Raw genomic sequence first — 57,671 nt, forward strand, 5'->3', positions numbered from 1 at the left:
CTCTCACTTGCTGAGGTGGATGCACTCTCACTTGCTGATGTTGATGCACTCTCAACTACTGATGTCGATGTGCTCTCACTATCTACTACTGATAAAGAATTGCTTTCACTCTTACTCTCACTAGCAGATTCGCTAATGCTTGTGGACTCTTCAAGTGACTCGGATCTTTCGTCACTCTGGCTCTGGCTTTCTGAACTAGACTCACTAGTTGAAGTACTGATACTCTCACTTAAATCTGAGATACTTGTACTAGTTGAATGAAACTCACTATTTGATTCGCTTACAGAGTCAGACACAGATAATGAATTTGAGTCGTTCGAAATACTTTCAGACTCACTTGCTATACTATTAGAAGCAGATGCCCAATATCCTATTGTAGGATGTGTGTTTGAATACAGCAAATTGTGCTGGGATTCAATTGTACTGAGTGAAGTTAACAGACTCTGTCTTTCTTCCTCGGTAACCCACTCATTATGATATACATTATTTCCCTTCAAAGGAGTAACACCATCAGTGCCATAAGCATTGCTATTTAATACACGAACCCTATACTGTTCAACCGGAACTTCGCTATGTATATCTTCAACGTGACTACCCGCCACATGAGAACCTACCGGGTCAAATACATGACCCCAGTCCCACCAAGCATAATCGTATTCAATGTCTTCTACAATCTCAGAACCCACAATTGAGTCTGACATACTCGTTCTGGTCGAATTGGGTTGAGTAATTCCACTGTATACTACAGCCCAATCATCATCATGGCCCTGCCAAACGTTACCAGGTGCTGCAGAATTATGCACTTCTTCACTGTGAGTACTTAATTCACTTACCAGTTCGCTCATTGATTCCTGCTGTGATGCAGCTTGAGCCTGTGCAGCACTTGCAGAAGCGGAAATGCTATTCCAGTTCTGTGAAACATATGCTCTCTCACTTGCATAAGCAGAAGCAGCAACAGAAGCTGACTCGGATCTCTCCTCTGATGTAAGATTTGAAAGACTGTCATTCTGAGACTCAATCATGCTATAGAATGATGATGCCTGTGCGTCATACTGACTTAATATGTTGCTTAAGCTCGCTGAAGCCAACTCGCTCTGTGCAGTTAAACTAGCCTCCTCGCTTGCACGCTCTTCAGATGTGGATTCTGACGCACTTTCAAGTTCATACGCCTCTACGCTTGCACTTTCGGATGCTTCTTCACTAGTCATTTCATTTTCTGCTTCACCCTCAGTAACTTCTTCCATGTCACTCTCAGCTGCCATAGGAGCAGCAGCGGGCATTGCTCTATTAACGCCAAGTACTTGAGCAGCGTCAATATCGTTCTGAATTGCTTCTTCCTGTGTTGAAGGTGTTTCGACATTATTATTAGGAGTCTCCTCTGTCTTAGGAGTCTCTTCACCGTTTTTTGTCTCCTCTGTCTTAGGAGTCTCTTCGCCGTTTTTTGTCTCCTCTGTCTTAGGAGTCTCTTCGCCGTTTTTTGTCTCCTCTGTCTTAGGAGTCTCGTCAGCTGGAATTTCCTCAGTAGGAGTTTCCTGTCTTACGGCAACTTCCTCTGAACTGCTCGAATACTCCTGATTTTGCACAGCAGGAATCTCAACCTCAGAACCTCTAGATTCCATAACGGATTCTAATGTAGGCTCATTATCATTAGCATATACGGTTGTTGATACTGTTGCGCCACCACCGATCATTACACCGGCTGCTAATCCAAGTTTTGTGATCTTTTCTGCTCTTTTCTTCATAAATCCTTCATTCTCCATTTAAAAAATTATTAACTCGTTACAATTCGCTATTTCCAAATATATCATCAAATCCAAAAAAGACAAGAGAATTTTCGCTTTTTTGAATATTATTTTCCTTAATTTTGAGCATTAATTTCATTTTGAATCTGTTCTCTGAAATTAATTTTTTACCGTATCTTATCCATATTTTCTTTCCTTATCATCCTCCTCCATTGCGGCGGAATTGATAGCCTCATTCATCAGTGACAAAAGCTCAAGCGCACTTCTGAACTTTTCTCTCTTTCTCTCATCAGCCCAAAGTACTTCTCCTTGCCATGTCTGCCTGTCACAATGCTCAATCCTGACAACAAAGGTACCTCTGCCACTTTGTGACTTTTCTGTGTTGGAATTCATAATTTTCCCTTACCTTCCTTCTGACCACCTCATCATATAATACCTATCATCATACCGTCCATCATAATTAAAGTGATTTTTGTAATTTTATAACTTTTTTATACTTTTTATTGTTGTTTTGATATAATCATAAACAAAGCTTGTATATATTAGAAACATCACATATCGCAAAAATACTATAGGAGGACCAGCATGAAAGTACTCATAACCAACTTATTCAACCAGGCAGGAACTCAGGGTATCGCACAGCAAAATGTAGCAAAAATCGGCCGTGAACTCGGCTTTCAAGAAATTGATATATTCAAATATGACATTAATGTAGATGATGACCATGCTATGGGATGTCGATTAGATGGAGTCATCGCTGCTGTTCAATCCAATGATATTGTTATTATTCAAACCCCTACCTGGAATGGGCTTCGTTATCCAAGACGACTTGTCAACAAAATCAAAGCTTATTCCAACACCAAAATCATCATCATGATCCATGACGTTGTATCCCTGGCATTCAACTCACCGGAAGAACGTCTGCGTGAAACCATAAACATCTACAACAAAGCTGATCTTCTTATCGTTCCTTCGCAAAAGATGTATGATATTCTCTGCGAACATGGACTACAGGTAAAAAAATATATGATTCAGAAACTGTTCGATTATCCTGTTTCCAACGAACTTCCCACGCCCTCTTTCCATAAGAAAATGATATTCACAGGAGCCCCACCCCGCTTCCCTTTCCTGTTGGATTGGCACTACGAGACACCTCTGGATTTATACACGGGTGAGCCTTATGATCCCACCGGAAAGAACGTTACTGTCTTTCCTTATATGAAAGATATGCAATTACTCAGCAATCTCGCTCAGGGTGGTTTTGGTTTAGTATGGCCATCCTCTGAGGCAAATAATTACTATGATCTTCTGCTTCCATATAAAATAGGTACCTTTTTAGCTGCAGGAATCCCTTTGATCATAAAAAAGGGGTTGGCTGCAGAAAAACTGCTTATAGACAATCAAGTAGCCTTTGCTGTTGATTCACTTGATGAAGCAGACTCACTGATCCAAAATATCTCCGCAGATGAATACAACACTTTGTCGAAGCGAATTCAGGAATTCAATTTCCTGATCAAGAATGGATACTTTACCAAAAAATTGCTCCTGGATGCTGTGTTTTCTGTTTTATTCCAAGATAACTAACACTAATATATAAATATAGAAAAAGGCGCTTATCACAATACATTATGACAAGCGCCTTCTATTTTAGAAATCAGTCAGGTCGGTATCCATATTTTTGTAAAACTTCCAAGAAAAAGATATTTTATTGACCTTAAAACACTTCATCCATACTATTCACCTGGCAATATTAGTTTGCGAAGTGTTTTCACAAGCTTTAATAATGGCATCTATTAAGGTTTTTCTGGTATAGAATCCCTTTACGGAAAGGTCCTGTACCTTACAGACAGCCGCAAGATAACCCCGATACTCTTCTTCACTCATATTCTGAATTATCTGATCTGCTTCATCCAGGGTTTCCGCAATGATTCCAAGATTGTTATCTCTGATAAATGCTTCCTGATGACTTCCCTTTCGCATGATCACAGGCAGCCCTTCAGCCAAAAACACCCCCAGTTTATATGGCTGGTTCATGCAATAATACTGCTCAAAATACGTATCATCACACCACACCAATCCAAATCCACCCTTGGCATTTTCCCAAAAAAGTTCATCCGCATCCTTGTATCCATGCCAATTAACATTCTGTCCGTTCTGTCTGGAGATATCACTTAAAGAAAACAGATCAATCGGAGTTGTTCCTTTATATTCCTGTAAGAAGGGAAACCTTGCCGGGTCTCCGGTAAAGATCATGCGTTTAATGAACTGATGGGATGTCACCTGAATATCCGTAGGATAATCCCAAATAGGCTGGTAGGTCATCTGGCCTTCCGTAAGCTGCAATCCTGCTTCCTTAAGGACTTTAAACATTCTTCTGGAAGGCAGTATCAGACCATCTGCTTTATTAAATAACCTAACACAGTATGGTAATGTCATTCTATCCGGATCCATCTGAAGCGCTTCAACGTCCTCCACAAAAATGATCAGTTTAGCATTCTGATAGGCTTTAATATGATTGCACAGGAATTCTTCATAGCGCAGGCCACTCCAGGATGGAAACTGAAATATCACCACATCTCTTTGTCTCAATGAAGAAATAATCCCATCCATTCTGTGGTTTAGTTCGTTGTCGTCATCAATAAACTCCGGAATCTTATAAGATCCCATAATGTCAAATCCCAACTCTCTGGCCACTCTGGCCACTTTTCTCTGTGCAATACTTGCTGTTCCTGATACCCCGTTAATACAAGTCACAAAAACATTCATAGTCAGTTTTCCTCTTTATCAACATGTGCTTTCGATTCTATTCATCTGTTACTACTCCATGCTTTTTTAGTATATCCAGCATCAGACAGATATGCTTGTAATCGTCGACTTTGCCATCCAAAAGGCAGGCTTTTTTCAGCATTTTTAGGCGAACAATGAAAATACGACTGATTGCTGTCGTATCCAGACCAAGCAGCGTCATCATTGTGAATTCTTCCTCAATGCTGCGCAGTGGAATACGGTCCAATAGCTTATTGCTGGTGGTGATACTGTTTGGATGTATTCTGTAAATATACAATCCTTCATTCACATATGTGATCTTATCTGCTTGAAGATATGTGAAATAAGTGGAATAGTCATCTTCAGCAATTTTTCCAGCAGGATATAGAAGTTTCTCAAACAGGCATTTATTATAGATTTTCCCCCATGCAACAACGAAACAGGTACTATGATTCTCAATTCCGTATATATGCTGAAACCACTCATTTGGAGTAAATATTTTCACATATGAGTCTTCCGGACTTACATAGAAAGAAAATATCGTGTTTTCCTGATTAAATGCAGTATAATTGCAAATCGTAACGTCACTTCCGGTTTCCTCATGAACCGTCACCATACGCTCCAGGAAGTTTCCCTCTATCCAGTCATCACCATCGACAAATACAATATAATCACCGGTAGCCGCTTCAATTCCGCGATTTCTGGCTACACTTATTCCCCCGTTTGGTTGAGATATTACTTTTACACGTGAATCTCTTTGCGCATAGTCCTCGCATATGGAAAAACTTCGATCTGTCGATCCATCGTTAATCAGGATAAGTTCTAAGTTTTCGTAACGTTGTGACAGAATGCTATCGATACATTTAGGAAGATAATCCTGCACATTATAGACAGTTACAATGATAGATACTTTCTTCATAAACAAATTACTCCTTTATCGTGTATTCCGTCTCTTTTAGTATGATGGAATACTGAAAAAAAGGCAAGATTGAACGATTATTTGTGGTTTACAAGCTGTTTGTGCAGGGTTTATCGGCAATCTAATTACTATATATAGTGAAGAAAAAGAATTTATTAATATTCTGTTCTCATTTCTTTTCGTTTATTTTATTGTTTCTTAATCGTTTTCGTTCGTTTTATCACTTATACTATATCTTGTAAATCAAATAATTGTGTTGGGAAAAAGAATTTTGTTTCTCGAGTGGGATCGAGAAGAAAGTATGGAGAAAAAAGGGTATGAGAAATTTAAAGAATAATAAGATACGTTTGATTGATTGTGTTTCAGACCTGGCTCTGGCAACTATCATACTGGGAATCGCCATGATAATATTCGGTGGCACAATGATCGTTGGAAGCGCCATGAGCATGATGAAGGGCTACAGCCTCCTGGGCGGCTCATCACACCTGCTGTTCTTTGCAGTAACCCACGGAATCGTGTTCATAGCAGACGGTATACTGCTTTCAATATTCTGTTTCCTGGTTGCCACCACAAGCCCCCTGGCAAACTCGTTTAACATTTTAAGCGGATTCGCATTCTTTTGCATAATACTGGATACTACCGCCCTGATCATGGGTGCAGCACTCGGAGCAAATGCCTTCGGTGTCGTAGTTTCAATCGCAGGCCTTACAATTTCAGGAATCATCGCATATCTGATCAGAAAGATGCGCGTTACTGCTGAGAGGATGAGGCAGGCACAGGCCTTCAATGTGGTTAGCGGGCTGAAGAAGGTTGGATGAGGGGAAAACTTATTAGAGAAGGATATTAAAGAATATTAATATAAGAAGGAGTAGCCTTTTGGGGGCTGCTCCTTTTGCGTTTGGATATGATATTTGGTTACTTGAACAACGCCCTTATGGGGTCAATCCCGGCGGCGGTTTTGTTTAGTTCATCTATATTGTCTTTGAGGTAGCGCTCAAGATTTGCCACCTCTTCCGGCGTAAAACCTCGGTTTGTGGTTATCTTGCAGCTGGGGATTTCACCCTCCGCAAAGCGCGTAGCATCGGAAAAAGTCACATATACGACTTTCTGACCGTCTTTCTTGCAAGCCAAAGAGACCTGCATGTTCAGGGTATCGCTGTTTTTGTTATTGTTATTGCCCCAATCAACATCAAAGTTTTCCATTACATATTCCTCATCTATCTTACAGTCGTAGCCGCTTGCGAATACTTTGCTTAAACTTATTTTAACTTTTTTAACCTTATTATCAAAGTGTGAGGTAAAAAAAGAACTCCCCATAAGGAGAGTTCAATAAGACAAAGTGATTGTTGCAGTCTTTACCTCTTTCCGAGGCCTTTTTTAAACTCAATAATATAGTCAATGTTCTTGCCTGTTGCAACGCAAATCTGCTCATCAGTAAAGCTTCCCGAAGTCAACATATTCTCAATAGTAGAGTCTATGCCTTTCTCTATGCCCTTTTCTATACCTTTCTCTAAAACAACTTCACTCAAATTACACATAATGTTCACCTTTTTCTCAGTATCTCTTGTCATTTCCAGACCATACTTCTCGGAAAGATGTTTCTTCTTAACATCGGCAACTTCTTTTTTTAGAAGTTCTTCCAACATAGCAATTAATGTATTCTTGGATTCTTCTGAGTTTTCATTACTCCTCAGCCTAATTATAACACCTTGGACTTTGTCTATGTTAGGAAGATTCATACCGCTTCCAAATATACTCTCCTGCGTCAAGTTCATCCGAATTATAGAGTCCTCGTTATCGCCTGCATCCATACAGATCCATATACTTCGGACCGCCTTCAGGTTATCATAATCAGACTTGGTAAATTCAACTTCCTTCTGGGACGAAATCATGCGTCCAAGATAGTAGATGATTCTATTATCCAAGTGATATCCAAGCTTCGATACATCAGAACTCTTCTGAGCCTCTATGTTTATCAGAACTTTGATAAGATCATCACCACAATATACCGAGAATCTAATATCAAAAAATATCTTACCTTCGCCCAGAACACTGTCTTCTTCTGAGCTTTTCTTTATCTTATCAGTGTTAGTATGCCCGGGTTCAAGTCGGACCCTAGACACTTCCGGTTCATCAATATTAGCTATTATGGTTTTAATGTCGGTGTCTTTAAACTCATCAAGCGTGTATTTGAGAATCCTGGCAAGGATCTGTTTATCCGCCAATAACTCTTTTACACTCTCGTCATACCTTGCTCTGTCATAAGTAATATCAACCGCCTGTGCTATATTCGTCTCCATTCAAATATCGCTCCGTTTTCATATCTGGTAGAAGAATAATAACACATGAGAACAAATCGAACAAGTGTTTGTTTTTCGATTAAAACTGCCCTTAAAACTGCCTGTTTTACCCCAAAACATTTTGTCTTACAGGTACTTGTCCGGCTCATTCAGGAACACATCGGTAACGCCTGCTGCCTCGTATTTGTCAAAAGACATCTTGCCTCCGGTAGGCAATTCCGGATATAAATGTCCTCCAAACCAGGCACGTACAGTGCGGCCCTGGAGCTTCTCCACAGGAAGGTCCAGATGCATTCCGCCGGGATGAAGGGCAATGCTGCCTTTCTCTATGTCATCCCAAAGGGACTCAAGTCCGATGGCCTTGTACAGGCAGTTGGACAAAAGGTCATCAAGAACGCCCAGCTTGGCAGTCGGCTCAAGCTCGTGAACCTTCACCAGTGATTCCGGATAGAAACTGGAGTAAACGATGGAATCTGCAAGCCCCATATCTCCAACCAGCTTAACGATCTTCTCCTCAATGCCGGGATAGTTGTAAACACTGGTCTTCAGCTCTATATTGAGGCGCAGATCCTTTTTCAGCTCCGGTGCAAGGAGCTCCAAAACCTCTTTCATGGTAGGGATGGTTTCAGATTTCATTTTGCCGGCGTAGATGTGGAGCGCCTTAAGCTCTTTTAACGAAAAATCACGTACGTAGCCAAATCCATCAGTGGTGCGGTCTACGCGCTCATCGTGGATCACCACCAGCTCCCCGTCGCTTGTCAGCTGAATGTCCAGCTCGATTCCGGCAAGGTGCGGTATATTCATCGCCTTCTCAAAGGCTGTAAGTGTGTTTTCGGGATAAATTTGCGAGCATCCTCTGTGTGCCCAGATTTTCATGGTGTGGCCTCCTTATTTCTTAATGTATTTTGAAAAAACCTCAGCTCTTGTAATAGCCTCGTTTCTCTCTTTTTGGTAAAAGAGCTCCTGCTCCGGCGAAAGTCCTGTCGCGTCCGCAAGTTCATCGATTCTCCTTACGAATTCACTGAACTCATAGCGCAGTCCGTCGCTCTCAAAATCATAATTGTACCTGTCAATCTTGTTTGGATCCTCGTAGCGGACTTCAAAGTATTTCGTGCGCCACCAGGGTGACGGAGCCAGGATGTAGCCTTTGGTTCCGGCTATAACAAGCTGACCTTCGCTCTTAGCTGTAAGACCGCACTTGGCTGTGGCTGTGGCGCGGATGGATGACTCACCGGCTTCTGCATAAGAAAAGATCGCTTTAGTATATCCGTCAACTCCCGCCTCAGTTATAATGCTCTGGAATCTCACATCGCTGTAATCAGTACCGAGAAACCTGAATATTGGCAGCATATTGTAAGTTCCAAATTCGGTAAAAGATCCGCCATATGCCGAAGGGTCAAACTCTCTGCCTCCTGGAAGTGTAAGCCTGGTAAATGCTGCTTCAACATCTACTATATCACCGATAACGCCACTGGAAACAACCTCCTCAAGCCCTAGAAATCCCGGACAATACGCGGTCTTTATTGCTTCCATTATGACGGCATTCTTTTTCTGCGCCAGATCATAAAGCTCTTTTGCCATATCAGCACCCATGACCATGGGTTTCTCGCAAAGTACATGCTTCCCAATCTCAAGCATTCTCTTGGCATAATAATGATGCGTGCCGTGAGGAGTCGCTATGTATACAGCATCTACCGTCTCTCCGAAGACCTCGAGGTTCGGCGCCGCCTTGGCACCAATTACTCTCTTCGCAAACTCCTTCGCATGATCGTAATTGGGATTGTATACAGAAACCACTTCAATTTCCGGAACATATTCCAGTTCCTTCAGCGCACGCTTTGCAATTCGTCCGGTGCCGATAATTCCAAGCTTCATAGGCGTCCTCCGTGATTTACTCTTCGATTCTTGTTTTGAAATACTCTCCGATTCGGGCAATCATGTGAAGCACATCTTCCTTAAGCTCCACAGGGAAACAATCAAGTACAGGTGCTGTCTCAAAGCTAAGGACATCCTCAAATCCAATCTCCTTAAGTGCTCTGAGCACGCCTTCCCAGTCAAGAACACTGGTGTTTTCTCTGGTCCTGGTAAACGTAAACGGCAGCTGATGAAGATCTGCGATACCGTCATTCTCGTGAATATGAAGGACCTTCAGGCGTTTGCCAAGCGTGGTGATGAACTTGTAGGGATCGATACCAACAAGATTCCCATGTCCGGTGTCGTAACAAAATCCCAGAACTTCCGCGCCATACTTAATTAACCATAATCTTTACATATTCCTCAGACTTGCGGCGCATGATGTCCAGCCCGTCCTGAAGATGCTCAAGTCCGATGCGATGCGTAATGAGTTCAGACGGTCTGAAGTCCATCTTCCAGTTAGTAAGGCGTTCTAATACGTAACGCCAGTCATCGTCACTTCCGTCTATTCCGCTGAATCCGGAATTCCAGGTTCCTTTCAGGGTCAGCTGATTTCTAAGTATCTGCCAGTATGTCTGACGGGTAAGTTCCATATCCGACGCCGGATTACCAACCAGCATCACTCTGCCCAACGGACCGACACATTTTACAGCCTGCTCATAGCTCTCAGAGCGGCCGATGCACTCGAAATAGACATCAGCTCTTTTGCCATCAGTCTTCTCAAGTACATAGTCCTCCGGCTCACGGCGTCTTACATCACAGAAATGATCAGGCTCGTATCCCATAGCCAAGAGCTTCTCCAGCTGTACGTCCTTATTTCCAATGCAAAAGACATTTCGATATCCCGCATCTTTTAAGAACATGGCCACGAACAGCCCAATGGTGCCAAGTCCGCAGACAACTATATTGGAATCTGCAGCCTTCGCCGTAGAATTATCAAGCAGCCCAACCTGCCTTATAGCATGCACAGCCACAGCCATGGGTTCCAACATAGCAGCTTCATCATCAGATATCTCATCGGGTAACGGCAACAGGTTCCATACCGGAGCCACCAAGTATTCCGCAAAACCGCCATCACAGCGCGATCCCAGATAATTGTAGTTCTCGCACATTTCGTAGTGCCCCGATAGGCACTGCGGACATTTCTTGCAAGGAATAAGAGGGAAGATGCCCACTCTTTTCCCAACGAGTTCAGGTCTTGCCTTGCATTCTTCCACAGTTCCGGTCATCTCGTGCCCCGGAATAAGTGGCATGTTATGCGCACCGGTCTTGAACACTCTTGGGACATCGGAGCCACAAATGCCACATCTGGTCACCTGAATCAGTGCCTGCTCCTCATTCGGAACTGGCTTCTCAGCCTCTGTGTATTTTATATTTCCTATACCATATAAGATTTGTGCTTTCACTCCAATATCTCCCTAGCTCTTGCCAGATCTTCATCAGTCGTAACCTTAAAGTTCCTCTGATCCCCGGGAATCATGGCCACATCAAGTCCCGCCATAATTGCCGGTTCTGTAGAGCCCTTGATCACGAGTATCTTATCGGGTAAAAGAGCTTCATTCGCCTCCATATACTTATCAAAGCGGAAGGCTTCCGGCGCCTGCCCGGCGTATATGCAGCTGCGATTCAAAAGCTCGTCAACACGCTTGCCTGTGCGGCTAAAATACACCGTGTCTTTCATAGGAAGAACAGGCATTGCACCTTCGTGATCATCCAGCGCACTAATGCACTCGTCAATGTTCTCCACTGTAACGAATGGGCGTGCAGCGTCGTGAATGATGATATTGTCGATGACTTTGAATTTGCTGTGAACCATGAACTTGGAGCAGTCAGCATTCTCTTTTGCATCCGCGCTGACATTTGCGCTGTCATCGTTAGTACGAGCCACATCAAAGATCTGTCTTAAGTCTTTCATGGCATTATATATAGACATCTGCCTGTTCTCGCCCGGATCCGAAAATCCCAGAAACTTCTCAGCAACTGCGCTCTCCGGGTCTTCAAAGATTGCACCTTCAATCTTCTCCCGCCAGCTCTCATCAGCGACAATCTGAATATTGTCTATCATATCGCTCTCGCCAAAGGGCGCCAGAGCATGCATTATCATCATCTGGCCTGAAAGCTCGATGAACTGCTTGGGGATATCTGATTTAATTCTGCTGCCGGTACCTCCGGCCAGGATGATTGCAATATTCATAGGCGTGCCTCCTGTAACTTCGCTCTTAATATCTGAAAAGACCTGCCATTTTCGGCAGGTCTCTCACCGTTATTTCATTACTTCGACTTTTCTTTACGATCTCCTGCTTCTCAGAAAATCTGATAGACCATGTGCATTCATTCGCCTGCAGCTTCAAAGAACTCAACTGCTTCGCCGCTTTCGCGGGTATCACTTCCCTCACTCGTATCGCTTTCTTTAAACTCTGTTTCAGATTCCGCCTGAGGATCTTTTGTCTCCTCAACCTTAATGTCCTCTTCCTCAGATCCCGGATCACCTGTTTTGTCAGCAGGCGGATCGCTCTCGGTTATATCAGGCGCCTCTTCGCCGCCGCTTTCTATTATGTTCACAGATTCTTCGGTGTCAGAACTTTCGATTATTTTAACCGTATCATCGCTTTCACCGCTCTCAGAGGTCTTTTCTTCCACATCGCGCTCATCCGCTTCGCCCAGAACTTCTGCATATTTCCGATAGGCAAGCTTTGTGATCTCTTCCTCTATCAGCTTCTCAAGAGCCTCATCTTTTAACTCATTAACCTTCTCAAGGATCAGCTCAATGAGCCTTTCTTCTGCGAGTTCTGCAGCTTTGACCAGCTTAAACGCGTCAAACTCCTCAGTCTCTGTAAGCTTCATTGCCGCCTCATAGGAATCCTCTCCGATCACCTCATCCCAGTCGGTCAGCATTGGAGTGACCTTCCAGTTGACGTTGATCACCGGCCAGGACTCTACCTGAGTCCAGTCCGCTTCTGTATTGCAGGAAGCGATGATACCGAAAGAGACAGCGTCAAACTCTGCATTCTCCGCACCTTCTGCAAAAGCATAATCGTAGCTTCCGGTCGCCTCGTTGTAGGCATATACATAGGTTCCATCCGGAGCAGCATTAAGGGTAACTTCAAATGAAGCTTCATCATAGCTTGTAATTACGGAAGCAATGCCGTAGTCATCAGCAAGTGCCATGAACAGAGACGGCTTATCGCCTGAGAGCTCCGAGAGACTTGTCACAAGAGGAACCGAATCCGGATTCTGAATACTTGCTGAAATAGTGATCCTCACAGGAACGTTGCTTTTGTTGATCACCTCATGCATATCGCTTTTGTGCGAGAAATCGTACTCACCTTTGCTGTTCCTGAAAAGGACACTTGCACCTTCCTCAACCCTTCCGCCGCCGTACTTGGCTGCATCGGTCTCGTAGATAAGGCTCATAGGATCAATGATAAAATCAAACGGACTGGTGGCTCCTATGACAGGAAGCTGTACATTGGTGACATCTATGGGGTGACTGTCCGCCACTCCTTCAGGAAGTTTGACCTTAAAAGTGGTCACTTCCCTTCCGTCTTCAAGCACAACAGTCTCTTCATCTATTTTTTCGGCAAAAGAGCTGTCTGCATCATCTGCGGCATCTTCTGTAACATCACCCTTAAGCTCAATATACTCTTCTTTGGTGACGCTCCTTCCCTCGCTGGTCTCCTCATCTATTACAAAATACTCCTCATCAAGCTTGCGCTCAGCAAACTCTTCTTTGAGCTCTTCTTCGCTTATCTTCGAAAGAAGTTCCATGCCATCAATCCCGGCACGAAGCTCATCTTTGTCAATGCTGTCGATTAGTGAGTGTACATCTATGGAAGACCTGAGCTCATCCACGTCAACAAGAGACCTAAGCTCCTCTTTATCAACAAGAGCCCAGATCTCATCATCATCAATTATTGCAGCTGTCTTACCCTGTATCGACCCTCCGAAGTAAGTGTCATCACTTTCATCACTGTCACTGCTGTTTCCGCCAACTACTGTCTCGTTTCCATCAGAAGAAAAGATCACAATCTCCTCACCGGATCCGGATTCTTCGGCCAGCGCAAGAACAGGATCAAGGACCATGATAAGCGTCATGAGTAGCGCCGCTATGCCCATCCATGGGATTTTTGCCAGAATATTTCTCATCGGAAACATCCCCGCGCCTTTCCTGTACGATAAAAAAACATACTACTGGTACATATAGTATATCGACATACCGGGGCAAAATCTTAGATTTTAGGAAAATTTAATAGAAATATCACTGTTGGTAATTATATTCATCCGTTCTTACTGCACACACAATAAGTCTCTCTTCATCATTTTCAGTGCAGGTGGCAAGTGTTATCACATGGTCAGATTCATTAGCCTCAATTCCCGTGTTTATGAATGAATCGCGCTCAACTTCCTTAAGCATCTTCCAGTAGTTCGCGGGTTCTTTTCCAAAAGCCCAGAATACATCGTGATTGTCAGGCACTACATCACAGGCAAAGATCCTGTATCTGTACACACTGTCCCTGGTAAAAACCTGGAAGTACTGATGATCTTCATAGTAATCCGGTTCATTCCTGTAATTGCGCAGTTTACCGAACATGGAGCGGTCACGCATGTTATGTCCGTAGATCAGGCTGTGCGGATCAGAAAAATCCGGTGTCGACTCACCGTCAACAAAGATGGAGCCGGCCCTGGCCTTCTCACCTGTGTAAGCAGTTCTCAGATACTTTTCGTTGTCCCCTGAGTACATTATAGGATAGCTGATATCCTCATTTTCAAAGTATATCCAGCCCACCACATCAGGATAGTCTTCAGACAGCTGTCTGACATTTACATCAACGCAGTCCCACCAGCCGTGCTCAGCTTCTTTGGGCGTATTGTCCGCTGTCTTTTCCTCGAGGTTATCAGGTATTTCTTCCGCAGATTCCTCCACATAGATCTCCTCTGCTCCGTCGTACAAATCCTCAGAAACCTTATACTGGAGCATTGTGGATACCAGGGCTAATACCGATACTATCACAGCGGCTCCGCCGGCAGCCAAAAGAACTTTTACCCTGTTCTCTCTGATCTTGCGGGCAAAAAACTTAGCGGTCGTAATGACAATTATTCCAAGGATCAATAATGCTCTTTTAAGTTTGGAGGGAGACTTCTCTTTATCGGAATGAGGCTTTTTGACATCCCTGAGTTCTCTTAAGGCAAGCGCGAAAGTAACTGCTCCTGCTGCCAGAATGAGTACCCATAGCCAAACTGCATGGATGTTGTCACCCATCTTGGGAGCTCTTGAATCATTCTCACTGTCTTCGCCGTTTCCCTTCTTGTTGTCCTTTGTAGCTGTCCATCCTGCCACCAGCGTGATGTCCTTGGTTATGGCTGTGTCAAAGTTGAAAACTGAAGCGGAAGTCGCACTGCTTGTTGTAGTTGAAGAACTTAATGTTGAGTTTTTGGTGTACCAGCCCTTAAATATATACCCTTCCCTTGTAGGGTCTGCAGGCTTAGTAACCTTCTCACCGGCCTTTACTTTTACCGTGTTCTTACTTGTGCCGTCGTCAAAGGTAACGGTGTAAAAGACTTCCTGCTTATACGCCACTGCAAACTGCGAGAACTTATATGAATAGACGTAAATTTTCCCATCGTCCTCGTTGAGCGTATATGTCCCGTCTGCACCACCGCTTTTTTCTGTTAGCTCCTCAACAGTTCCGTTGTGCTCCCTGAAAATCTTGATGGCATCTTTACCCGAGAAGTCATAAGAAAGCTCGATCTTCAAAGGCATTGCTGCACTGGACCTGTCCTTGCTGTCCTTTCTGACCTCTGTCACGGTCTTGTTGTTGTACGCTTCATTATCAGAGGTCTGAAGGATTGAGATATCAAGGAAATCTGCCTTATAGCTGTTTGTCGTGCTTGTGGTCGCACTTGAACCTGATGAAGTTGCCCTTGCTTTACTTGAGAGCGATGAATTGACGGATGAAGGTGTCTTGATCTTCAGCGTCTCAAGAACAGAGTCCATGGGATCAGCAACTGTGATCGCATACTTTTTGAGTTCTTCTCCTACCAGCCTTCCATTCTTAATGTTGGAACTCTTTGCCGTGTACTCGTACTTTGCTGCTTTTACATTTTTAAACGAGGTGGCTGTTGCCAGTGAGCCAACTTCGAAGTTGAACTTCACCGTGGATCCGGCCTGTGCGTCAAGCCATGAAAGAGCTTCGCCAGCGGACTTGTTTTCACTAAGAAGCTTCACATTGGCAAAAGCCTGCCCGTCAACTTTTACCGTTGCAGTTCCATCTGCAAATTTGTATGGCTCAGGCGTCGTATCGCTGTCGATCCATACCCTCAGTCCATGCGTAGATACAGGGACAACAGAGATTGCAGGATACTCTTTTCCCTTATCATTGTTCATGGCCGTCTGTGCAGCATCCCTGCTGCCGATTCCGATGTAGGAAACCTTTGTAATGCTCTTTTGCGCATCAACATTGCCGATAAGCGTTCCCGTCAGAGGAACGATATCCTTGATCTCCCCGCTTCCAATGGCACAGTCCGTACCAATGGCAAGCGAATGTTCTTCATCCCCAAGATCCGCTTCCACACAGATCTTCAGCGCGTCCTCATCCGAAAAGCCCAGATACAGGTCATCCAGGTCAGCTGTGTCAGTGGCAAAAGCCCCCTGCGTGGGCGCTGCATCCGTACCTGTAATGATCGTCCAGCCCCTGCCACCGTTTGTGGTCTGAATCATATATGCCTTGCCGCCTTTGGCAAACTCTCCCACCACGTCGACAACAGTACTTCCCGAAGAAGTATCAATTGTATAAGCCACAGTCCCGTTACTTATATAGCATCTGTCACTGTCATCATTGTAGGGGTCTGTCCATACTCTTTTGCTGTCAGAAGATGCGTTTATTATCTGAACTTCCCTGGTGGCAGTACCATTTACAAGGCACCTGAACCAGTCCCCGGCTGCGTAAGGCGCATCTTCAAAAATGCCGCCAAACACATTCGAGTGTGCAAGGTCTATATCCTTCCATTCTTTGCTGCCGCTCTTTCTGTACTGCCACTGATAGAGAACTCCTGCACCGCCTTCATTGGCACAGACAGTCTTGACCTGAAGCGCAAAATCAGGCGTATCGTCGCCGGCAATCGCCTCCGGGTCCAGTCCATAAGGGTACTCGTGCACAAGCTCTGCATCGACAATGCCACCACACTTGATATTTATGTTCACCGTGCTCTGCGTCTCATCACGGGAACACGTAAGTTTCACTTTCTTAGTCTGTCCTTCAAACGGCTTTTTAAGAATCATGTACCACGCTGCAGTATCCTCATCCGATGCAGCAAAGCAGCCGTTTGAAACTACCGGATCGTGCACCGCATTGCCATCATCGTCTGAAGAAAGAACACTTTCCAGCCGCTCAAAGTAGAAATACTTTGAATCTGAAGAACTGCTGTATACTATGTCTTTTTCGGGGTCTTCTATTACCAAATTCCCAAGGAGATATCCGTTGTTAAAAAAGACATCGTCAAGACACACGTATGCTTTATCGCTCGGCCATTCGATATCAAATTCATCGCAGGTAAATACCAGCATGTACTTGGAAAAGCCGTCAGTAACGGCCTCGACAGCTTTGGTTTCCTCTCCGTCGACTATGACGGACATTAGCTTTTCAACTTCGATCTCACCGGAGGTGTTGGAAGTTAACTTGGCAGCACCATCGGCAGAGTTTTCAGTATCATATTTGGCTGCGTCTTCGGTATCATCGCCGGCAGCATCTTCAGTTGTTCCATCTGTAGTTTTATCGTCTGCTACAGACTCTGCTGAGTCATCTTCCATGACATGATAGATGTCAGCAACAAGCTCTTCATTCTCAGCTTCTTCTGTTTCAAAAGAGATTATGACCTTACCCTTTTCGGTGTTCGGCTGGATCTCTTTTTCATCCTCATCAAGGACTTTAATGTCAAAGGAATATGACCTGACAACAAAGCCCTGTTCCTCAGTACTATCCATAACTGCTTCCTGAACTGTCTGCTCATCCTCTTCTTCAAGCTTTTTGGCAGATAGAGCTGAACCTTCAGGGAACACGCCTTCTTCAGCTCTTACTCTGATCCTGACTCCATCAACTTCTACCGTCTCATCAAAAGCATAGTTGTCCTCAAGGATCCTTACGGTCACTGTGGGGAGCTCAGCCTCGATATAGTAGAAATCAGGGATCAGAAGCACAGGAATAAACACATACTCATGCCCGACAAGATCAGGGTCGTATGTGTCAGTGGTATTGCTTAGTGGATCCAGGATCCACTTGATACCGGATACCATCTCATGGCTTACTTCGATGTCATCTCTGGCATCGTCTAAATCGGCATTTGAGTCGCCATTCGAGTCGTCATCTAAAGAATTCGTGTAATCTGATGATGCATTATTTCCTGAGTCGGACTGTTTGTCTTCAGTGTGAGAAATTTCTGTATCTGCGGCCTCTGCATCTTTATCTGTTATCTCTGTATGTGCTTTTGAGCCTGCATTATCTGAATCTGCAGAATCTTCCGCAGCATAAACTTTGAGCTCACCAAATGCCGACTTTATCCTGCCAATAAGCCCGTCACTGCCTGCATCGTCTGAAGACTCATCCTTTTCAGCTTCATCTGTCATGCCGGGAGTTACATCATCCCTATTATCATCTGTTTTTTCAGGTGACATTGCATTTTCAGGTACCTTCGTTTCTTTATCTGACGAGCTGTGTGTATCCTCGCTTTTATCTTCCTGGCTGCCTGCTTCTTCGCTTTCGTAGCTGCTGTCTTCTCCCTCATCCCCGTCTCCGATCACACCTACAGAAGCCTCGCCTGTATCTGAGTCAAAAAAGATTATCTCATCCTCATCAGATTCAGAGTCTCCTTCTGAAGCAGCATCTTTTTCCTCGCCTGCAGCGCCTTTCTCCGCGCCTTTTTCTGAAGGCACCAGTAAATCGGCCCCCTCGTCTTCCTCAGGCGCCTCTCTGTCCTGTCTCTCTTTGCCCAGCTCCCTGATGAGGCGCTCCTGCCTGTCAGGGTCCGGGACAACATCTATTCGCAATGTGTCAGGGAAAATGATCTCATCGAGTGCCGTGCCTGCCTTCACCTCCTGATAGGCGACATCTTCGGGAAGGTCATCAAAGCTGATGATCTTCACATCTGCAGGCTCACTCTCAGAATAGGACTCTGCCGCATCTTCTGATTCAGCACTCTCCTCCTCGACAGGCTCATCGTCATCCTCTGCCTCTTCCTGCACCTCAGTACTCTCATCATCAAGCGCATACGCAGGCAGAATATCAAACGATGCATACCCTATACTTGAAACAGTCAGAATACTTGCAATAAAAAAAGAAACTACCCTGTTTTTCATAACCCTCTCCAACTAAAAAGTGTATAAACTCCCACTTATATTTTATCGGAATTTTGTTTCAAAAAAAATAGTTTCAGAAAATTTATTATTTTTTCAGAAATCTGTATTACGGAATTAGTTTCTGCATGGTATCGATAAATTTAATTGTATCCTCTTCAAAGGATTTCTTTTCAGAAGCTATGATCTGCCTGTAATTCTGAAATTTATTCTGATGCTTTTCAAAATCACCGCATATATCTTTCAGCAAAGCATCTATTTGGTCTAACTGCTCAGCAGGGCAGTCAAATTTATACTCGTCAGGTATTGGCACGTCTTTCACAAACGCAGCTGATCCCTTTTTGTTTGTGATAACACAGCATCCATTGGCCGCAGCTTCTCTGGGGATTCTGTCTTTTCCTGGATGGTTTCCAAAATCAACATAAATCTTTCCCGCTTCCATCATCAGTATCATATGCTCAAGATCAAGATTTACCAGCGGTATCCATTTCAGCCATGATGCCTTTTCAATAAGCGGCTTTATATCATCAAATCCTTTAGCAGGGTTATAAAGAGCAATATTTTCTCTTAGCTGCGCAGGGTAAATGAATTATCCGTGGGCATCATTTATGTAATCTGACAGGTACATCCCGCGTGGAGCATCCAGCTTTTTATTTACATAATCAATAGAATAATATGACTGATACAGATGAAAGAATACATTGTCATTTATGTATGAAAGATTTGTCTCTTCAGTTGACTTTATATAATTATCTACACTCATCCTCCATAATACCTTTTGGGCATTGCCAACATAAGACATACTGAGCGTAAGACCTTCCGGAAAAACCACCACGGAGTCTTCTGAACACATAACGTCAACATCTGAAACATGCGTAGTCTCATAGATTTTATAAGGCGCAGGAACTACTGCATCCACGGCAAGCGCCTTGTCAAAAGGCGCCCTTACATCCACATAGCACATTTCCGCCCTGATGTCAGTCAGCCTTTTTATCGCAAAGCATAATTGGTGTGCGAGCTCCGGCCCTCCACTGGCCCGATTCGCAGGAGCTAATATGTATACTTTCATATTATCCTTCCTTAACAAGCATATTCGCGAAACATCTTATGGCTTTACTTGTCAGCCCCTTCGCAATCTAAAGCTCTTGTATACATTTTCTTATAAATCTTCATGGCTTCTTCATTCGCTTTCTTCATTTGCTCATCCATCCAGCCACCATTAAACCAGTGGACTGAGTAGGTATTTCTCGTCTCATTTATGATCCCGGACATATAATCATATGGCTGGAAATAATCATATGCATAGATATTTATATCTCCTACTGCCTGAGATTCTCCATTTATCTTATATCCATGACTCAAAGCCACCCTTGTGTCATAAAAACCGCATGTATTCCTATTTTGTGTGCCATCATCATTAAGGAAAAAGATCTCTTCCCTTGCATCAAGGAATTCCTTTATCATTGGATTCCCCTTAACGGAGCCGCTTAATCCTCCAAAATTTATAATCTGCCACTTTTCCACACCGCAAAACGCTCTTTGAAATCGAAGGTTATCAATATTCTTTTTCAGCTCAACATCTGTATCGAGATAAAAACCGCCATGATTATATAAAATATCAATACGGGCATAGTCAGGCACGTATCCGAAAGCACGCGCGTTATACGCTTGATCCATATATGGATGTTTCTTTATATCATAATTATCCTCATTCCATTCAATAATTTCATAATCAGGGCAATACCTTTTCCAACTCTCAATACACTTTTTCAGGCTATCAGGCAAAGCGTTTCTCCCCAGCCACATATAATGGATTTTCTTTGGTATCAACGGTTCGTCAGACAATTGCACATTCCCCTGAGATTCCCGTGAGCAGAAATTATGAATCAACATCATAGGCATAACAAAGCAAGTCATATCCTTAGTGCATGACATTCCGTCAAGCTGTCTTAAAACATCTGGAAACCTACTAATGTTAAGCAAAATAACGTTATTTGTCCTACATGATTCTAAGTATGTAGGCGGTTTCACCTCAAATGATTCTCCACAAGCCTCAATAAAAGTGCCCCACATTGCAGCATTATTATCAAGATAGCAATCAACAAAGGAGAGCAAATCAAGGTCTCTAAGTATTTCCGGCGTCGTAACCTGTCCAATCGCACCAGCACCAAACATTATGATCCGGCAATCGGTAGACAAAACCCTTCTCTTTAATTCCTCAAAACTATTGCAGCACAATCTCATTGCTAATCATTCCCTTCTGAAAGGGTGTCAACTTAGGTATCTCTTGTTTGCTATAAAAATATTGAATCTATCTTTGTGCTTATACAAAAAAACATTCAATAATCGTTCAGACAAAAATCCGGGGTATCTGTTTTGATAAGTATCCGATTTCTCTCCTATCCTATTTTCACTTGCAAATAAGATAGGAAACATCCACGAACAAAACTCTTTTAAAATGTCACGTCTCATTATGAACATATTGTATGCATGGAAATATATCTGCTTTTCCACAAAAGCAAAACTCTCATCATACTCCGGTGATAATTTGTGGACTTCATCTCGGAGAATCTCCCAATCAGTTTTAGAATGGGTCACACAATATTGACTCCCCACTCCTGATGTATTCATCACCGGAACCGTTACGACAATATCGACGTTTGATTTTTCTAATCCATCCATTACTTCATCAGAAATATCAAACCTCCTTCTGTAATGGCTGATCCCGACAAAATCATCATCCGAGTGCTTCCAAAGCCAGTATAGTGCCGTTAGTTCGCAATATTGCCTGTTCTTGTCAGATATGTTTTCCCCCGCATCATCCCTTAGTGCACATATCTTTGTTTCCGTAAGAGCTGCTCCAACTTGAATATCCTTTTCATAAGAACGCAGGGGAAGATCATCTGTTATCTTTTTATCATATATGCTCTTCGCAACATACACAGTTGTACCATTCTTCCCCATAATGTCTATATCCCTTCCGGCAGCATTTTAAACGGTATATAACACTTGTCCTGATTGTTCAGAAAATAGCATTTCTTGATGTGAGACCACTCGTCACTGGCAGCATTCATAATTAACAGTTTTTTAAACCCTTGTTTATGAAGTCCTTCTATTGCACCCGGCATATTGTTTTCATTTAATGCAACAATGATTGTATCATCTTTATACTCTTCAGCCTCTTCCATTCCAATAACCGGTGTGCCTTTAATCATTTTAGGATTACTAAGTCTGTTAGAAACAATAAAACACTGAATCCTCTTATTAAACGGCTTTGATTCAAGGCACAGTTTCAATGCTTTACCCATAACTCCGGCACCATAGATAACAATCTTATCCATGCACATTATTTTTTCAATTGCAGTATCACTAATCACCACTTTTCTCGCCTTCAATAGTTATCTTTGAATTTCTCCGCATAGGGAAGAACTTTTCTTAACCAGTACGCTCTGTCATTACATATGACAATTGAGTCCTTTTCAATACCACTTTTCATAAGTTGCTTTTGCATATCCATATAATGAACTGTATTGGCAACCATATATACTGCATACTTATGGCTTTCGCATATATACTCTGGCGAAAAAACAATGTGCCCATAAATCTCGCAGTTCTGCTTTTCCCGGTCATTATCAACAAGTATTACCTTCTTGTTACATATAGTGAGAAAATCTACAACAGCTTTCCCGTTATTTCCAGTTCCAAATACAACAAATTCATTATCTGAATGGAATCTTTCATGAATATAATTATTCAGTTGTTTATTTGCCTCACATACGTTTTCTATATGTACAAAATAAGAATCTCTGCCTTCTAAAACAGGTTTTAAAGCCTTCTTTAAATCATCAGAAAAATCTATATAATTATCGTACTCACCTTTTATTTGAGAGCTCAGGAAGTCATATGCTTTGCCAATCCATTCGTTCACATCCTCATCAGGGAATTGTGATATATACCACTCAAAGCTAGAAGCCATCCATTTGAAAAACTGTGTTTTATATCCATCCCACAAACCATTTTCTGTTAATACATTCCTCAGGCTTTCATACTCATTAATATGTTTTTTTAAACCGGCCATTGAATTTACAGATGCGTTCGGATTATCAATCCTATATCTATAGAAACAATCGCTCATATACCACACTCGCCTTGCATATAACTGAGTCATAAAAGAAAAACCAATATCTTGATATGATGCTCCCGGTGTTTCATTCATACGAATACCATTCTTTTCAAGGAATGATTTTTTATACAGTCCGCTCCAAAAACCATTTAACCCAACATCAAGAAGCATCCTTCCTTCATCGTATTCTACAAGTCTATCAAATGGTGCAGCATCACAAGCTTGAAAAGGATATAAACGTCCTTCGCCAGTAATCTCAAGATAGTAATAATATCCTGCCTTAATAATGTCTAAATCATTTTCTTTAGCAATGGTATATTGATGTCCAATCATATCTGGTGGGATAAAATCATCAGCTTCTACGATTGCCACATACTCTCCTGTCGCTTTATCTAATCCATAATTAAACTGAGCGCCAACTCCACCACCTTTAGTAAAAACACGGACTCTTTCATCTTTACTACTTAATTCACTGATAATATCAATCGTTCCATCCGTACTTTCACCATCGACAATAATTATTTCAATATCTCTTTCCAATTGATCAACAATACTCTGGACACACTGTCTTATATAGTTTTCTGTATCTTTGACATAAACAATAACTGAAACCTTTGGCATCTAATACCTATCCCCTTCACATTGAAAACCTTTCGAGAGCCAGAAACATATTTTCGTCACAAAATTCTATGTTTTTAACACCTTTTTTTTCTAAGTTATTCATTATTTCTTTTCTTGCAGCATAATCCATAACGCAAATAATTACGAGCTCACCCCTATACTCATAATCATCTAGCGAAACAAGAGGCACCCCTTGGATTTTCTGATCCAGATCATATTTTTTCGACACCAAGAAACAGCCCACTTTTTCCTTAAGATTGCAGGAAGAAAGGAAATACAGCATTAAGTTTCCTGCTTTCCCCGCCCCATATAATGCCACTCTTTGGTTATTTTTTACGATTGTTTCAACTCCGCTCAATAAAATGTGTGTGTTTATCATGTTTTTGTAGCTGGAGACATTGAGAATTCTGGCTATGAAATCATCAGTAGCATCTAGCTGCAATTCGTCACTGTTCTCACACATTTTATCCATTCGCCTAATATGGTCAGCCACAAGATAAACGTATCTGAAAAACTGCTTTTTTACTTCCTCACTGTAGTCCCTTTGATTAATAAGTTTTAGCAGTTCTTTAAAAACAATTATCCGGCTTCTAACATTCTCTTTGGAAAACCCACTAGTCATTATTGACGCCTCTCGAACTCTATATGTGTATAGCTTTGATGAAATATGTCTCATTCTTGAAGCGTTTAAGAAGACCTTCATGCTAAATATCGAATCCTCGTAAAGAATCCCCTTATAAAAAAACAAATCACTGTCTAGGATCCATTTTTTTTTGACAGCAAGCAAACAAGCCGAATCGCAATATTCATTATTCCTCATCATTTTCTCAAATAGTTTTTCACCGCTTGTGGTATTGGGATAGTCGTGATACTTGTAATACCATGAATCCTTATTATCTCTTTCTCTACTATCACCTTCATATAGAATCTCTGTTTCGAAGCTTATAGCATCTAAATTATCTTCCACCAATGTCTTATTAAGAATCTCCAAGGTATCATTTCTAATGAAATCATCGCTATCAACAAATAGTAGCCAGTCTCCTTGAGCCGCTCTGATTCCAACATTTCTTGTCTCTGCCAGTCCCTGATTAGTTTGTGAAATTACACGAAACCTTAGATCCTGCTCAGCAAATCTTTTAAGTATTATCGACGATGAATCTGTAGACCCATCATCTATACATATAGCCTCCCAATCTGAACAAGTTTGAGCCAATATACTTTCCAGGCATTTGCTTAAATACTTTTCCACATTATATGTGGGTACTATTATGGAAAACTTCATGCATACTACCTCTCATTTTTTACAGCAATTTGGGTTCAGCCCATAATATGTTTTCCTCAGGAATACCCAATGCTATCATTTGCTGTTTCGCTTTATTTGCAATATCCTTATTCCATATAGCAATTACAACGACATCATATTGTGCATCTATTATCCTCCATGGTTCAAAGACATCACATGGAAATGGTATTTTTCTTGATTCCGCTTTCAAATCCACAGCAAAAACCACTTCAATATCAGATTCTTTTAGCTGATGAAAATAATCATATCCAACATTTCCAGCTCCATAGATAATTACTTTTTTTCCGTACAATGCATTAATATTTTCATAATAATAATGATATTTGATCGGTACTTGTTCAACTCTGGCTCTTGCCTCATAGGAACTATGTAATTTTTTTCCTGTAAATTTCCAAAACTCTTTTTCATCTATGACATCTTTATTACTCTCAGCGATAGATTGTCTGCACTTAGACAGCTTGAATTCTTTTTCAAACGTCTCACTTGTGTTAAAGTGGGACAAGGAATTATCAAGTATCCGATAATAGTAAAATGCATCGCTTGTTGTTACAAATTTTCTGGTTTTTATCAACATCCACATAAGCACCAGGGAATCTTCACCATACTGCTGCTCTTCTGAAACATACGAAAAACAATCCATTATGAATTCTCTTCTAAACAGCTTCAAAACCAGGCCATATGGAATCATATGCGGGCCATCAAAATATCGGTTAGAAAACTCTTGTTTTCGAGCAATATTATCTCTTATTACTATTTGCTCATACTTCAAAGCCGCTATTTTCTTTAGTGAACCATCTCTCACTTCAAAATAATTAGATGCCACAAATTCTGCATCGCTACTCTCAAGAATCAGCGATAGCTTTTCATACATATCTGAAGAAATATAATCATCAGCATCTACAAAACCTATATATTCACCATTTGCTCTATTAAGTCCGTATTTTCGTGCTCTGACTGAGCCCCCATTCTCTGTATGAAAAGCCTTTATTCTTTTATCGTTATATGAGTACTGATCACATATATCTCCTGATCCGTCCGTCGAACCATCATCTACAAGAATCACTTCGATATTCTGATATGTCTGTTGTAGAACTGATTCTATACATCGATCCAAATACGTAGACGCGTTGTATACTGGTATAATAATTGTCAGTAGCCGTTCACTCATCTAATACACCACATTTAGGTATCCTGAAATCGTCCTGCACCTATCAAAAAGCGAAATCCTCAAATGCTTCCCTTCTGGAATTCCTATACTCTTCGTTTCTCTGTATATATCCCAGCAAATGATTTGCTGTCGGAAAATCATTGTCACAACGGAACGAATACTTAATAATTGGTCTACATCCGCCATTACATTGCCGGTTTAGGTCATCTCTTATCAATGTTCCTTTTAGGAAATTACCTCTATTTGAATTATCAATAGCCATACATGTCGTTATTTCGCCATCATTGCCAACCAAAAAGGATTTTCTACCCGCTTCACACATTGTCTTTTTATTTACCCCTCTTAGCCATTTCCATTCATCTGGCGAAATGAATTGTTGGATAAATCTCTGATACTCATCGTGCTTTTCATATGTGGGATCATTTGCAAAAGTGAAGTCACCCGCTATATTGACGAATACACCTATCTCTCCAAATTTATTTATTAAATCTGAAACCGTCATGCCGTAATCTTCCTTAAGATGTCTCAGATTATACGGACTTGCAACAAAATTCACCATTGCAATCATGTCATATTCTTTAAGTAGCTTTACTTTTCTAAACTCTTCCTCCAGCGAATGATACTGCATATGATACGAGCAATTTAGCTTTATCTTTTCACTGGGACACTCACGAACTATCTTTTCAGCGAAATATACATTAGTATCTATCCTAAAGCCGGTGATAACATGGTCCATTTTCACCCACTCTCTCAGAATTTCATAAGTCCCATCCACGCAAAATGGTTCGCCTCCCCACATATATGGCTCAACATTGTATTCGGAAAATTTCATCATCGCTTCAATCCATTCATCAGGTGAATGGTCATCAAACATTGTGCTCCCACCACTCTTCTCTTCATTGGAAAGAAAACAATATTCACATCGATAATTACATCTCATTGTCGGAATAAATGTGAATAATAAATTCTCTTTTTCTCTTATCATTTTGCTTCCCTCTCAATCTAAACGAAATATTTTTCTATATCTTGATACATTGCATCAGCCTTCATTCGGAGGCACTCAACACTCTTAACACACTTTTCCAAATAGATATCCTTTTCTTTTATTAGCATAGCTAGTTTATCTGGAATTTTATCAATTTCATTTATCTCTACCGAAAGATCTGCCAACTCTAGCGAATCTACCAATGACCTGACCTTTTCGTGATAAATAATAGGTATTGTCATTATTCCTAGCACGGCCGCCACTAAAATAACATGATATCTCATTGCAATAACGAATTCACACCCCCGCATTTCATTGACTATAGCTTCAACTTTTTCGCTTCTATCCATAAATCTATATCTGTTTAATAATTCTAAGTTTTCTATTTCTACTAATTTGCTCCATTGTTCTTCACTGGCATCTGGAATAACAATTGTAGCTTTGCATTCTCTACAAATAGTCCTAAGAACTTCACTGTCAATGTCCCCTGTTTTATTCTTGAAGGGTAGATTCCGAACATTTATACCAATTCGATTACCGATTGAGTATCCATACTTCAATATTTCGCGATTATGAAACACACAATCAGCACTGCATAAAACATGATTTGAACTGGTAAGTTCCACAAGCCTATGCTGAGAGTATTCGTCTCTTACATAGAAAAACTGTGCATTCTCTATCCAAAAACCAATTTGCTCCTTATACTGCGAGTAATCGGCATCCGAAACTCCTAAACCAATTATGCCATATGGTACATGCAACAAATGATAATCTTCTTTAAAATGTCGTATCACATTAGGCACACCACTCTCAATGATTCCTCCACCTGCAAATAAAAGAAAATCCGTTTTGTTCGCTTCAGCAAAAATCTCCATACATGGCTGTCCCACTTCATAGGGAATAGTCTCTATATTATGATCAGCCAAGAAGTTTCGTGTTGTACGATAGAGCAAGATATCACCAAAATTATCTTCCTCAAAATACCAAAGTAGTAGAACTTTTTTCATTTTAGAAACACCTCGTGTGATAATATGTATTCATGTGTTTTGGGTGTCACAAATTCAGAAATTGATCCCATGTCACCATTTTTAATATTCTTTCTCACTTCTGTCGCGCTTACAATTTTTTTATCAATCTGAAGCCGTGGAATTTCAACAAGCTCAATTCCATATCCCTTGAATATTCGTTTCATAGTTTCATTATATTGTCGTGTTATACCGTCAGTTGGTTCTTCACCCACAAATCTCTTTTTAATTCCAAGCCTTGGGGCAATTCGTTCAGCAAAAATCCTCACATCAGTTTCTGCATTTATTTTCTTCCCTTGAATCTTTTCTTTCTCAAAATAGTCCGGGAAAGTGCTTTTTGAGATACTATACGTTCCGCTAGGAGCAACAAAAACATCGTTCATACTGGCAGTATTATCTATAACAATCTGGTACCTGTCCTTGAACGGAATTTCTGACAGATCCTCTTCGACAACTAAAATCAGTAACTTACCACACAATTTCAATGCCTCTTTAACAAGATACAAATGTCCTTTTGTAAATGGGTTTGCATTCATCACTATGCAGCCAAGGTCCCCATAATCACCCCATTTTCTCTCCATCCTCATTTTTAGTTCATCTACGAATTCAAATATTTGATCATCCTCTTTTTTCATTTGAACAAGTTTATCTTCAAACCCACTACTCCTTGTTCTTTTTGCAGCGATAGCAGTCTCATGTAGCAAATTAGCACCACTACAATTTGTCAATGCTATGATATAATCAGTCAGTTCATCTGCTATCAGCTCTGTTCCATGCGGTCCATAATGATGTAGATTAATAAACACTTGCCCATATTTACTCCTATACGCAAAAGCCGCTGCCATATCAATAAAGCATATTCCATTAGAAGCACACTCTATCTGTAATATATTCTTGTAATACTTTAATTTTTCAGGAGTATAATCCAGGAACTCAGTTGAGTGAAACATCAAAACTGCGTCTGCCTCTTCGGGCGAAGGATCTGCCAACTCTAGCATTGTTGGCAAGTTCATATATATAAAACTCGCCTTTTTCTTTAAAACAGCATCATTAGCTTCTCTTAAATATTCGCCCCATACCAAGACATTCTCATCTGCATTTTCAAATTCATAAAATCCACTTCCCAGTACGACAACATCTCCGGCATCAATTTTCTCATTCTTAATTTGCCACACCATCCGTTCTATATCTCTGCCCGGAATAGCGTAATTTTCAACCTTATACTTTATCCCGTTTTTGTCAATCTTTCTCTGAAGATTAGCTGCTATGGTATGTCTATTCTCTAGCAACATTCCCGACACTCTTGAATCCCCAAATAACAAGATTCTGTTTGTAAACTCTAATTCTTTTGAATCATTCCAGTCTTTTCGTCCTTGAGCATGAACTATGAGCCCATTATCAAAATCTTCAAACCCAATCCCATTCCCCCTCAAGACAAATGCACAGGGTTCTTCATTCAATCTTTCTAAGTATTTGGCATCAGCAATAACCTCTGGTGAATATGCTTTCTTAACAAAATCAGACTTACCGCTTATCAAATATTTCCTGTTATCAAATAAGACTTTTCTGTCCCCCCATATAAGCACTCCTTCATCTTCCAAACTAGTCACGTCTAACAAAAACAGATTAATCTTCACATCGTATTTCTCTAATTCTTCAGCTAATACTTGCGTTCTCTTGTCATACTGCAACTCAGGGTTTAAACCACATATAACATCATATTCCCCACATATAAAAGCATCTTCCGGTGATAAAATTGCCACATCGTTTAAAGGGATGATCTCCGAGCGGTTTTTGTCAATAACTGCTATTATGTCATTACTAACTGCAGCTATAATTTTCCTATATACTATTCCGGCGCCATATAAATAGAATTTGGAGCCCTCAATTAACCGCTCCTTTAATTCTGCTTCGCTCCTCACTGAAACCACTTGACTCCCTCCAGGTTATTATTTTCCCTCATACAATAGTACACTTTTTCCGTTCATTCCTTCATAGGTAATGCTTTGGTCATATTGTCCTTCATGTATGCATTGTAAAAATGTAGATAATTCTATACCCTTTCTTGTAACATTACCGAGACTTATTTCCTTCTTTTCCTTTCTACACTTTCTATAGTCGATGTCCTCGTAAGTCATACATGGAAACTTTTCATCTAATACCTTGTCATTTAGGCAATCATATCTATAAATCATGCCATTAAAAGAATCCAAAGCTCTTATTTCTCCATTAGTTTTATAAAGTGCAAGCAAGTCAAAAGGACAAAAATCACTTTTACCCATGTGATTCTCACCAAAAACTATCTTGAGGATAGTCTTTTCTTCTGAATCAATTTTAAATATTGTTCTTCCACTAGTTTTAGTTACATAAATGTCTTTTTTGTCAATAAGCGTATCAAGGTATGTTCCGTGATGTCCTGCTTCACATATCTCTGTTCCAACAAGAGGAACAAACTCCCCTTTATTAATATCTCCATATAAAATGCTTCCGTTCTTCCCCAAAATCCACATTTCGCCATTCAAGTACAATAAGTTTGATATACCACACACATCATGTTCAAGTACATATTCTTTCAGCCCTTTAGTATTTATATCAAACTCAATTATTCTGTTTCTTGTATTCTCACCTAAATATATTTTTCCATCTCCAAGGCATCCACCCCTAAGAACAAATGGGTCCATCTCATCTTGCTTTTTCCCTGCCAAGTCAAATATCTTATATTCATTTATTTCAGACGTTTTCATGTTGAATTCGACAATATATTCATACCTACATGGGATCAGATACAAAAAATCCCCTTCTACAACACATGTGTAAAACAAACTACTCATTCCATCAGAATAATGATCCAATTTATAGCATTTCATCGATCCATCGTCTAAACAATATGAAGATATATATCGTCCCGCAAAAGGCACGAAGAACAGCTCATTCCCATATCTTACTGATGAAGAATGCAAATATCCTCTACTAAAACTCTCATTTGGAAACATTCTTATAAATTCACATTGACAGTTATCATTACTGATTCTGTATAAACCGTTATCATTCAAAGATGACACCCACAAAGCATCATTGACTATGACTGGTTTATTATATAAAAGTATCTTTTTATCCATTATTTAATCGATCCTCCAAGACCAATATCACAAATCGCACGCAAAAAGCTGCACATCAATGATATCTTTCATTGAACTATTTCACGTTCATATAATTATTATATACCATTTAGCTTGGAAATAATTATGCCATCTATTGTTTTATCGACAGTTTTTTTTATTTCTTAAGCGCGACTCAAAAAGGGCCTGACCCTCTAAGGTCAGACCCTCAATAGCTCTAATAAATACTCAAAAACTTGATTATCTCGGCGAAACAATCCTATACATTTTGAAATTATTCAATGGTCATCGTCTCGCTCGTTTCATCGCTGAACGTAAATGTCACGCTTCCAGTACTATGATTTTCCAACATTGATGCATCAAAAGTATATGTTGAGCCAGATACTGTGTAATGAGATCCTGCTACAAGTGTAACAGTACCACCTGTTGCTTTACCTAAAACTACGCTGCTTACTGTCACTCCGCTAGGCAATGATACTGTAACCGTGTTGCTTGAAGAAGATATGGTGGTTGACGACAAATATGAATCTGTATGCTCTTTATAGGACCAAGTAACTTTGATTGTAGGGAAATCAACCTCATCTCCCCAAGTTGCTGCTTTATTAAGAGCACCTACAAGAGTGTATGAGCATGATTCCCATACATATTCACCGTCAACCTTCTTGGTATCATCTAATATATAGCCATACTTATTAGTGCTATCCCAGTTAGCCTTATAATTGCCAGTTTTACCTGCAACTGTAGTTGTAAGAGTTGCTGCTGTTTCACCAAGTGCTGAAACCTGAGCATTACTTGCTGCGTCATCAGTAACTGCAAGGTACAGCTTTTGCGCTTTGTCTCCATCTTCGAAAGTGGCGCTGTCAGAATATTCAATAGTATCGCTTCCTGCCGTTTTCTGCTCCAGCTTTATTGTAACATCAATATCCTGAGCATTCTCGTTTTTCAGAGTCAGCGCTTTACTCTTATTAGTGTAAGTAGCTTTTGTTTCTCCCTCAGCATCTGTAGTTTTGAAGAAGACGCCTTGGCTTCCAGTAAAGGTTGCTCCATCATAAGCAGCAGCTGCTGTAGCAGCAATAAGTCCATTAGGATCAGCGATATAATTATAAGCTCCATCCGGAATTGTCGGCAATGTAACAGAAAGTGTAGGATACTTCATTTCTCCACCTTCATAAGATCCTTCGCCTTCAGCCACTCCAGGAGTTGTAGTCTCGCCTTCAGCAAAAGCAGTAACGCTACTTCCAACAACCATTGTGCCTGCAACAAGTAATGCTGCAAATCTCTTAAAATTCCCTTTTGTCATTGTAATACCTCCATGTTTTACAATTATTTGTTTTTAGTTTCTATTTTAGTTAACGCTCGACAATTATAGTCAAGCCAACTCTAACCGTACTTAATGATACCTGATTTTCATCGACTAAATGATATTCGACTACAGTTGGATAAGAACCGGCAGGGAGCGATTCATCAAGGGTTATGTCTTTTAACTTGCCACCTCTTGGAATGATCGGCGATTTATATAAGACCACATTTTCATCGCTCTCCAGAAGGATGTCAAAATAAACGTCGTTTGTGTTTCCTTCAACATTTTCGACAATAGCATCGTAAGAAGCCACATCTCCACTTTCAAAATGCCAAGTAGTATTCATGGTCACTGTATAGTAGCCTGGTGCAACCGTAGCAGCTGCATCCTGCTCTTTGATATCAGCCAATACCTCTTCCGCATTTTCTTCCGTTACCAAAACAGGTCTGCTCTCTTCTTCCGCCTTGTCGTCCTTCCCTTTTGAAGTCGCAAGAACAATTATAGTAACCAGCATAGCCACCATCACTAACGCAATGATCGCACCGATAATCACTATCTTTTTACTGCCTTTGCCCTTTTCTGTACTGTCGGTCATTTAGCCGGCACCTCCATGTGTTAAATTGGGATGTTTCATGCACAATAGGTTATGGCGGTGTTTGCATATCATAGAAACTGAAGTGAAACATCATTCTACTCTTCAGTCCATGGCCTCTTGCTATCGTGTCCATTGGTATCACCCCACATTCCTTAAAAACAGCTCAACCAGTGTCAAAAAGTATATCGGTAGTTTAGATATGATACTTTAGCTTTTTTCAAAAGATTTTTCTGCGCAGTTGGAAGTCAACAAAATCTTTCGAATTAAGCTTAGTCATTGTAGCATCAGATTCTAAAGAAATAATAAACTTACGCTAAAAAAACGTTATATTCTGTTAAAAAATGAAGTATAATTTCATTCTTATGCAGTTTTACTGAAAATTTTATACCTTTTCCTATTACTATTTGCTGTGGATTTTTGAAAATGATTATGGTAATATATCCCACACAGATGGGGTCCTTGCTACCAAATAGGAGGAAATATGTTAACACAAAAAGATTTACAATCAATTGATGCGCTACTCGAAAAACGTATCAGTAGAGTCGATGAAAGGCTCACTAATCTCGAATATGGCATGACCGAGGTTAAGGGCAGTCTCGCAAACGTTGAGTCAGGCATGACCGAGGTCAAAGTAGTAATTCTAGAGAACAATGTCATCCCGAGATTAAGCACTATTGAAGAGTGCTATGTAGATGCTTCTAGAAGATACATCGAAAACAGTGACCAGTTTGGTGCTGCCATAGTAGACATCGAGATGATGAAACTCGCAATTCAGAAGAACTCTGCTGATATACAGGAGCTCAAGAACAGGCAGGCATAATACAGTTTTTACGCATTTGCGGCACAGGATACATATCCCGTGCCGTTTTTCATTGATCCCAAAATCATCCCCATCTCACCCCCGCATCGTCTTTGTGGTACTATATTAATGAGGTAAAAAGCATGAAGCACAGCATAGATTTCTTCAGAGACGAGATCAGATATGGTTTTTATGTACCCACACAGGTCAAGATTGCCTGGGCGACTGCACTTGACTTACTCAGGGTCATTGATGATATTTGCGCGCGGCACGGTATCACCTACTTTGCAGACTGGGGCACGATCCTTGGGGCGGTGCGGCACGGCGGCTTTGTGCCCTGGGATGACGATCTGGATATATGCATGCTTCGTGATGACTATGACAGGTTTATGGCTGTGGCTGACAATGAGCTTCCGGATGGATACTGCATACACAACTACGAAAGGCAGGAAGATCACTGGCTGTTCCTTGCAAGAGTCGTAAACCGCAGAAGAATTTCTTTTGACGAAGACGTCCTAAGGGACAACTACAATTTCCCCTGGCTCACAGGAGTTGATATATTCATCAAGGACTATCTGTATTCCGATCCCGCCGAGGAAAAGAAGCGGGACGACGAGGTTCTTCGGCTGATCGCAGTCGCAGACGGGATAACAGACAATTCCCTCAGTCCCTCCACCATCGAAACAGAACTTTCTTCTATTCAAAAGAAATATAACATCGCCCTCCCTTCTTCCAGAGACAAAAGGGCTGTTTCTGTTGCCCTCTATGCCCTTGCAGAGAAGCAGATGGGCAGGGTAAGTCGTGATGATGCGAGACAAATCGGTCAGATCTTCCCATTTATCCTAAGAGGCGGAAAGGGCGAACCCAAAGAGCTGTATGAATCTTTTGTGCGCATTCCCTTCGAGGATACAACCATACCTGTTCCGGCTAAGTACAACAGAGTGCTTTCAAGCCGCTACGGCAACTACAATGAGATAAGGAAAGTCTGGAGCGGACATACATATCCGGCCTTTGAGGCGCAGAAAGACCTGTTTGAAAAAAGTTCGAACGTAACTCTACCTCATTTTGCATATGATCCCGAGATGATGGAAAGACCGCAGCCTGACACATCCGGCAGCCTGAAGGCAATAGCCGGAGAGTGCCTTGATGGCCTTAAGTCCCTTTATGCAGATGCCTGTGCTATTATAAGTACGGGTACGCAAGATGAACTCTTAGCCAGGCTCGGCGAGCTTCAGCAGCTGGCGGTGGATCTTGGTACCCTTATAGAGAACGTTAAGGGAGAAAATAATCCTCACACCGTGGCCATTGTTTCTGTACTTGAGACCTTCTGCGAGGATATCTACAATTGCAGTCAGTCAGCTTTTGAACTCTTGTCCTGCAACGAAGCCTCCGTTTTCAGTCATGAAGCATCTGCTCAACGTAAAAGCGAATCCACAACCTCTAAAGGCAGCCTCTGTTCTCAGGATTCATCAGTACTGTTATCTCTTGACAGTACACTTGCCGCCCTTGAAAGTGCTCTTTCCGAACACCTTTTTAACCGTAAGGAGATCCTCTTTCTCCCCATCGGACCAAAAGAATGGAACACCTTATCCGGAGTATACGACCGCATTTCCAATGATCCGGACATAGATCCCGTTGTTGTGCCCCTGCCTCTTTTCACCAGGGACTACTACGGACAGCCGACCATGTCCATGGACGAAATAAGAAAGAGTGCCAATATCGGCAATTACCCTAAGGGTCTTCCAATACAGAACTGGGAAACCTATGACCTTGCCCTTCACTGCCCGGATTCAATATACATTCAGTTTCCCTACGACGGCGAGAATCCATATCTTACTATCCCACGGAATTTCTTTGCCGACAGTCTCCGCTCGTATACCCCGCAGCTGGTATATATACCCATAGGTAAGACCTCTGAATTTGGCGAAAAAGACATAACGGACCTGATCGTCCTAAGATACTATGTCACCGCTCCTGCCCTTATCTATGCCGACAGGATCGCAGTTCAGTCAGAGAACATCAAGACCCGCTACGTGACTGCACTCACCGCATTCGCAGACACGGACACAGAGCACATCTGGGAGGAGAAAATATACTATTCCCCCGAGATTTTTGACGAATGCTCCGATATCTTCAGCGAAAACGCTAACTGGAAGAACACTATCACAGAAAAAAACACCACAGAAATGGCCGCCGCAAAGATTACGACAACAGAAATTCCAACCAAAGAGATTACGACCGCAGGAATTACTACCACAGAAATCACTACCTCAAAAATATCTGCCTCAACAACTGCTTCAATTAAAAAGAATCTTCTCTACTGCATCAGTCTCTACGAATTTACCGAGCACGCGGATCACCTTTTGGGCAGCATAGAAGAAAGACTTGACGTGCTCTCATCGGCAAGCAGCAAAATAAATGCATCTCTTTGCTTCTATCCCGATAGCTTTGTCTGCAGTGACCCTCTACTGCATGACAGAATAGTCAGTCTCAAAGAATCCATTATCATAAGCGCAAAAGAAAGAGGAATTGAAACAATCCCTCTTCCCTCAGATGACGTTTATTCATTTGTCAGCTCTTTTGATGCCTACTACGGCAGCTCCAGCCCTCTTGTCCACATCTTTACCGGCCAGCACAAGCCGGTGATGATAGCCGACAACGGCATATGAATGGGCCGCGTTGACTCGTGCCAACACCGACACGCTTATCCCCCGCTCAGATAACGACACTTTTCCCAGCGAAAAAGGCTAGGCTTTTAACAACCGTACTTAACTGAACAGCTTAAACAGAAATTCCGGACGTGCGGCTTTCCCGCATCCGGCTCTTTACGAGACTAATTATTCGTATTACTGCGCATAGATACTTACGTATGTTCTAGGAAGAGCAACTTTATGATGTGAACTAATCATTGCCCAGAATTCGTTCCTATTGTAGCTCTTCTTTTGACTTCGTCTATTCAGCCAAAATAATAGACTTTTAAGGACTTCATATCTAAATGTCTTCAAACTTCGCAAGTTATCTGTAATCCCATAGTAATGGTACGGCTTTGTCTCCATCCATCTTGTTATGACATTCTCTCAAAAGCTCCACATTTATCATGTGGGATATGGATGTAAAGACCATGTTTGGATTCTGCGCGGATAAATCTGCTATTCTCGCCAATTTCGTTGTCATTTGTTTGTTCTTCTTTCTCTGTCTCTGAGTACAGTGAAGACTATCTCTGTGTATAGCAAATGTTTCCTCTTTGATATTGTCTCGCAGACCCAAGCTGTGAGGAACAGCTTGTTCTCGACTTCCCTCCAGCATTTATGTGTTCATGCCTTCATCGGTACTATTTGGGTCTCCGACTACCTGCAAACCATTCAACTCGCCATAAACAATTTTGGTGCATTGAAATGGCAATATTCCAGATTGCTTATTATTGTTTTGCATCCATTTTTCTTTTTACATCCTCAGGATCTACGATCAGTTTACCGTTTTCATCATACTCAAGATAAATCTCAGGAATATCCCATCCTCTTTTTATATGCTCCTCATAGAGTCTGATTCTCTGATACTTGTAGATGGGATATTCATGCTGTGAGGTATGTTTCCTGGGCATCTTATAATCTCCAAATATCCTGGTCAGCACCGTGTCGTAATCTCTGGGAATCGGTACGTCCATAACGCCTTCAAAGGGCATCCAGATTCTGTCTGTAAAATACCTGTCCTTAAAACCAACCATACCGTAATATATGACCTGCTCACGATTTTCAACATCCTCAGAGCCGCAGTCTTCGCATAATCCACAGGCCAGATCAAGGAGCCGCAGTATCTGAAGTTCCAGTGGCTCAGCATTGTTAAATGTGTAGGACAGCTCATTTTCCATTGTAGCCTTGATATTGCAGTATTCTGAATACTCCGCCTCGCCGATGCTCTTGCCATTTACGGCCCATTGCAGCATCAACAGCCTGTCAAGCAGCCTTATCAGTCTGTCCTGATATGCAAACTCTTCCAGGTCAGCCGGCACTCTGTCAAACACAAAAATGTCCACTCCAGTTGAATAGGGACATCCATGAAACCTTCCGAGAAATTCCGGAGTGGTATCAATTCTGGTTCCGTTGCAAATGTTGAAGCACATTTCCTTTGGCGCTATTGCTCCCGGCAAAAGAGACTTTGTCTTTAAATAAGGCGGAAGCTCTGCTGCCACGGCATCCATGAATCTCTCATAATCTGCTCTCAGCATTGCTATATCTATATCATCATCCCAGGGAATAAATCCCCTGTGTCTGACTGTTCCAAGTAGAGACCCGTAGCACATGATCCAGTTTATATCATGTTTTTTACAGATCTCACCTATCCATGAGAGAATCTCCATCTGAGCTCCCCACATTCTCTTCATCATGGCGGTCACATGAAACCCCAGCCGTATTTCATTTTTAAAGTATTCATCGGGAAAAGAGAGCATAAACAGCCTTTCTATATTTCAAGGTTCTGAATCATAACCGGTTTCTTGTTTATAACAAACTTCCTTGCTATCACTCCGGGATCGCCATAGAACGCATCGCACCTGCCAATGTAATTTTCAGTCAATCCACAAGAGTCATAAATACAGTTTTTCCAAACTGTACCTATTCCACTTACAATTTTTTTATACTTCTCCCACAGCGCATCATCCAGTTCTTTCAGACAATCTGTCAGAGCCTTCTGCGGCAGAACCACAGCCACCAGATTGTCAGCATTTTCAGCAAACAGATGAAGCGACCTTTTCATTTTCTCTATTGCCTTGTCTCCTCCAATGAGCAACATACTGATAGAAATATAATAAAGTACGACTTTCTTACCTCCAATATTTCCTACAAATTTATCCCACTCCTCAGAAGAAATCTCCACTGGTTTAGTTTTGTCAAAAATCCCAAAATCCTCCGGGAGTACTATCTTTTGATTCCAGTATTCTCTCGTTGGTTCACCCGTAAGCTCCACAAGTTTCTTAATATAAACCTGCTTCATCTTGTCCGAGCCCAACAGTATCCTGTCGGAATTGACTACAGCAGGCTGTTCAATAAGCACCGATATACTTTTTTCAGCTTTATCTCCTTCAACAGCCGGATCATCAGGATCAAAACAGGGAATGTATAGCAATTCATCAGTATATTGTTGAAGATTATGAGAGTAATAGAATTCCGGAACTGCCATCACTGTGCTGAAATCGTCATATGGAACCTGTATCACTATCATATCCGGATGTTCATTTGCAAAGTCATATTGTTCATGATCCTCGACGCTAACATGATTCGGGAAAAGGTCTTTTTCATCATGATCATCTAAATACTCGCCTTTGTAGTTCCTTTCATTGTAAGGAATAGGAAGTACATGAACCTCCACGTCAGGATCAGATGAAAAATGCTCCCAAAGTGGCTCCATACTACTCCACCACCTTGCTCTGCAGGGCAGAAAAACCACTTTTCTAATAGTTCTGTCTGCAGAAGGATTACTAGCCTTTAGAATATATCTGCTGACCGCCTTCAGCAGCGCCTGATTATTCATGCTATATCTATATGGCTGTCTTCCAAAATGCTCAAAAAGTATCTGTTCCTGTTCACCATATACAGGATAGTCATGAGCCCCACCGACCTTAACTACATTCCAGTAGTCACCATAGTCAGCTCTCAATTTCTCATCATATCTTGCCGGCACTCTTATATATGTATCTTCAAACGGAAGTTCTACAAAGGATTCGTATAGTTTGCGGCTATATATATGATTCCTATCAGTAATCCAAAAGCGCATAAGAGCTACTTTTTCAGCATCAGAAATAGGACATTCACTATAGATTTTTTCAAGACGTTTTAATGACTCCTGTTTATGGTCCTTGGTATATTCTGCAATGACTTTTTCAGCCCGTACTTTACGCTCGGCTTCCTTCTCAGGATCGTTGTACACCCCATCTAGCGGAAAAATATCTACTCCAGCAGTATATGGACACCCATAAAACTCATTCATATGTCCGTCAGAATAGTCAATAGCATGGCTATTCACAACTCTCCCAACAAGTTCTCTATATTCAGGTTGCTCATCAATGTTCATGATCACATAGCCTTCAGGAAGTTCCTTTTTAGCCACCTCGAAAAACCTGACATAATCACTTCTTAGCATGCATATATCAAGATCATCATCCCATGGTATATAGCCCCCATGTCTTACAGCGCCCATGAGAGTTCCATAATCTGCAAACCATTTAATCTCATGCCTGTCACATATTCCGGCAATCACAGACAGAACCTTCAACTGAGCCGCCCAATAGCGCTTCATCATGGTCGGAACAAAAAAGCCTTCTCTGACTTCATCTTCAAAGAAGGCCTCTGCAAAAGAAATATCCAAAATATCTACTCTTCCGTTATGATCCATATACCCAACTGTCCTGCTTTTTTTCGCCACTTAAGTAGCCAAAATCTATCTTCCTGATAGCCTTAATTATATCCTTGTAAGGAGTATTTTTTCCAAACAGAAGTGTTGTGCCAAGAACAAAGCCGTCGACTCCATGGGGAGCATACTTCTGTATGCGCTCAGCACTGCATGCGCCATCCCATATAAGCTTAAATCCCATTTTCTCCCTGAGTCTTATGAGCTGTTCAACCTTTTCTCCTACATAAGGCAGGAACATCTGACTAGCATTTCCAGGATTTACGGCCATAACCAGAACATGGTCTACGATCCTTAGCATCTCTCTTACTGTTTCAACGCTGGTTCCGGGATTGATAGCGATACCGGGATGCATCCCGGCATCTATGATTTTTTGAAGTGTTGCAGAAGGGTGATACTCAGCCTCCGGATGAATGTATACAGTATCTCCGGGACGCAGGTTATCCAAAAACATGTCAATATTATTTCTGGGATGTTCAATCATAAGGTGAACATCAAGCGGAAGGTCGGTTATCCTCGCAATGGCAGCCATGTCATACAAAGACATGGCAAAGTTGTGGACATAACGTCCATCCATTATATCTACGTGGAAAGAATCTATACCGGCATCCTCAAGATTATGTATCTCCCTCTCAAGGTTTCCAAAGTCTGCACACATCATCGATGCACATAAGGTAAACTCTTTATTCACAGCCTTTACCCCCGTCTTTATATTTCAATGTTTTGAAACATTACCGGCATTTTGGCATTTTGCGCTTCATAAGCAAGATCGGACGGATCTCCGTAATAAGCATCACAACCAAAAAGCACTTCCTTAGCAGACTGGTAAGTATCAGATTTGTCCAGATCGCCCCATCCTGCACCGGTAAACTCATCAACTATACTTCTGTATTCTTCTGTCACTCCTGATCTGTTGATCTTCAGGTACTCTTCAGTTCCAGACCAAGGATGCCACACAAGATGTACATCGGCAGATGATTCCTTAAACGTCTCAAGATTTCTCCTGAGTTTTTTAATGGCTTCATCTCCCCTCGAAAGAAATGGCAGTACATCAGTGTAATAAAAGATTTTTTTCATGACTTTTATTCTCCGGTGAATTGTCTGAATCTATAATAATATTGTATCACATAAATACGCTAAATCGTGATAAAATATATGTAATAATGCCGTTAAACCATCTTTTAAGGAGTCATGATGCTCTCTTTTCCAGACGAATTTTTCAAAGAAGAATGCAGAGGTGGCTTTTACATCTCCGAGATTATGAAAAAGAGTTGGGCTGTACAGCTCAACCTTCTAAACGAGATATTCGAAATTGCCGAAAGACACGGCATAAAAGCATGGCTCGACTATGGAACTCTCCTGGGAGCAGTCAGGCACCATGGTTATGTGCCCTGGGATGATGATATAGACATATCAGTCATGCGAAAAGACTATGCTCTTTTCATCAAATATCTAAAAGACGAACTTCCTCCCTATCGCTTTGTTGCAAGCTATTATACAGTGGACAATTACGACAAGCCCCATGCTGTTATATCAAACAGAGCAAACCTTGATCTAGGCAATGACCCTATAGAAACCAAAATCACCCAAGCTGAATATGATTTTCCTTGTACCAGCTGGGTTGACATCTTCCCTATGGATTATGTTCCTCACGATCCGAAACAATGGTCTCTCATGAAGGATCTGTATAATGCTGCATTTGGCCTTGCCACTGAAATGGATGCCTTTATAGCCGATGGTAGTTTTGAAAGTACTCTTTCCACTTTGGAAGAAGTTACTGGAACAAAAATAAAAAGAGACGACAAAATAAGGGGATCTCTGTGGATGTTAGCAGATAGGGTGGCGTCAATCACTCGTAAAAAAGAAGCTCAGAAACTTGCCTGGTATTATGATGGCGTTCATGCAGACGAAGCAAATATGCGCCCCGTATCAGCCTATGACAAGACTCTTTACATAAAATTTGAGACCATTACAGCGCCAATACCTGCCGGTTATGACGAAGTTTTAACTTCTATATACGGCAGCAATTACATGATTCCTGTTAGAGGAACTACAGCACACGATTATCCTCATTTCAAAAAGCAGGAAAGAGCCATTATTGCATGTGACAAAATAGCCCAGTTAGGAGATATCTTCTAAATGAAAAAAACTGTTTTTCTTCCCTGTCACCCAAATATGTGGGAGGGTTTTCAGACAATATGGGAAAAAGAAATAAATGATCCGGATAATCAGGTTGTAGTCATCCCTCTGCCCACATATCAGATAGGGCCAAATGAAAAACTCTACGATGCAGAATATATAACCACGGGATATCCTGAAAGCGTGAAGATATATGATGTAAATGATTATGACCTCGAAGCTGAGCATCCGGACACTATATATATTCAGAACATCTCAGATAATAACAATCCGGTATTTGCAGTCCACCCTCACTTTCATACTTCCAATCTGCGCAAATTTACAGACAATCTTATCTATATACCCTACAGCACCTTAAGCGACATGGACCAGGACACAACCTACCTAAAAAGAGTCTATAGCAAGATAATAACTCCCCCGGGTATTCACAATGCAGATAAGATTATCGTCAGCTCAGAATCAATAAAATCCATGTATCTTAATCTTATTAGTGATGGAGACATAGAAACTTACAAAAAATGGTATCCCAAAATCACCTGTGAAGATTACCCCAGGATAGCCATTTTAAAGAAGTATGACAAAAGCACAGTACCGTATCCAGCCAGCTGGAACAGACATCTTTTTGATTCTACGGGAAAGCGAAAAGAAGCAGTGCTCTTTACAACTTCTGTTTTCGGAGTACTCCAAAACAACAGGTCTCACTTTCGAGCTGCACAAAAAGTTTTTGAAGAATATGAGCAGAAGAAGGATACTGTTGCTTTTATCTGGCGTCCAAACAAGTACTTACCTGACATGATAATGAAATACCGACCTGAGCTTTTTGATGACTTCAGAGTTTTGCTGGAGTATTATATCACTCACGATATCGGTATTTTTGATGAAACTCTGACTCCAACTCCCGCTATAATACTATCCGACAGCTTCATTGGAGATGAATGCGTGGTAAAAGAGCTTTTCGAATCCACCGGAAAGCCTGTATATTCAAATGACGCCGATACTCTTTAAGGCCTCAATAACCTCAGGATATGCAAACTGTCCCAGGTGAACCTTATCAGGCGAAAGATACTTTTCATCTGTCTGCATATCTTCAGTGATCATATCAGAAAACAATGAAATAAAGCCTATACCATTTTCGCCACATCTGCGACAGAGTTCTTCGTTAAAATACTCTGTCGCTTTATTACGTTCAGCAGTAGTCCCTATTCTTGGATACTCTTCAGTTACAGGGCAGGTATCGTTTTGTGAAGCAATAGGTCCCCAGCACAATACTTCATGCCCGAGGTCACTCAGCCACAAAAGAAATTCCATATAGTTATCAAGGATTTCATCTATTATTGTCTTATAGTCTTTTCCCTGCCTCGCTGTCTGCTTAAAAACATGTGCACGCAGGTCAACCTCTCCAAGCACACACAGTATCTTTGCATCGGGAAGAATAAAGTTTTTAAGAGCCCAGTCCAGTTTCTCCCTGAAGCGATTCGAGGATCCATACTGATTGCTCTTATAGGCAAGACATGGTCCGAAATGCAGTGTAGTAATCGGATCATCAGATTTACGAGTACAGGTATTCACCTCATTCCCTATTGGTATAAACGATAGATTCTCATTCCCACTAAAGAAGTTGACATGAGAATCCCCTATTACAACCAGCGTATTATCTCGTATATGTCGTAAGAACGCATCGTCATAATTTGCCTTTTCTATAAACGATGCAGCCAAGTCATTGTCAGGAAGCATGTCCTCATAGGAAATCAGCGTATCGATGATATGTAATGCCTGTTCAGCATCTTTCTTTGCTTTTGCTCCCTCAAGTTCATTAGAAATCTGTCCCAGCTCTTCTTCCAGTCTGTCGAAATGCTCCTTGTCATATAACTGCCGAAGTCCATACAGTTCCACATAAACACAAGATATCAGATCATCTATAGGAAGATTCTCAATAAATCCCGGATTCTTTTGCAAAATATCTCTCAATTTCTTCATAAGTTCTCTATTCTTAACCGGCTCACTTTGACCTTCATCGGAATTGTTAAATTGTCCGCTAGACTCATTGGCATGATCTATAGACTCATCATCATCCCAGACCTCCTTGTAGCCATCCTTGAATTCCATCTGAGCCGCCTGTAGCATCTGCTTTGGTGTAAGCTTTTCCTGATAATATGGATTATCAAAGAGGTTTGCATTGTCCTCTCTCACTGAGTGCCCTTTTTCAAAAGAAATGGCATCAAAATCCTTTGAAAGCCACAAAAAGTCCCTATCCGAAATGGTGTCTATATTAAAAAATTCTCCTCCAAGCCTGAAGGAATGCCACTCCCTCAGAGCATATGCATCGCTATGCCTTTTTGCCACAAAGGTTCCATAAGTCTCAAACTCACTAAAAGAAGAACTCTGTATCTTATCTTCAGGAATTGCATTTAAGATCTTTTCCCAAAAATGAGCACCGGGAATTACAGCATTACTCTCAATTTCTTGAATAAGCTCCTTCATATATTCAACATTAAAGAGCATATGCTCGGATATAAAGGATCTTTCTATTGTTTTTGAAAGTCCCGGAAGTATAATTCCCAAGGTGTCAAAGTATTCCTCGTGAAACTCATGCTTAAGGTCAAAATAGGGTTTCGTGGTACCTTCCGTGAACATGTTTAATTTCCTACAGGGAATGGTGTCCCCATCCCATGTCATATAATATTCATCTTCACACAAAAAAGCATACTGCATCTTGAGAAACTGCTGGTAATACCAGCCTGTTATCCCTCTTGGAAGCTCTCTGCCATTGAGAATATGCTTCATCCTATCGGCAACAACTTTGTGAACACTGTCAAAAGGGATAATGCTATCCTCATCTATAAACCCTACTTTTCCTTTAATCTCCGGGTTTGCGTTTAGTATATCTCCTACTTCGACTTTTCCAACAAAGCAGATATCCCCATAGGTTATATTATCAATAATTCTTGGGTATAGTCCGATTAGTCTCTGACAATCAGCAGGAGTTATTACCACAAGTGTTTTAAAGTTGGTTTTAGAACTCTCCATTTACATTCTCCCTGTTTAGATCAATGTATTTCTATATGTTTTATTGTATCACCAATTAGTGTTATATTGTGTATTAGCACTGAAAAAGAGCCCCGGAAAACCGGAGCTCTTTTTGGTAGTCGCAATGATCTAAACAGACGTTCAAATACATTTAGCCTACAGTTATTAGCCAAGAAGAGACAGAACACCCTGATTTGACTGATTAGCCTGAGCCAGCATTGACTGTCCAGCCTGTGCAAGGATGTTGTTGTTAGAATACTTAACCATCTCTTTAGCCATATCTGTGTCACGGATCTGTGACTCAGCTGCCTGAGTATTCTCAGTTACGTTATCAAGGTTCTTGATTGTGTGCTCAAGTCTGTTCTGAATAGCACCAAGGTCTGATCTCTGCTTTGAAACACTCTGAAGAGCATTCTTAACAGCGTCCATTGCAGTACGAGCATTAGCGCCATCAGTGCCTGAAACGTCGACGTTACCAACACCGATGTTTGAAGCAGTCATCTTTGTGATGCTGATAGAAATCTGGTTTGTAGAACCAGTCTCTGTTCCAACCTGAAGCTTCTTGTCTGTAAAGGTTCCATCAAGAAGTGCCTGGTTGTTGAACTCTGTAGCAGAAGCTGTACGTGTGATCTCAGATGTAAGAGCCTTCATCTCAGACTGAATGTACTGACGGTCTGTTGACTGAAGAGTATCATTAGCAGCCTTTGTTGCCAGCTCGTTCATTCTCTGAAGCATATCATGTACTTCATTAAGAGCACCTTCAGCTGTCTGTACTGCAGAAATACCATCCTGAGCGTTTGCAGAAGCCTGTGTAAGACCTCTTACCTGACGTCTCATCTTTTCGGAAATTGCAAGACCTGCTGCATCATCTGCTGCTCTGTTGATCTTGTAGCCGGATGATAACTTCTCACTTGACTTAGCCTGAATACCAGTTGTGATACCAAGCTGTCTGTTTGCGTTCATTGCTGTGACGTTGTGTTGTACTACCATAATATAATTCCTCCTTGAATTTGTACGGCAGCATCCTTGCTGCTCGTGTGCTTTGTTTTGAAATTACCTTTGTGCTGGCCAAAGATAATCTCTGTTCTTTTTTACACTTTTATTATCGTCTATAAATGTAAAAACTTAATATGTAAAATTATAAACAAATTATAAACTTTTTAAGAATTCTAATTCTATGAAAAAGAGCTCCGGAAGTTTCCGGAGCCCTTTGAATAATTCTAAACCGGTTTACTGTTTTACTGAAGAAGTGAAAGTACACCCTGGTTGGTCTGATTGGCCTGTGCAAGCATTGACTGACCTGCCTGTGCAAGGATGTTGTTATTGGAGTACTTAACCATCTCTTTAGCCATATCTGTATCACGGATCTGAGATTCAGCTGCCTGAGTATTCTCAGTTACATTGTCGAGGTTCTTGATTGTATGCTCAAGTCTGTTCTGTACAGCACCAAGATCGGACCTCTGCTTTGAAACGCTTTGAAGCGCGTTCTTAACAGCATCCATTGCATTTCTGGCATTCACTCCACTTGACCCTGAGACATTGATCGCCGATCCGCTAATACCAATTGCCGAAGCAGACATCTTAACAATATTGATTGCTATCTGGTTAGTAGATCCTGACTCAGTTCCAACCTGAAGTTTCTTGTCCATGAAGGTTCCATCAAGAAGAGGCTGATTATTGAATTCCGTTGCAGCTGATGTACGGGAAATCTCAGATGCAAGAGCGTTCATCTCAGACTGGATATATTCACGATCTGTTGACTGTAAAGTATCATTAGCAGCTTTTGTTGCCAGCTCGTTCATTCTCTGGAGCATATCATGAACTTCATTGAGAGCTCCTTCTGCGATCTGCACTGCAGAAATACCATCCTGAGCATTCTCTGAAGCCTGTGTAAGACCTCTTACCTGACGTCTCATTTTTTCAGAAATCGCAAGACCTGCTGCATCATCTGCTGCTCTGTTGATCTTGTAACCTGATGATAACTTCTCACTTGACTTAGCCTGAACACCTGTTGTAATGCCAAGCTGTCTGTTTGCATTCATCGCTGTGACGTTGTGTTGTACTACCATATTTAATCCTCCATGAACGGGGCTCGCTTCCTTGCTGCCTTTCCATTTTTATTTGTGCAGTCCTACGCGGAGTCCCTTCCATGGCTGCTTTTGTTTTGTTTTACACTAAAGATATCGGCATGTTTTCCCCCTTCTTAACCCCTCATGAATGATTTTTTCATATTTTTTTGCAATATTGAAACTTTTTTATTTTTTTTGCATTTTACCCTAAAGTAAAAAGGACTTGTAGCCGATAAATAGGCTCAAGTCCTTTTGTGTGTTATTTAAATACAATTCAATCAATTCTTCTTGTCCATGAACTGAGGTGGGATATTCTTGAAGTTGTTCATAGTCTGATAGTAGTTGAATGCGGCAGATGATGAGTTTCTGCTCTGATTCATATTCTCTCTTGCTGTACTGAAATATTTCTCTGCCAGTCTTTTATTTCGATGCTCAGAGGCCTCTATTGATGCGCTCTTACCGGTAATCTCCTGGATAAGCTTTTGCATTCTTTTTATTTGGTCCGCATACTGCTCTTTATGCTCGCCGATTTCCTCTTTTACCCGATCAAAGAGACTTTGAAAACCATCATCCAGTGAATTAATCTCATCGATCAGTTTGCTCTTGGCATCCACTGTTGCATCGAAAGCTGCTTCATCCACCTTCCCGGAATCACTTAAAATATCTGCTTGTTTTGTATTCTGCTCTTCTATCCTGGTAAGTATCTCTACCTTCTTCTGAAGGCTCTCCTCTAGCATATCCAGACTGGCTGATATCATGTTATCCCCCTTATGCGTCCTTCACCATGATGTTATTAGCCTTCATTACCTGAACCCAATTGTCCCTGATAGCATGCATATGAGAGTTGACCTCGCCAACAATCTCTCTGTCTTTTGTAATGTTTGCTTCAACCAAACGTCTTGCTATGTAGGAATACATGTTCTCAAAATCCTGAGCAACGGGATATTTCATGTCCAGCGTATTTCGAAGGTAATCTATTATCTTCTCAGTCTTAATTATATTTGTGTGGGCTTTTTGAATATCTTTGTTTTCAATCGCAAAATCGGCGATATTCAAAAATTTGATAGCTCCGTCATAGAGCATCAATGTGAGTTCCGGCCCACTGGCAGCATTTACTTTATTGTTCTTGTACTGTGCATATGCAGCTCTCTGTTGTGCTGTAAGTACCGGCATATTCTCTACCTCTCATCATTTATTCTGGTATATTTAATGACTATCAGCCACCACCAAAGAAACTTGACAGTGATCCACTTGCAGAGTTTATCTTAGACAGGGCACTCTCCATAGAAGAAAACTGTTTGTAATATTTATCCTGAGCGGCTTCCAAGGCCTTCTGAGCGTCTGATATCTTTGTGTTATAAGCGCTATACTGAGAGGCCATAAGCTTATCTTCATAAATCGTAAATGAGCTACTGTACTGTGTACCTTTCATCAGATCACCCATTTTTGAATACAGTGATCTTGAAAGTTCTGTAAAGAAACTCTGTACCATCTCCGGGTCAGTTGAAATTGCACTTCTTAAGAGATCTGTATTGCCACTTGAAACACTATCATCCGCATCGCCATCGATATGGAGCAGGTCTCTTTCATTCTCTTCAGTACCGAAATAACTTCCCGTAGATATTCCAAAGCTTGCCAGTGATAATCTGCTGGCAGATCCATCCTTCATGGTGATATCAATTCCGGTTGTCATAACGCTTTTCATAGCATTTCGGATAGAAGAAATGGTCTCATCACCGCTAAGCAGTCCTGTTTTGATTTTGTTTTCCCACTCCTCGACTTCCTTATCAGACATTTCTTCTTTCTGTTCGTCGGTGAGCATACTGTATTTCTTAGCCGGGTCAGCATTATAAAGAGTAGCGAACTCTTTCATAAGATCATTATACTCTTTTATAAGCTTCTTTACATTATCATAAATACCGCTGGTATCCTGCTGAGTAGTAAGTGTTATTCCTGTCGCCTTTTCCTTTGCGGTAATTGTAAGGCCGTTGATTTCAAACACATTATTCTCTGATGTATATTCAACACCATTGAGTTTAATCTTAGCGCTTGATCCTGCAATGTAGTTAGAACTGTTCTCCTCAGAATCACCACTGAGAGTAAGGCCTAACTTCTGCATTGCATCTGTTGCGTCTTTAATATGGAATGCAGACTTTGCTCCTTCCTTCTGGGAAGCCACAAAAAATCTGCCATTCTTTTCATCATAGTTAAAATCAAGTTTTGTGCCACTTACTGATGAAGCACCTTTTAACTTATTTAGAATGCTGGAAATTGTATCTCCCTCAGCAATATCAACTGCAAGGATATCATTCTCATCATCACCGATCTGGAACTTGATCTGGTCACCGGGATTAATGCGAAGATCTGAAATTGATGTAGAAGCTTTGGCATTCTCTCCGTTAACCTTAACCTCATTTCCGGTAAGGTATGCAGACTTTGCAAGATCTGTTATATCGAGGGTCTGCGAAGAATTCATAGCAGATCCGGAAGTAACTATTGATACTGCATTTGAGTTGCTGGCCGATGTTGTCTTCTTGGTATACGCCGTTGAAAAACGCATATTTGACAACGCGCCGTTATAGAAGGAAACAACCTTCTTGTTGAGTTCTTTAAACTTATCCTGCTTCCAAGAGAGTTTTTTCTGATCTCCCTGAAAGTTCTGTAACTTGGTTTTCTTAGTACTGGTAAGAGCTGTTATGATACTCTCAGTATCCAGGCCCGAGTTCATTCCCGTAATTCGTATAGGCATAGTGTTTCTCCTTTCTCAATCCGTGAGCTTGTTACATGGAATTCCTTTTCCATACAAGGGGTTATCGCTTCTCGTCAACCATGATCCCGGCAATTTCCCAAACCTTGGCTATCATATCCAGAGTCTCTTCCGGAGGAAATTCCTTGATAACCTTCTTTGTCTCCTTGTCAACCATCTTGATGGTCACACGGTTTGTCTTATCATGGATTCCAAAAACAGCTTCAGCGTTGGACTTAACGTTCTTGGTCATCTCAGATATTGCCTTTCTGACCTTCTCGTTATCCTCCTGGATCTGTTCCTCAGTTTCAGCATACCTTTCTCTGGCCTGTGTATAAGCCTGAGTGCCACTCTGAGCGTCATGACCTGAATCCGCAGAATTATCGGCAGCTTCAACCTTAAGTTCAATTGTTGGCGCTGCTTCCTGATTTACAATCTCTGACTGCGACTGATTCTGTTCCTGTACCTGTGTCCTTACCTGTGGCTGTGTCTGCTGAATCAGCGGACTAAAGCCGTTAATTGCATCCATTCCCATAATCTTATACCTCCATGACCTCCATGTCTTAACCGGGTATCAACGTGTTCTATCGCAACATTTTATGCACAAAAACAAAAGGTTTGTACACGATTTCTTATCCTTTATATCGGTAATGAAGATTATAACTTTATGTTTTCAGGTGTTAAAAATGAAGAATTAATAAAAATTTTAGAATTACAGGGTTAAAACTTCGGGAAGTAATTTGGTATAGGCAAACTTTTCGAATACTTTTTTCTGTCCGCTTTGTGCAATTTCTTTTCTCTCATCATCATTTTCAAGGTAATATGCAGTCTTCTCGATGAATTCTTCCGGCGAACGGACAATAACAAGGTCTTTATCTTCTTCGAAGTACTCTGCTATTTCATCCTGATATGTTGTAATAAGGAACCCTCCTGATCCCAGCACGTCCATAACACGAAGAGGAATTCCTGATGGGATGCATCTGAAAGTCATATTGATGTTGATCTTGCTGTTATGGAATATATAGGGCATCTGAGAGTTGTAATCGGCAAGTCCAAGGCAATTCACACCGGGGATAGGCCTCGCATCAGGCGTTGTATAAAGCGTTGTGTCAAAGCAATCTCCCAGAGCTTCAAGTATTTTACGGCGCTCGGTCACTGTTACTTTTTTCCTGATGATATCAAGGATCACGCGGTCATAATCAACGCTGTATTTGCCTGTATCCTCAAACCTGATGAAGCTCCTAAGCGTTTCCATCAGGGAGTCGTCAATAACTCTGTTGTCAGAGATAATGTCTTTTCCATAAACCAGTTGTTGCGCTTTGATCACGTCTTCCAGATAATCCTTAAGTTCATCCGGAAATAATGCCTGATCAAAGAAATTGAATTCGTTATCATAAAGATTTCCAAGGAAAGTTACATCATGCATGTAAGATTCAGGTGTCGTAGTAAGATCAAGGCTCCTAAGCCTTTCTTCATTCACCCCGAGAGGCGTATGATAAACATGCTTCGCGCCAAGAGTTTTCAGCTCTTCACAAAGTCTTTTGTCGAATATATGTATACGGTTTTCTTCATAAGAAATAGTACTTGAGTAAAGCGGATAATGCGGACAATCAAAGACCCATGACACATAGATACTATGATGTTCATGACAGGCTTCTGCCACTTCAGGGAAATAGTCAAAACTAAAAACGCAGTCGTAATCTCTTTTCCCTATATCATCATGATCGCGGAAGGTCTCAACCTCATGCCCGAGTCTCTTCATGGCATCCCGGCAATCCTCGCCGTTAAATTCATCCCAGTCGTAGTAAAGTATCCGCATTGCATCTCCCACATACACATTTACTGCCAAAAAACGCCCTGCACAGGTTGTGCAGAGCGCTTGTAATCACACAAAAATCAAAGCAGGTTCTTCAGAGCCTCAAGTCCTGCTACATCTGTAGCTTCCTTGTTCTCATTCTGAATCTGGATATAAACTTCTTTTCTGTAGATTGGGATCTCCTTGGGCGCGGAAATGCCGAGCTTGATCTGGTCTCCCCTGATGTCCAGAACAGTGATCTCGATATTGTTATTTATGATGATCGCCTCGTTCTTTTTTCTTGATAATGCTAACATAGTTTGTCCCTCCGTGGTTTATGAATTAGCTTCTTTGTTCTTCTTGAGGATATCGTAGATTGGGAACTTAACAGGATAGTTGTCGTTCTCTACGATAGCCTGTGTGCCCTTCATATCCTTAACGTTGATGACAAACGGTCCCATAAGGTTTACGGTCATCTTAGCAAGGTCATGAGGAACAGTAACTGTTACAAGAACAAGAATATCATCATCATTGAGATCGCCCACATCCTCGATCTTGGATCTGTCGATTTCAGGACTATAGTCCGGGCATACTACAAGAGGATCCATTACAGGCATTGCAAAGCCGGGCTCCTCGATGGACTGAAGCCATTTGATGGTGTTTGTAGCGCCGTCTTTGTCGTCGCTCTCATCATGCATCAGTGTGAATTTCTTTAAATCAGGAAAGCCGATTATACCATTTGGGAAATTGATAATCTTGCTATCTTCAATCTCTACTTCGCCGAAAATTCTTGTTGTGAGTTTCATGTTGTAACCTCCATAGTCTTTAGTGACTTTGCTACACATTAATTATATACGCAATTTCGTACAATTGCCATATTAATTCAAACAATTTGTTCCCCATCAAATATAATTCATAAAACTAGTCTGGCTGATCTTACCAGTTGCCATAAGGCTCGCCTCATAAGTAACCTGTGCTGTAGTAAGCTTAGTTGCAGCTTCTGCGATATCGATATCCTCATTCTCAGACTGGAGAGTCTTAAAAGTAGTTGTTTGATCCATAAGTCTCGTGCTTACAAGGTCAAGTCTCTTTGATCTGGTGCCGTTATCTGTAACAGCGATATTTGCTGTATCAAGAGCCTTCTGCATTGAAGTGATCTTGTGCTCGAATTCCTTCTGGAGATTCTCTCTCAGGTAATCGTAAGCCTTGGTTGCTGAATCAATTTCGTTCTGAAGTTTTGCTTTCTTTGCCTCATCGCTGGTGCTTCCAAGCTTGTCCTTAAGAGTCTTCAGAGTTGTATCAAGTTGCTTCAGCTCATTGAGCATGTTCTTAAGATCGCTGACATCTCTTCTAACATCCGTCGTAAACACCGCATCAGCAGTGGTATTAACAACTACCGACTGTGCAAATCCAACATCATAAGCGATATCATGTCCTGCTGTTCCCTTATTATAGAGAATAGATTTTCCGTTCTCATCGGTATAAGTGCAGGCGAATAGGTTCTGAGGTCTGATGTCGCCTGTATCCCACTCCTTCTTGTCATAGACAACATCAATGCTGTTGGCATTGATGAGATCCGGAAGTGTCGCAAACTTGTTTCTGAGTTCCTCGTTCAGAAGGACCTCACCGGTTGCAGCGTTCAGATAAGCGTAGGCACCCTTTTTCTGGGTGAAAAGAGTTTCATACGCATCGTCAATCTGCTGCTCAGTGCTGGTTGAGTAGATGATACTGGCAGGACCGATCTCAAGGCTGGTCTCAAGGTAGGATGAATATACGCTTCCGTTAGCTGTTATCTGAACAACCTCATTGCTAGTTGTTCCGTCGCCGTTGTCTCTGCCGATGTCATTTCTAAGTGTAATTGTTCCGTCACTGTTTACTGTAGCGGAGTAGCCATTCTCGTCGAGCTTGATTGTGTAGCTCTGGTCAATTGCCGGAAGAAGCGGAACATTTAAGCTTACTCTTCCTGCTGTGGAAGTGTAGGTTATTGTCGTTACGTCTTTTGACTGAATCTCAGCGATTGCGGAATCAACAGTTGAAGTGCTTGGATTAAAGGTTCCGTCAGCCTTCAAGTTGATCATGTAAGTCTTTCCCGTGTCCTGATCGTATCCTTCAATATAGTAAGTTCCGTCATTCTTAAGACTTGCGTTATAAACGATATTGTCGCTCTCAATCTCATAAGTTGAGCCGTCTTTGTTGATCGGAATGGATGCGTAGTGAGTGATCCCCTCTTCGGTCTTGTAAGTTACGCTGATGGTGTCCATGGTGCTGGCAACTGTGCTGGTAGCCGGCTGCTGGAGCGCTTCCCTGAACTTAAGGGTTGCAGACTTACCATCGCCTTCAACGAAGTTAAGGTTATCATAAGAGAGTCTGAGCCTTCCGACATTTCTTTCAACTATCTCATGCTCTAAAGTAGCAGTAGTATCATCGTTCAGGATTGTTGTGGAATTGAGTTTATACTTACCGACGATCCTGTCGGAATCTCCGATACTTCCCGCATTGAACTCGTCATTAATATCTGTATAGGCTGCAGTTGTTGTCTTGTCAAAGGTAAGAGGAGTATCTGTCCTGTAGCCTGTAAATACGTATCTTCCTGCGTAGTCAACGTTGCCGGTCGCATAATACTCTTTTGACAGAGCATCCATCTGTGTAACGATTGTGGAAAGATCGTCCAGAGTCAGATCCTTATTGGCGCCCTTGGTTGCCTGCTTTACGCAGTCAGTCAGAACGCTTGTAACCGTTGAAAGCGCATCTGCAGTAACCTGAAGCCAGCTCTCAGCGTCTTTTGCATTCTTCTCATAGTACTGGGAGAGCTGTGTCACGTTACTTCTAAGACGAAGTGCGCGAATAGCGATGACCGGATCGTCCGAAGGTCTCGTTATCTTCTTTCCCGTACTCATCATGGTGTTGAGCTGATCCTCAGACACCTTGTTGTTATTTATATTGTAAAGGGAATTGTTCTGCATGATTTTGTTAGTGATGCGCATAGTAATCCTCCAGGGTAATAAGACATTCCATTGTCCTGAAAAAGTGTGCATCCTTGCAGAGTATATGATTTTCACTACGTATATCGACAGTTAACCCCAAGAACTTAAGGATTTGATGAAAAAAAATGAGCCTTGGTGGGCTGGGTGAGCCTAGGGGACGGAGTCAGGGGTTCATTTTCAGAAAATTCTGAAAATGAACCCCTGACTCCGTCCCCTAGGCTCCCCCAGCCCACCAAGGCTCATTTGGCTCCTCGTATTATACTCCGGTCTGGAGAATCAGTCTGTCGTAAATCTCAGTCAGCGTCGAGATCATCTTGGATGAAAGTGTATACGCGTTCTGGAATTTAACCAGGTTTGCAGCTTCCTCATCCTCATCAACACCGGTATCTGAAAGTCTCTGGTTGCTGATGGTGTTTTCCAGTGATGTGTAGGTGTCTTCAAGAGTCTGTGAGTTCGCCTTGTTAAGTGCTATGTCCGCAAGGACCTTTGTAAGGAACTCGCCTGAAGTTGCGCCTCTGAAGACCTTCTCGGTCTTGAACATGTCTTTTAACTTAGTGAGGTTTCCAAACTCGGACTCACCCTCAGTGATATCGGCCTTGGTAGCCAGTCTGTCGGAATTATCCAAAAGAACTGAACTCACCGTAAAGTTACCGCCCCTCAAGTTATAGTATCCCTTGTTCTCGGAAAGAGTTGTGAGCTGCTCGAAACTATACTCAGCGCCTGTGCCGGTGTCCATGGATCCCGAAAGAGCAAACACGCCGTTGAGGGAATCTGAGGTATAACCGGTGGTCATGATATTGTTGACCTCGCTTGAGAACTGTCTGATCCACTCGTTCATCTGAGCCATGTAGTAAGGAATGCCCTGATAGTTGTTGGAGTAGCCGATGCTTACATTCTTGCCACCATCGGGAATACTGCTCAGTGTTGTAGAATCTATTTCAAATGTATAAGTAGAATCTCCGTCGTAATCCCAGCTGTCATACTTGTAGGTCTTGGCGCCGATCTTGATGGTTCCGTCTGCAGGGATCGTGCACTTATTCATGTCTTTTAAGTAATCGTTGTCAACGTTTACCTTGACCAGTACGCTTCCGTCAGGTCTCTGGATGACACCGCCCTCAGGAGCCTTACCATGGAAGTAGTGGGCATTATTTCCATCTCGCATTGCTAAAAGACCTTGAAGCTCTCCGCCGATCAGCTGTGAATCCAGCGCAAAATCAGAAAGCTCATTTACATTGTCGCCATCCTTATAATTGGCTGTGCCCCACTTGATATCAAAGAGGCCCTTCACATCGTTCTGGCCTGTCGCACCATCATCAGAGCGGGATACACAGATCATCTGTCTGTATTCGTAGGTATCAACCAGCTCATAGGATCCACCAACCCAGATCTGATATCTTGTTGCGCCTGTATCTCTGTCAGGCTGTGACTCATCGACGATTGGGCTCTCCTTAACCTCAACTGAGATTATCTTGGAAAGGTCATCGACCAGCATATCTCTTTTATCTCTGAGCTCGTTTGCCTTGCTGCCGGTCATCTCGATGATGTTGATCTGCTTATTTATAGAAGCAACCTCCTGAGCAATGGCACTTACTCTGTCAGCGCAGAGCTTGATCTCTGCATTGACGTCGGCCTGCTCGTTCTGAAGGCTGGTATAAACGTTGTTAAAGTACTCGGTGATACTCTTTAAACTGGACACATAAGCTGACTTGGTCTCGGTGGTTCCTGCTGCTGTTCTTACTGACTCAAGTGCTGCTTCCATCTTATTGAAAAGAGTGGAGAAGCCGGTGGAACCATCGTCGTTTAAGTACTGCTCAATAAGGCCGTTGTAGTAGTTCTTTTGCTGAACGTTACCAAGAAGTGTCTCGTTCTGCCTGAACTTATTGTCGTAGAAGCTGTCCCTGACTCTCTCGATGGCGATCGTGTCAACTCCGGCACCTGCGCATCCATATGTAGCAAAAACTCTCAGAGCATCAGTTGCTTCCTGTGAGACTTTCTGCCTGCTATAGCCGTCTGTATTGGCATTTGATATGTTGTTTGCTGTGGTGTTTAACGCTGCATTGGCTGCTCTAAGGCCTGAAGCTGCAATGTTAAGTCCAAAGAATTGAGATGTCATAGCCTATCTCCTTCGAAAAAAGTTGACGCCTTTAGTTAGCTCTTTTACGAACCAAGTGTAGTAACAAGGTGTTCAAGCATCTCGCTTACTACGTTGATATATCGGCTTGATGCGTTGTATGCATTCTGGAACATGATCATGAATTCCAGCTCTTCGTCGCTTGATACGCCAAGGATCTGCTCTCTTGCTGCCTCTACTGAAGAAACTGTCTGCTCTTGAGCTTCTTTGATGCTGTTGTAGACATCACCTGAGTTTGCTACCTGTGATACAAGGCTGTTGTAATAAGTAACGAAGCTGTTTCTGGTGGTCACGTTCGGATTCAGTGTGTACTGCTCCTTGGTGAAAGCCTCTTTTAACAGAGTAGTTGTAGT

The 57,671-nt window shown here is 41.6% G+C and carries 49 protein-coding genes and 2 pseudogenes (1 of these 51 running past the window's edge); 6 read left to right on the plus strand and 45 right to left on the minus strand.

The window, feature by feature from the left end; translation table 11 throughout:
• Positions 1-1,742: pseudogene (locus G632_RS20325) on the minus strand (hypothetical protein); the annotation flags it as partial.
• Between the two features lie 177 nt (positions 1,743-1,919).
• Positions 1,920-2,135 carry a hypothetical protein gene (locus G632_RS0115190; protein WP_022770278.1) on the minus strand — a complete coding sequence of 72 codons (216 nt, stop codon included), beginning with the start codon at positions 2,133-2,135 and terminating at the stop codon, positions 1,920-1,922.
• A gap of 192 nt (positions 2,136-2,327) precedes the next feature.
• Between G632_RS0115190 and G632_RS0115195 the strand changes: the two genes are divergently transcribed.
• The gene (locus tag G632_RS0115195) at positions 2,328-3,326 is read left to right on the plus strand and encodes a beta-1,6-galactofuranosyltransferase (protein WP_022770280.1); all 999 of its coding nucleotides are present in this window, start codon (positions 2,328-2,330) and stop codon (positions 3,324-3,326) included.
• A 153-nt stretch (positions 3,327-3,479) separates the two neighbouring features.
• On the opposite strand, the gene G632_RS0115200 is transcribed toward G632_RS0115195, so the two are convergent.
• Both G632_RS0115200 and G632_RS0115205 read right to left on the minus strand, forming a co-directional pair.
• Positions 3,480-4,508: a sugar transferase gene (locus G632_RS0115200; protein ID WP_022770281.1), complete on the minus strand. Its 1,029-nt coding sequence runs from the start codon at positions 4,506-4,508 to the stop codon at positions 3,480-3,482.
• Positions 4,509-4,545: 37 nt separating this feature from the next.
• A complete protein-coding gene (locus G632_RS0115205; RefSeq protein ID WP_022770282.1) occupies positions 4,546-5,427 on the minus strand; it encodes a glycosyltransferase family 2 protein in 882 nt (293 codons plus the stop codon).
• 317 nt (positions 5,428-5,744) lie between these two features.
• Here G632_RS0115205 and G632_RS0115210 point away from each other — a divergent pair, with 317 nt between their 5' ends.
• The gene (locus G632_RS0115210) at positions 5,745-6,245 is read left to right on the plus strand and encodes a hypothetical protein (protein WP_022770284.1); all 501 of its coding nucleotides are present in this window, start codon (positions 5,745-5,747) and stop codon (positions 6,243-6,245) included.
• A 97-nt stretch (positions 6,246-6,342) separates the two neighbouring features.
• Here G632_RS0115210 and G632_RS20330 read toward each other — a convergent pair whose 3' ends face one another.
• From G632_RS20330 to G632_RS0115325, 24 genes and pseudogenes are all read right to left on the minus strand, one after another.
• Complete coding sequence (locus G632_RS20330; protein ID WP_022770285.1) at positions 6,343-6,630, minus strand: hypothetical protein; 288 nt, start codon at positions 6,628-6,630, stop codon at positions 6,343-6,345.
• A 152-nt stretch (positions 6,631-6,782) separates the two neighbouring features.
• Complete coding sequence (locus G632_RS20335) at positions 6,783-7,727, minus strand: hypothetical protein (protein ID WP_022770286.1); 945 nt, start codon at positions 7,725-7,727, stop codon at positions 6,783-6,785.
• Positions 7,728-7,853: 126 nt separating this feature from the next.
• The gene (locus tag G632_RS0115225; protein WP_022770288.1) at positions 7,854-8,603 is read right to left on the minus strand and encodes a glycerophosphodiester phosphodiesterase family protein; all 750 of its coding nucleotides are present in this window, start codon (positions 8,601-8,603) and stop codon (positions 7,854-7,856) included.
• A 12-nt stretch (positions 8,604-8,615) separates the two neighbouring features.
• Positions 8,616-9,602 carry a Gfo/Idh/MocA family protein gene (locus tag G632_RS20340; protein ID WP_051154958.1) on the minus strand — a complete coding sequence of 329 codons (987 nt, stop codon included), beginning with the start codon at positions 9,600-9,602 and terminating at the stop codon, positions 8,616-8,618.
• 16 nt (positions 9,603-9,618) lie between these two features.
• Positions 9,619-9,771 carry a hypothetical protein gene (locus G632_RS22190; RefSeq protein WP_196802298.1) on the minus strand — a complete coding sequence of 51 codons (153 nt, stop codon included), beginning with the start codon at positions 9,769-9,771 and terminating at the stop codon, positions 9,619-9,621.
• 3 nt (positions 9,772-9,774) lie between these two features.
• A pseudogene (locus tag G632_RS22625) lies at positions 9,775-9,981 on the minus strand (sugar phosphate isomerase/epimerase family protein); the annotation flags it as partial.
• Positions 9,977-11,047 carry a galactitol-1-phosphate 5-dehydrogenase gene (locus tag G632_RS0115240; RefSeq protein ID WP_022770292.1) on the minus strand — a complete coding sequence of 357 codons (1,071 nt, stop codon included), beginning with the start codon at positions 11,045-11,047 and terminating at the stop codon, positions 9,977-9,979. The pseudogene G632_RS22625 and the gene G632_RS0115240, both read right to left, overlap by 5 nt.
• A complete protein-coding gene (locus tag G632_RS0115245) occupies positions 11,044-11,835 on the minus strand; it encodes an IspD/TarI family cytidylyltransferase (RefSeq protein ID WP_022770293.1) in 792 nt (263 codons plus the stop codon). The genes G632_RS0115240 and G632_RS0115245 overlap by 4 nt, the downstream gene beginning before the upstream one ends.
• A 137-nt stretch (positions 11,836-11,972) precedes the next feature.
• Positions 11,973-13,787 carry a hypothetical protein gene (locus G632_RS0115250; RefSeq protein WP_155828905.1) on the minus strand — a complete coding sequence of 605 codons (1,815 nt, stop codon included), beginning with the start codon at positions 13,785-13,787 and terminating at the stop codon, positions 11,973-11,975.
• Between the two features lie 112 nt (positions 13,788-13,899).
• On the minus strand, positions 13,900-18,990 hold the full coding sequence (locus G632_RS21440; RefSeq protein WP_022770296.1) for a class B sortase: 5,091 nt from the start codon (positions 18,988-18,990) through the stop codon (positions 13,900-13,902).
• Between the two features lie 106 nt (positions 18,991-19,096).
• Complete coding sequence (locus G632_RS20355; RefSeq protein WP_051154960.1) at positions 19,097-19,432, minus strand: hypothetical protein; 336 nt, start codon at positions 19,430-19,432, stop codon at positions 19,097-19,099.
• Positions 19,433-19,576: 144 nt separating this feature from the next.
• Positions 19,577-20,056: a hypothetical protein gene (locus tag G632_RS0115265; RefSeq protein WP_022770299.1), complete on the minus strand. Its 480-nt coding sequence runs from the start codon at positions 20,054-20,056 to the stop codon at positions 19,577-19,579.
• A 44-nt stretch (positions 20,057-20,100) separates the two neighbouring features.
• Positions 20,101-21,186, minus strand: a complete 1,086-nt coding sequence (locus G632_RS20360; RefSeq protein ID WP_242826731.1) for a glycosyltransferase family 32 protein — start codon at positions 21,184-21,186, stop codon at positions 20,101-20,103.
• Between the two features lie 72 nt (positions 21,187-21,258).
• On the minus strand, positions 21,259-21,951 hold the full coding sequence (locus G632_RS20365) for a DUF4422 domain-containing protein (protein ID WP_022770301.1): 693 nt from the start codon (positions 21,949-21,951) through the stop codon (positions 21,259-21,261).
• 5 nt (positions 21,952-21,956) lie between these two features.
• Positions 21,957-22,367, minus strand: coding sequence for a nucleoside-diphosphate sugar epimerase/dehydratase (locus tag G632_RS0115280; protein ID WP_155828906.1), 411 nt, complete (start codon positions 22,365-22,367; stop codon positions 21,957-21,959).
• A gap of 11 nt (positions 22,368-22,378) precedes the next feature.
• Positions 22,379-23,731 (minus strand): glycosyltransferase, encoded by a 1,353-nt coding sequence (locus tag G632_RS21445; RefSeq protein WP_022770304.1) that lies wholly within the window; start codon positions 23,729-23,731, stop codon positions 22,379-22,381.
• Between the two features lie 16 nt (positions 23,732-23,747).
• Positions 23,748-25,013, minus strand: coding sequence for a glycosyltransferase (locus G632_RS0115290; protein WP_022770306.1), 1,266 nt, complete (start codon positions 25,011-25,013; stop codon positions 23,748-23,750).
• Between the two features lie 19 nt (positions 25,014-25,032).
• Complete coding sequence (locus G632_RS21450; RefSeq protein ID WP_022770307.1) at positions 25,033-26,202, minus strand: glycosyltransferase; 1,170 nt, start codon at positions 26,200-26,202, stop codon at positions 25,033-25,035.
• Positions 26,203-26,245: 43 nt separating this feature from the next.
• Entirely contained in the window at positions 26,246-27,187 is a 942-nt protein-coding gene (locus tag G632_RS0115300; protein ID WP_022770308.1) for a 4Fe-4S cluster-binding domain-containing protein, read from the minus strand.
• 17 nt (positions 27,188-27,204) lie between these two features.
• Positions 27,205-28,194, minus strand: a complete 990-nt coding sequence (locus tag G632_RS0115305; RefSeq protein WP_022770310.1) for a polysaccharide pyruvyl transferase family protein — start codon at positions 28,192-28,194, stop codon at positions 27,205-27,207.
• Positions 28,191-30,143 carry an adenylyltransferase/cytidyltransferase family protein gene (locus G632_RS21455; RefSeq protein WP_022770311.1) on the minus strand — a complete coding sequence of 651 codons (1,953 nt, stop codon included), beginning with the start codon at positions 30,141-30,143 and terminating at the stop codon, positions 28,191-28,193. The genes G632_RS0115305 and G632_RS21455 overlap by 4 nt, the downstream gene beginning before the upstream one ends.
• A gap of 18 nt (positions 30,144-30,161) precedes the next feature.
• Entirely contained in the window at positions 30,162-31,331 is a 1,170-nt protein-coding gene (locus G632_RS0115315) for a hypothetical protein (protein WP_022770313.1), read from the minus strand.
• 274 nt (positions 31,332-31,605) lie between these two features.
• A complete protein-coding gene (locus tag G632_RS0115320; RefSeq protein ID WP_022770314.1) occupies positions 31,606-32,631 on the minus strand; it encodes a X2-like carbohydrate binding domain-containing protein in 1,026 nt (341 codons plus the stop codon).
• A 49-nt stretch (positions 32,632-32,680) separates the two neighbouring features.
• Entirely contained in the window at positions 32,681-33,226 is a 546-nt protein-coding gene (locus G632_RS0115325) for a hypothetical protein (RefSeq protein ID WP_022770315.1), read from the minus strand.
• A gap of 481 nt (positions 33,227-33,707) precedes the next feature.
• On the opposite strand from G632_RS0115325, the gene G632_RS21460 reads away from it, so the two are divergent.
• On the plus strand, positions 33,708-34,046 hold the full coding sequence (locus G632_RS21460; protein WP_022770317.1) for a hypothetical protein: 339 nt from the start codon (positions 33,708-33,710) through the stop codon (positions 34,044-34,046).
• A 122-nt stretch (positions 34,047-34,168) separates the two neighbouring features.
• Entirely contained in the window at positions 34,169-36,694 is a 2,526-nt protein-coding gene (locus tag G632_RS0115335) for a LicD family protein (RefSeq protein WP_022770318.1), read from the plus strand.
• A gap of 749 nt (positions 36,695-37,443) precedes the next feature.
• Here the strand turns inward: G632_RS0115335 and G632_RS0115345 are convergent.
• From G632_RS0115345 to G632_RS0115360, 4 genes are all read right to left on the minus strand, one after another.
• The gene (locus G632_RS0115345) at positions 37,444-38,409 is read right to left on the minus strand and encodes a LicD family protein (RefSeq protein WP_026512627.1); all 966 of its coding nucleotides are present in this window, start codon (positions 38,407-38,409) and stop codon (positions 37,444-37,446) included.
• A 74-nt stretch (positions 38,410-38,483) separates the two neighbouring features.
• Entirely contained in the window at positions 38,484-40,412 is a 1,929-nt protein-coding gene (locus tag G632_RS0115350) for a LicD family protein (protein WP_022770324.1), read from the minus strand.
• Positions 40,402-41,088, minus strand: a complete 687-nt coding sequence (locus G632_RS0115355; protein ID WP_051154965.1) for a ribulose-phosphate 3-epimerase — start codon at positions 41,086-41,088, stop codon at positions 40,402-40,404. Before G632_RS0115355 ends, G632_RS0115350 begins: the two co-directional genes overlap by 11 nt.
• 47 nt (positions 41,089-41,135) lie before the next feature.
• Positions 41,136-41,504 carry a hypothetical protein gene (locus tag G632_RS0115360; protein WP_022770327.1) on the minus strand — a complete coding sequence of 123 codons (369 nt, stop codon included), beginning with the start codon at positions 41,502-41,504 and terminating at the stop codon, positions 41,136-41,138.
• A gap of 114 nt (positions 41,505-41,618) precedes the next feature.
• Here G632_RS0115360 and G632_RS0115365 point away from each other — a divergent pair, with 114 nt between their 5' ends.
• Both G632_RS0115365 and G632_RS0115370 read left to right on the plus strand, forming a co-directional pair.
• Positions 41,619-42,566, plus strand: a complete 948-nt coding sequence (locus tag G632_RS0115365) for a LicD family protein (protein ID WP_081647194.1) — start codon at positions 41,619-41,621, stop codon at positions 42,564-42,566.
• Positions 42,567-43,571 (plus strand): hypothetical protein, encoded by a 1,005-nt coding sequence (locus G632_RS0115370; RefSeq protein ID WP_022770330.1) that lies wholly within the window; start codon positions 42,567-42,569, stop codon positions 43,569-43,571.
• On the opposite strand, the gene G632_RS21465 is transcribed toward G632_RS0115370, so the two are convergent.
• The 13 genes from G632_RS21465 to flgK form a co-directional block, all read right to left on the minus strand.
• Complete coding sequence (locus G632_RS21465; protein ID WP_022770331.1) at positions 43,548-45,593, minus strand: DUF6492 family protein; 2,046 nt, start codon at positions 45,591-45,593, stop codon at positions 43,548-43,550. The two genes, G632_RS0115370 and G632_RS21465, sit on opposite strands and share 24 nt — an antisense overlap.
• Positions 45,594-45,758: 165 nt before the next feature.
• Positions 45,759-46,583, minus strand: coding sequence for a flagellin N-terminal helical domain-containing protein (locus G632_RS0115380; protein WP_022770332.1), 825 nt, complete (start codon positions 46,581-46,583; stop codon positions 45,759-45,761).
• Positions 46,584-46,831: 248 nt separating this feature from the next.
• On the minus strand, positions 46,832-47,662 hold the full coding sequence (locus G632_RS0115385) for a flagellin N-terminal helical domain-containing protein (RefSeq protein WP_022770334.1): 831 nt from the start codon (positions 47,660-47,662) through the stop codon (positions 46,832-46,834).
• Positions 47,663-47,940: 278 nt separating this feature from the next.
• The gene (locus G632_RS0115390; protein WP_022770335.1) at positions 47,941-48,420 is read right to left on the minus strand and encodes a hypothetical protein; all 480 of its coding nucleotides are present in this window, start codon (positions 48,418-48,420) and stop codon (positions 47,941-47,943) included.
• Between the two features lie 10 nt (positions 48,421-48,430).
• Positions 48,431-48,835: a flagellar export chaperone FliS gene (gene fliS / locus G632_RS0115395; RefSeq protein WP_022770336.1), complete on the minus strand. Its 405-nt coding sequence runs from the start codon at positions 48,833-48,835 to the stop codon at positions 48,431-48,433.
• Positions 48,836-48,878: 43 nt separating this feature from the next.
• The gene (fliD, locus tag G632_RS0115400) at positions 48,879-50,411 is read right to left on the minus strand and encodes a flagellar filament capping protein FliD (protein WP_022770338.1); all 1,533 of its coding nucleotides are present in this window, start codon (positions 50,409-50,411) and stop codon (positions 48,879-48,881) included.
• A gap of 61 nt (positions 50,412-50,472) precedes the next feature.
• Positions 50,473-50,943 carry a flagellar protein FlaG gene (locus G632_RS21810; protein ID WP_022770339.1) on the minus strand — a complete coding sequence of 157 codons (471 nt, stop codon included), beginning with the start codon at positions 50,941-50,943 and terminating at the stop codon, positions 50,473-50,475.
• A 177-nt stretch (positions 50,944-51,120) separates the two neighbouring features.
• The gene (locus tag G632_RS0115410; protein ID WP_026512629.1) at positions 51,121-52,257 is read right to left on the minus strand and encodes a glycosyltransferase family protein; all 1,137 of its coding nucleotides are present in this window, start codon (positions 52,255-52,257) and stop codon (positions 51,121-51,123) included.
• Positions 52,258-52,304: 47 nt separating this feature from the next.
• Complete coding sequence (gene csrA / locus G632_RS0115415; RefSeq protein ID WP_022770342.1) at positions 52,305-52,520, minus strand: carbon storage regulator CsrA; 216 nt, start codon at positions 52,518-52,520, stop codon at positions 52,305-52,307.
• Positions 52,521-52,538: 18 nt separating this feature from the next.
• On the minus strand, positions 52,539-53,009 hold the full coding sequence (fliW, locus tag G632_RS0115420; protein WP_022770343.1) for a flagellar assembly protein FliW: 471 nt from the start codon (positions 53,007-53,009) through the stop codon (positions 52,539-52,541).
• A 96-nt stretch (positions 53,010-53,105) separates the two neighbouring features.
• On the minus strand, positions 53,106-55,187 hold the full coding sequence (locus G632_RS21475; protein ID WP_022770344.1) for a flagellin N-terminal helical domain-containing protein: 2,082 nt from the start codon (positions 55,185-55,187) through the stop codon (positions 53,106-53,108).
• A gap of 256 nt (positions 55,188-55,443) precedes the next feature.
• Positions 55,444-57,300, minus strand: coding sequence for a flagellar hook-associated protein FlgK (locus tag G632_RS0115430; RefSeq protein WP_022770346.1), 1,857 nt, complete (start codon positions 57,298-57,300; stop codon positions 55,444-55,446).
• A gap of 44 nt (positions 57,301-57,344) precedes the next feature.
• A protein-coding gene (flgK, locus tag G632_RS0115435; protein ID WP_022770347.1) for a flagellar hook-associated protein FlgK crosses the window boundary here: on the minus strand, positions 57,345-57,671 show its 3' portion. The gene runs 1,332 nt beyond the window's last position; only the last 327 of its 1,659 coding nucleotides appear in the window; its start codon lies off the right edge, out of view — the gene reads right to left on this strand; its stop codon occupies positions 57,345-57,347.

Origin of the sequence: Butyrivibrio sp. NC2007 (assembly GCF_000421405.1) — a bacterium.
Lineage (GTDB): Bacteria > Bacillota > Clostridia > Lachnospirales > Lachnospiraceae > Butyrivibrio.

Coding starts and splice junctions, on each gene's coding strand:
- G632_RS0115190 (WP_022770278.1), bottom strand. CDS start 2,135: ATGAATTCCAACACAGAAAAGTCACAAAGTGGCAGAGGTACCTTTGTT.
- G632_RS0115195 (WP_022770280.1), top strand. CDS start 2,328: ATGAAAGTACTCATAACCAACTTATTCAACCAGGCAGGAACTCAGGGT.
- G632_RS0115200 (WP_022770281.1), bottom strand. CDS start 4,508: ATGAATGTTTTTGTGACTTGTATTAACGGGGTATCAGGAACAGCAAGT.
- G632_RS0115205 (WP_022770282.1), bottom strand. CDS start 5,427: ATGAAGAAAGTATCTATCATTGTAACTGTCTATAATGTGCAGGATTAT.
- G632_RS0115210 (WP_022770284.1), top strand. CDS start 5,745: ATGAGAAATTTAAAGAATAATAAGATACGTTTGATTGATTGTGTTTCA.
- G632_RS20330 (WP_022770285.1), bottom strand. CDS start 6,630: ATGGAAAACTTTGATGTTGATTGGGGCAATAACAATAACAAAAACAGC.
- G632_RS20335 (WP_022770286.1), bottom strand. CDS start 7,727: ATGGAGACGAATATAGCACAGGCGGTTGATATTACTTATGACAGAGCA.
- G632_RS0115225 (WP_022770288.1), bottom strand. CDS start 8,603: ATGAAAATCTGGGCACACAGAGGATGCTCGCAAATTTATCCCGAAAAC.
- G632_RS20340 (WP_051154958.1), bottom strand. CDS start 9,602: ATGAAGCTTGGAATTATCGGCACCGGACGAATTGCAAAGCGTGCGCTG.
- G632_RS0115245 (WP_022770293.1), bottom strand. CDS start 11,835: ATGAATATTGCAATCATCCTGGCCGGAGGTACCGGCAGCAGAATTAAA.
- G632_RS0115250 (WP_155828905.1), bottom strand. CDS start 13,787: ATGAGAAATATTCTGGCAAAAATCCCATGGATGGGCATAGCGGCGCTA.
- G632_RS21440 (WP_022770296.1), bottom strand. CDS start 18,990: ATGAAAAACAGGGTAGTTTCTTTTTTTATTGCAAGTATTCTGACTGTT.
- G632_RS20355 (WP_051154960.1), bottom strand. CDS start 19,432: ATGATGGAAGCGGGAAAGATTTATGTTGATTTTGGAAACCATCCAGGA.
- G632_RS0115265 (WP_022770299.1), bottom strand. CDS start 20,056: ATGAAAGTATACATATTAGCTCCTGCGAATCGGGCCAGTGGAGGGCCG.
- G632_RS20365 (WP_022770301.1), bottom strand. CDS start 21,951: ATGGGGAAGAATGGTACAACTGTGTATGTTGCGAAGAGCATATATGAT.
- G632_RS21445 (WP_022770304.1), bottom strand. CDS start 23,731: ATGCCAAAGGTTTCAGTTATTGTTTATGTCAAAGATACAGAAAACTAT.
- G632_RS0115290 (WP_022770306.1), bottom strand. CDS start 25,013: ATGAAGTTTTCCATAATAGTACCCACATATAATGTGGAAAAGTATTTA.
- G632_RS21450 (WP_022770307.1), bottom strand. CDS start 26,202: ATGAGTGAACGGCTACTGACAATTATTATACCAGTATACAACGCGTCT.
- G632_RS0115300 (WP_022770308.1), bottom strand. CDS start 27,187: ATGATAAGAGAAAAAGAGAATTTATTATTCACATTTATTCCGACAATG.
- G632_RS0115305 (WP_022770310.1), bottom strand. CDS start 28,194: ATGAAAAAAGTTCTACTACTTTGGTATTTTGAGGAAGATAATTTTGGT.
- G632_RS0115315 (WP_022770313.1), bottom strand. CDS start 31,331: ATGGATAAAAAGATACTTTTATATAATAAACCAGTCATAGTCAATGAT.
- G632_RS0115320 (WP_022770314.1), bottom strand. CDS start 32,631: ATGACAAAAGGGAATTTTAAGAGATTTGCAGCATTACTTGTTGCAGGC.
- G632_RS0115325 (WP_022770315.1), bottom strand. CDS start 33,226: ATGACCGACAGTACAGAAAAGGGCAAAGGCAGTAAAAAGATAGTGATT.
- G632_RS21460 (WP_022770317.1), top strand. CDS start 33,708: ATGTTAACACAAAAAGATTTACAATCAATTGATGCGCTACTCGAAAAA.
- G632_RS0115335 (WP_022770318.1), top strand. CDS start 34,169: ATGAAGCACAGCATAGATTTCTTCAGAGACGAGATCAGATATGGTTTT.
- G632_RS0115345 (WP_026512627.1), bottom strand. CDS start 38,409: ATGATGAAGAGAATGTGGGGAGCTCAGATGGAGATTCTCTCATGGATA.
- G632_RS0115350 (WP_022770324.1), bottom strand. CDS start 40,412: ATGGATCATAACGGAAGAGTAGATATTTTGGATATTTCTTTTGCAGAG.
- G632_RS0115355 (WP_051154965.1), bottom strand. CDS start 41,088: ATGATGTGTGCAGACTTTGGAAACCTTGAGAGGGAGATACATAATCTT.
- G632_RS0115360 (WP_022770327.1), bottom strand. CDS start 41,504: ATGAAAAAAATCTTTTATTACACTGATGTACTGCCATTTCTTTCGAGG.
- G632_RS0115365 (WP_081647194.1), top strand. CDS start 41,619: ATGATGCTCTCTTTTCCAGACGAATTTTTCAAAGAAGAATGCAGAGGT.
- G632_RS0115370 (WP_022770330.1), top strand. CDS start 42,567: ATGAAAAAAACTGTTTTTCTTCCCTGTCACCCAAATATGTGGGAGGGT.
- G632_RS21465 (WP_022770331.1), bottom strand. CDS start 45,593: ATGGAGAGTTCTAAAACCAACTTTAAAACACTTGTGGTAATAACTCCT.
- G632_RS0115380 (WP_022770332.1), bottom strand. CDS start 46,583: ATGGTAGTACAACACAACGTCACAGCAATGAACGCAAACAGACAGCTT.
- G632_RS0115385 (WP_022770334.1), bottom strand. CDS start 47,662: ATGGTAGTACAACACAACGTCACAGCGATGAATGCAAACAGACAGCTT.
- G632_RS0115390 (WP_022770335.1), bottom strand. CDS start 48,420: ATGATATCAGCCAGTCTGGATATGCTAGAGGAGAGCCTTCAGAAGAAG.
- fliS (WP_022770336.1), bottom strand. CDS start 48,835: ATGCCGGTACTTACAGCACAACAGAGAGCTGCATATGCACAGTACAAG.
- fliD (WP_022770338.1), bottom strand. CDS start 50,411: ATGCCTATACGAATTACGGGAATGAACTCGGGCCTGGATACTGAGAGT.
- G632_RS21810 (WP_022770339.1), bottom strand. CDS start 50,943: ATGGGAATGGATGCAATTAACGGCTTTAGTCCGCTGATTCAGCAGACA.
- csrA (WP_022770342.1), bottom strand. CDS start 52,520: ATGTTAGCATTATCAAGAAAAAAGAACGAGGCGATCATCATAAATAAC.
- fliW (WP_022770343.1), bottom strand. CDS start 53,009: ATGAAACTCACAACAAGAATTTTCGGCGAAGTAGAGATTGAAGATAGC.
- G632_RS21475 (WP_022770344.1), bottom strand. CDS start 55,187: ATGCGCATCACTAACAAAATCATGCAGAACAATTCCCTTTACAATATA.
- G632_RS0115430 (WP_022770346.1), bottom strand. CDS start 57,300: ATGACATCTCAATTCTTTGGACTTAACATTGCAGCTTCAGGCCTTAGA.